General features: G+C 65.8%; 37 protein-coding genes and 2 tRNA genes (1 of these 39 only partly in view). 17 read left to right on the plus strand and 22 right to left on the minus strand.

Annotation, left to right across the window (positions count from 1 at the left end):
• Together GUY37_RS18760 and pknB are read left to right on the plus strand one after the other, a co-directional pair.
• Positions 1–1,114, plus strand: partial view of a protein kinase domain-containing protein gene (locus tag GUY37_RS18760; RefSeq protein ID WP_166828945.1) — the 3' portion only. The gene continues 713 nt to the left of window position 1, outside the view; only the last 1,114 of its 1,827 coding nucleotides appear in the window; its start codon lies beyond the left edge, outside the window; its stop codon occupies positions 1,112–1,114.
• A gap of 118 nt (positions 1,115–1,232) precedes the next feature.
• Entirely contained in the window at positions 1,233–3,113 is a 1,881-nt protein-coding gene (gene pknB / locus GUY37_RS18765; protein WP_166828948.1) for a Stk1 family PASTA domain-containing Ser/Thr kinase, read from the plus strand.
• Between the two features lie 74 nt (positions 3,114–3,187).
• On the opposite strand, the gene GUY37_RS18770 is transcribed toward pknB, so the two are convergent.
• From GUY37_RS18770 to GUY37_RS18785, 4 genes are all read right to left on the minus strand, one after another.
• Positions 3,188–3,700, minus strand: coding sequence for a GyrI-like domain-containing protein (locus GUY37_RS18770; RefSeq protein ID WP_166828951.1), 513 nt, complete (start codon positions 3,698–3,700; stop codon positions 3,188–3,190).
• A 158-nt stretch (positions 3,701–3,858) separates the two neighbouring features.
• Positions 3,859–4,503 carry an anthranilate synthase component II gene (locus tag GUY37_RS18775; RefSeq protein WP_166828954.1) on the minus strand — a complete coding sequence of 215 codons (645 nt, stop codon included), beginning with the start codon at positions 4,501–4,503 and terminating at the stop codon, positions 3,859–3,861.
• Positions 4,503–4,667, minus strand: a complete 165-nt coding sequence (locus tag GUY37_RS18780; RefSeq protein WP_166828957.1) for a hypothetical protein — start codon at positions 4,665–4,667, stop codon at positions 4,503–4,505. Before GUY37_RS18780 ends, GUY37_RS18775 begins: the two co-directional genes overlap by 1 nt.
• Before the next feature lies 1 nt (position 4,668).
• A complete protein-coding gene (locus tag GUY37_RS18785; RefSeq protein WP_228278256.1) occupies positions 4,669–5,898 on the minus strand; it encodes a class E sortase in 1,230 nt (409 codons plus the stop codon).
• A 262-nt stretch (positions 5,899–6,160) separates the two neighbouring features.
• Here GUY37_RS18785 and GUY37_RS18790 point away from each other — a divergent pair, with 262 nt between their 5' ends.
• Complete coding sequence (locus GUY37_RS18790; RefSeq protein WP_166828965.1) at positions 6,161–6,883, plus strand: cell division protein CrgA; 723 nt, start codon at positions 6,161–6,163, stop codon at positions 6,881–6,883.
• Between the two features lie 384 nt (positions 6,884–7,267).
• On the opposite strand, the gene GUY37_RS18795 is transcribed toward GUY37_RS18790, so the two are convergent.
• Together GUY37_RS18795 and GUY37_RS18800 are read right to left on the minus strand one after the other, a co-directional pair.
• Entirely contained in the window at positions 7,268–7,963 is a 696-nt protein-coding gene (locus tag GUY37_RS18795; RefSeq protein ID WP_166828967.1) for a rhomboid family intramembrane serine protease, read from the minus strand.
• A 38-nt stretch (positions 7,964–8,001) separates the two neighbouring features.
• Complete coding sequence (locus GUY37_RS18800; RefSeq protein ID WP_166828970.1) at positions 8,002–8,544, minus strand: peptidylprolyl isomerase; 543 nt, start codon at positions 8,542–8,544, stop codon at positions 8,002–8,004.
• A 176-nt stretch (positions 8,545–8,720) separates the two neighbouring features.
• Between GUY37_RS18800 and GUY37_RS18805 the strand changes: the two genes are divergently transcribed.
• A complete protein-coding gene (locus GUY37_RS18805; RefSeq protein WP_227492502.1) occupies positions 8,721–9,461 on the plus strand; it encodes a hypothetical protein in 741 nt (246 codons plus the stop codon).
• Between the two features lie 174 nt (positions 9,462–9,635).
• Here the strand turns inward: GUY37_RS18805 and GUY37_RS18810 are convergent, their stop codons facing one another.
• Both GUY37_RS18810 and argS read right to left on the minus strand, forming a co-directional pair.
• On the minus strand, positions 9,636–10,886 hold the full coding sequence (locus GUY37_RS18810; protein WP_166828974.1) for an MFS transporter: 1,251 nt from the start codon (positions 10,884–10,886) through the stop codon (positions 9,636–9,638).
• Between the two features lie 29 nt (positions 10,887–10,915).
• Positions 10,916–12,655: an arginine--tRNA ligase gene (argS, locus tag GUY37_RS18815; protein ID WP_166828977.1), complete on the minus strand. Its 1,740-nt coding sequence runs from the start codon at positions 12,653–12,655 to the stop codon at positions 10,916–10,918.
• Between the two features lie 87 nt (positions 12,656–12,742).
• On the opposite strand from argS, the gene GUY37_RS18820 reads away from it, so the two are divergent.
• The gene (locus GUY37_RS18820; protein WP_228278257.1) at positions 12,743–16,078 is read left to right on the plus strand and encodes a S41 family peptidase; all 3,336 of its coding nucleotides are present in this window, start codon (positions 12,743–12,745) and stop codon (positions 16,076–16,078) included.
• A 242-nt stretch (positions 16,079–16,320) separates the two neighbouring features.
• Here GUY37_RS18820 and GUY37_RS18825 read toward each other — a convergent pair whose 3' ends face one another.
• Positions 16,321–17,013 (minus strand): hypothetical protein, encoded by a 693-nt coding sequence (locus GUY37_RS18825; protein WP_228278258.1) that lies wholly within the window; start codon positions 17,011–17,013, stop codon positions 16,321–16,323.
• Between the two features lie 302 nt (positions 17,014–17,315).
• Between GUY37_RS18825 and GUY37_RS18830 the strand changes: the two genes are divergently transcribed.
• The 8 genes from GUY37_RS18830 to GUY37_RS18865 all read left to right on the plus strand — a co-directional run bounded on the left by GUY37_RS18830 (position 17,316) and on the right by GUY37_RS18865 (position 23,999).
• Positions 17,316–18,149 (plus strand): enoyl-CoA hydratase-related protein, encoded by an 834-nt coding sequence (locus GUY37_RS18830; RefSeq protein WP_166828982.1) that lies wholly within the window; start codon positions 17,316–17,318, stop codon positions 18,147–18,149.
• A gap of 27 nt (positions 18,150–18,176) precedes the next feature.
• Positions 18,177–19,322, plus strand: coding sequence for an acyl-CoA dehydrogenase family protein (locus tag GUY37_RS18835; protein ID WP_166828985.1), 1,146 nt, complete (start codon positions 18,177–18,179; stop codon positions 19,320–19,322).
• Between the two features lie 84 nt (positions 19,323–19,406).
• Positions 19,407–20,171, plus strand: coding sequence for an SDR family NAD(P)-dependent oxidoreductase (locus GUY37_RS18840; RefSeq protein ID WP_166828987.1), 765 nt, complete (start codon positions 19,407–19,409; stop codon positions 20,169–20,171).
• 122 nt (positions 20,172–20,293) lie between these two features.
• Positions 20,294–21,988, plus strand: coding sequence for an AMP-binding protein (locus GUY37_RS18845; RefSeq protein ID WP_166828990.1), 1,695 nt, complete (start codon positions 20,294–20,296; stop codon positions 21,986–21,988).
• Positions 21,978–22,616 (plus strand): TetR/AcrR family transcriptional regulator, encoded by a 639-nt coding sequence (locus tag GUY37_RS18850; RefSeq protein WP_166828993.1) that lies wholly within the window; start codon positions 21,978–21,980, stop codon positions 22,614–22,616. Before GUY37_RS18845 ends, GUY37_RS18850 begins: the two co-directional genes overlap by 11 nt.
• A gap of 80 nt (positions 22,617–22,696) precedes the next feature.
• The gene (locus GUY37_RS18855; protein ID WP_166828995.1) at positions 22,697–23,113 is read left to right on the plus strand and encodes a DUF488 domain-containing protein; all 417 of its coding nucleotides are present in this window, start codon (positions 22,697–22,699) and stop codon (positions 23,111–23,113) included.
• Entirely contained in the window at positions 23,110–23,628 is a 519-nt protein-coding gene (locus GUY37_RS18860) for a DinB family protein (protein ID WP_166828998.1), read from the plus strand. The genes GUY37_RS18855 and GUY37_RS18860 overlap by 4 nt, the downstream gene beginning before the upstream one ends.
• Positions 23,629–23,654: 26 nt before the next feature.
• Complete coding sequence (locus GUY37_RS18865; protein WP_166829001.1) at positions 23,655–23,999, plus strand: VOC family protein; 345 nt, start codon at positions 23,655–23,657, stop codon at positions 23,997–23,999.
• Between the two features lie 227 nt (positions 24,000–24,226).
• On the opposite strand, the gene GUY37_RS18870 is transcribed toward GUY37_RS18865, so the two are convergent.
• Positions 24,227–24,739 carry a GbsR/MarR family transcriptional regulator gene (locus tag GUY37_RS18870; protein WP_166829003.1) on the minus strand — a complete coding sequence of 171 codons (513 nt, stop codon included), beginning with the start codon at positions 24,737–24,739 and terminating at the stop codon, positions 24,227–24,229.
• Positions 24,740–24,862: 123 nt separating this feature from the next.
• On the opposite strand from GUY37_RS18870, the gene GUY37_RS18875 reads away from it, so the two are divergent.
• From GUY37_RS18875 to GUY37_RS18885, 3 genes are all read left to right on the plus strand, one after another.
• Positions 24,863–26,425, plus strand: coding sequence for a GMC family oxidoreductase (locus GUY37_RS18875; protein ID WP_166829006.1), 1,563 nt, complete (start codon positions 24,863–24,865; stop codon positions 26,423–26,425).
• Positions 26,422–27,855 carry an aldehyde dehydrogenase family protein gene (locus GUY37_RS18880; protein WP_208094725.1) on the plus strand — a complete coding sequence of 478 codons (1,434 nt, stop codon included), beginning with the start codon at positions 26,422–26,424 and terminating at the stop codon, positions 27,853–27,855. The genes GUY37_RS18875 and GUY37_RS18880 overlap by 4 nt, the downstream gene beginning before the upstream one ends.
• A 93-nt stretch (positions 27,856–27,948) precedes the next feature.
• Entirely contained in the window at positions 27,949–29,322 is a 1,374-nt protein-coding gene (locus GUY37_RS18885) for an NAD-dependent succinate-semialdehyde dehydrogenase (RefSeq protein ID WP_166829009.1), read from the plus strand.
• Between the two features lie 156 nt (positions 29,323–29,478).
• On the opposite strand, the gene GUY37_RS18890 is transcribed toward GUY37_RS18885, so the two are convergent.
• The 4 genes from GUY37_RS18890 to GUY37_RS18905 all read right to left on the minus strand — a co-directional run bounded on the left by GUY37_RS18890 (position 29,479) and on the right by GUY37_RS18905 (position 35,899).
• Positions 29,479–30,153, minus strand: coding sequence for a metal-dependent transcriptional regulator (locus GUY37_RS18890; RefSeq protein WP_152346181.1), 675 nt, complete (start codon positions 30,151–30,153; stop codon positions 29,479–29,481).
• A 10-nt stretch (positions 30,154–30,163) separates the two neighbouring features.
• On the minus strand, positions 30,164–31,561 hold the full coding sequence (locus GUY37_RS18895) for a sodium:proton exchanger (protein ID WP_166829011.1): 1,398 nt from the start codon (positions 31,559–31,561) through the stop codon (positions 30,164–30,166).
• 158 nt (positions 31,562–31,719) lie between these two features.
• Positions 31,720–34,332 (minus strand): excinuclease ABC subunit UvrA, encoded by a 2,613-nt coding sequence (locus GUY37_RS18900; protein ID WP_166829014.1) that lies wholly within the window; start codon positions 34,330–34,332, stop codon positions 31,720–31,722.
• A 121-nt stretch (positions 34,333–34,453) separates the two neighbouring features.
• Positions 34,454–35,899 (minus strand): MDR family MFS transporter, encoded by a 1,446-nt coding sequence (locus tag GUY37_RS18905; RefSeq protein ID WP_166830021.1) that lies wholly within the window; start codon positions 35,897–35,899, stop codon positions 34,454–34,456.
• Positions 35,900–36,339: 440 nt separating this feature from the next.
• Between GUY37_RS18905 and GUY37_RS18910 the strand changes: the two genes are divergently transcribed.
• Positions 36,340–36,936, plus strand: coding sequence for a CHAP domain-containing protein (locus GUY37_RS18910; protein ID WP_166829017.1), 597 nt, complete (start codon positions 36,340–36,342; stop codon positions 36,934–36,936).
• Positions 36,937–37,045: 109 nt separating this feature from the next.
• Here GUY37_RS18910 and GUY37_RS18915 read toward each other — a convergent pair.
• The 8 genes from GUY37_RS18915 to dnaN all read right to left on the minus strand — a co-directional run bounded on the left by GUY37_RS18915 (position 37,046) and on the right by dnaN (position 46,049).
• A tRNA-Ala gene (locus tag GUY37_RS18915) sits at positions 37,046–37,118 on the minus strand.
• A 170-nt stretch (positions 37,119–37,288) separates the two neighbouring features.
• Positions 37,289–37,362: transfer RNA gene (locus GUY37_RS18920), tRNA-Ile, on the minus strand.
• A 159-nt stretch (positions 37,363–37,521) separates the two neighbouring features.
• Positions 37,522–38,358 (minus strand): DUF3566 domain-containing protein, encoded by an 837-nt coding sequence (locus GUY37_RS19305; protein WP_228278259.1) that lies wholly within the window; start codon positions 38,356–38,358, stop codon positions 37,522–37,524.
• Positions 38,355–40,910: a DNA gyrase subunit A gene (gene gyrA, locus GUY37_RS18930; protein ID WP_166829020.1), complete on the minus strand. Its 2,556-nt coding sequence runs from the start codon at positions 40,908–40,910 to the stop codon at positions 38,355–38,357. The genes GUY37_RS19305 and gyrA overlap by 4 nt, the downstream gene beginning before the upstream one ends.
• Before the next feature lie 137 nt (positions 40,911–41,047).
• Positions 41,048–43,045, minus strand: coding sequence for a DNA topoisomerase (ATP-hydrolyzing) subunit B (gene gyrB / locus GUY37_RS18935; protein ID WP_166829023.1), 1,998 nt, complete (start codon positions 43,043–43,045; stop codon positions 41,048–41,050).
• A gap of 218 nt (positions 43,046–43,263) precedes the next feature.
• Complete coding sequence (locus GUY37_RS18940; RefSeq protein WP_166829025.1) at positions 43,264–43,776, minus strand: DUF721 domain-containing protein; 513 nt, start codon at positions 43,774–43,776, stop codon at positions 43,264–43,266.
• Entirely contained in the window at positions 43,773–44,909 is a 1,137-nt protein-coding gene (recF, locus tag GUY37_RS18945; protein ID WP_166829028.1) for a DNA replication/repair protein RecF, read from the minus strand. The genes GUY37_RS18940 and recF overlap by 4 nt, the downstream gene beginning before the upstream one ends.
• On the minus strand, positions 44,910–46,049 hold the full coding sequence (dnaN, locus tag GUY37_RS18950; protein ID WP_208094726.1) for a DNA polymerase III subunit beta: 1,140 nt from the start codon (positions 46,047–46,049) through the stop codon (positions 44,910–44,912). It lies immediately after the preceding gene.
• Positions 46,050–46,496: the final 447 nt, after the last annotated feature.

Below are 46,496 nucleotides of genomic sequence, written 5' to 3' on the forward strand. Positions count from 1 at the left end.
ACCGCTGCGCCGCTTCGTCGACTGCCTGCTGGAGAAGAAGCCCGAACGCCGGCCCTCCGATGCCTTCAAGGTCGCCAAGGCCGCCGAAGCGCTCTCGGCCGGGGACATCGCGGGAGCCGAGGAGCTCGTGCCGCAGATGCGTCACGGTGCCGCCGCGTCCGAAGCGCTGACCCAGGTCTTCAACAATCCGGAACCGGTGGCCACGACGAAGGCCATTCCCGTCACCTCCTCGAATGACGCCACCCAGGTGTACCCCAACGGAGCTGCGGCCGGACTCGCCGGCGCCGGTGCCGCCGGAGCGGGGGCCGCCGCTGCGAACACGGGCCAGTTCGAGCCCGACGATCCGCAGAACCAGGACCTGGAGAAGGACAAGCAGTCGAACAAGGGCCGCGTCCTCATCTGGATCCTCGCGATCGTCGCACTCCTGGCCGTCGGGTCCCTGCTGTGGTTCTTCCTCGGCGGGGGCAATGCCGAACCCGAACCGGAGCCGTCCACGTCGGCGCCCACCTCGGAGGCGGCGAGGACGATCGAGATCGATAAGAACGATTACATCGGACTCACGGAATCCTCGGCGACGCAGAACCTCGAGAACAAGGGTCTGGAGGTCGACACCACCGAGATCAACTCGGATCGTGCCGCCGGAACCGTCGCCGATGTCGGCGAGGGCGACAACGGGTACACCTTCGAAGAGGGCGACACCGTGACCCTCTACATCTCCGCCGGTCCCGCCGAACAGCCGCAGGAGCCGGCCTCGGATTCCGGTTCCGATCCTGGTCTGGGCAACGATTCGGAGACGAGCTCGGACTCCGGTTCCTCGTCGGATTCGCAGGATCAGGGTTCGGATTCGGGATCCGACTCCGGCGGCAGCGACACCGGTTCGGATTCCGGGAGCTCGTCGAATTCGTCCTCGGACTCCGAGTCCTCGAGCGGATCGGGCTCCGAAGGTTCCTCGGAGACATCGGGCGAGTCGGACTCGTCTGGTTCCGGTGATTCCGCCGATTCCTCCGGCGGATCGAACCCGGACAACGGCAATGACGGGTCAGGCGACAATCCGGGCTCTGCGAGCAGTTCGGATGCGAGCGGCAACCCGGACGGGAACAACGGCAATGACTAGACATTGAACGATGCAGAGCAGCGATCACGAGAAACGACGAGTCTGAGATACTGAGAACTCGACCCGGTTCGGGTGAGAATGAACCCTTAAGACCGGGTGAGACAAGCGGAGGACATACATGAGTGAACCCAAGGTGCTGTCGGGGCGTTACGAAGTTCGTGCGCTCCTCGGCCGTGGGGGCATGGCAGAAGTGCATGAGGGCGTCGACAACCGTCTCGGACGGCGCGTGGCCATCAAACTTCTGCGCTCCGATCTCGCCCGCGATCCTTCGTTCCATACTCGGCTCAAGCGCGAGGCCCAGTCCGCGGCCGGTCTCAACCATCCCGGAATCGTGTCCGTCTATGATTCGGGCGAAGAGGAGTTCGTCGAGTCCGGCGGCTCGTCCGTGTCCGTGCCGTTCATCGTCATGGAGTACGTCGAGGGTCAGACCCTGCGCGAAGTGCTCAACGAGCACGGCACCCTCACCGTCGATGAGGCTCTTAACGTCATCGCCGGGGTTCTCGCCCCGCTCGAGTACTCCCACCGCAACGGCATCGTCCACCGTGACATCAAACCCGCGAACGTCATGCTCACCCCCGAGGGTGACATCAAGGTTATGGACTTCGGCATCGCCCGGGCGCTGAAGGACAATTCGGGGCTGACGCAGACCCAGTCGGTGGTCGGCACCGCCCAGTACCTCTCCCCCGAGCAGGCCCGCGGCGAGGTCGTCGACGCCCGCTCCGACCTGTACTCGACCGCCTGCCTGCTCTATGAGCTGCTGGCCGGCCGTCCCCCGTTCGTGGGCGACTCCCAGCTGGCCGTGGCCTACCAGCACGTCGGTGAGACTCCGCAGCCGCCGGGCTTCTTTAACCCGAACATCCCGCCGGCCGTCGACCGGCTGCTCCTCCACGCTCTGCTCAAGGACCGCGACGCCCGCTACCAGGACGCCTACACCTTCCGTGAGGACGTGCTCGCCGCCCGCGACGGCCGTCCCATGAGCTTCGAGGACGACGCCGAGGCCACCCAGGCGTATCCGACGATGGCTCCGCCCATGACCGCTCCGATGGCTCATGCCGCCGAGGCCGAGGCGGCTCCCGAGACCGGTCCCGTGTCGACGATCATGACCAACCAGGAGGAGCGGCCGCCGCAGAAGCGGTCCCGCGCCTGGATCTGGATCGGCAGCATCTTCGTCCTCCTCGCCCTGGCCGCCGTGGCCCTGTGGGTCTACGAGATCAACAAACCCGAGCCGATCGTCCAGGTCGAGGTCACGAGTGTGGAGGGCATGGACGCCGATGAGGCCGAAGCGGCGCTCATCCAGCAGGGCCTGCGCGTGGATACGGACGAGAAATACAGTTCCGAGGTCGCCGAGGGCAAGGCCATCGAGACCGATCCTCCGGGCGGTCAGAAGGTCGACAAGGACAGCATCGTCAAGCTCATCGTCTCCTCCGGGCCCGAGTCGGTCAAGGTTCCGGATGTCTCCGGCAAGACCGAGGAGGACGCCCGGAAGGTCATCAACGATGCGAAGCTGCAGGCCGGCACCCATATCTCCCAGAACTCGCCGGATGTGGAGAAGGGCGTGGTCATCGAGACCAAGCCCGGTGACGGTCAGGAAGTCGATGTCGATTCGAATGTCGATCTCGTCGTGTCCTCGGGCATGGTCGAGGTCCCCGATGTCACCGGCCAGACCGCCGAGGAGGCCTGCAAGACCCTCGAAGGTGATGAGTACCAGCTCACGTGCAAGACCGAAGAGGTCGAGACCGACGAACACGATGAGAAGAAGGTCTTCGAACAGTCAGCGACCGGCGGCAGCGAGGTCAAGCAGGGTTCGGAGATCACCGTGAAGGTGGCCAAGAAGCCGCCGGAGCCGTCGCCGTCCGTGCCCTCGATCCCCGGCGGCATCCCAACCTCTCCCGGCGACGATGACGGCGGAGACGAAGGCGACAAGGACAAGGACAAGGACAAGGATTCGATGGGCGGAGGTCTCTTCGACAACTGGTCCGAAGGCATCATCGGCAACTGAGCCGCACAGTCTCAGGACGCACAGCGGCCGAGCCAGTCATCGACTGGCTCGGCCGCTGTCGTCTTCGGAGGGTTTCAGTCCAAGGTGAGGAACAGGTCGGTGCGCATATCGGCGGGATCCGCCTCGGGGCTGGGTTCGGTGACATAGAGTTCGATGAATGGCAGTCCCGGACGGTGCCCAGCCGCCACCGCTTCCTTGAGCAGCTGCGCCCAGGATTCCCCGAGCCCGTCATATCCGCCGACGTGGCTGCGCACGGCCATGGATCCGCCGGGCAGCTCCGCGGGGATGACGATCCGACCGCCGGGAATCGGCTGCGCATTCGTCAGCCCCGCCGAGGTGGGGATCCCCACCTGCAGATCGACCGTTTCGCTCGGCTGCCGGGTGTAGAGGGCGAAGGCCGGGCCCGCAGGTTCGAGTCCCGCCTCGGAGAGGACGGGGAAGAGTCCGGAGAAGGTGGAATCGAAGAGTTCCGGCAGGTCGGCCATGTGCACTTCGCGGGCCTCGACGACCGCTGCCGGTGTGGCTGGGACTTCGATGACGGTGAGTTCGGTGAACGGTTCGTCGCGCAGATAGGTCGGTTCTGACATCGTCGCTGTCTCCTGATCGTCGGTCGTGCACAGCTCACTGAGCGTGCACGGATCACGGTGCGCATTCGGATCGCCTGCGCACAGGGACCACTGTGCTCACGATCATAACGATCGGCCGCCTCGGCGAGAACCCTGAACACAGGGATCGGCGGGAATTCTCAGGCGATCGCGGTCGCCAACGGCGACATTCCGGCCGCCGCCTGGGCGGCGCCCTCGAGGCCGCACACCTCGAGCCAGTTGCCGAGCATGAGGTATCCGCATTCGGTGAGCACGGATTCGGGGTGGAACTGGACGCCGAACAGGGGCTTCTCCCGGTGTTCGATGGCCATGACGATGCCGTCGTCGGTGCGGGCGGTGACGGCGAACTTCTCGAGATCGAGGGTCTCGTCGACGATCGCCAGGGAATGGTAGCGGGTGACGGTCAGCGGGCTCGGGCAGCCGAAGAAGATGCCTTCGCCGTCATGGGTGATGACCGAGGTCTTGCCGTGCATGAGCACGGGAGAGTGGGTCACCTCGGCGCCGAACACCTCGCCGAGGGCCTGATGGCCCAGGCACACGCCGAACGCGGGCATACCCGATGTCTCCGCCCAGGACAGCAGGGGCGGGCAGACCCCGGATTCGGCGGGCACGCCGGGGCCCGGGGAGAGGAGGACGCCGTCGTAGGCGGTCACGGTCTCCGCGATCTCGGCAGGCGCGATGTCGTCGTTGCGGACGACATCGACGTCCGCGCCGAGCTCACGCAGATAGGACACGAGCGTGTAGACGAAGCTGTCGTAGTTGTCGATGACGAGGATCTTGGTCATTATCCGCCTTCGGTCACGGTGGCGTTGTTGAAGGGCATGTACGGGGCGATCACGGGGAAGACGTACTGCATGAGCAGCAGCACGACCGCCGCGATGAGGATGAGGGCGAAGATGAGTTTGACGACCCAGTTGCCCGGGAGGATCCGCCAGATGAATGCGTACATATCAGGCACCGCCGTTCTTGCTGACCTTCTCAAAGGCCTTCGAGTCCTTGATGTTCTCGGGTGCTCCATCGCCGGCCGGCGTCCAGTCGGTGAGTTCGGCGTAGGCGACGTAGCGTTCCCGGGCGGAGAACATCGGGTTGCACGCCGTCATCGTCAGGATCCGGTCCTTGCCCTTGAAGTCGGGTTCGTCCGGCACGGGTGAGAGCACTTCGACGGCATCGGGCAGGATGATGTCGAAGTTGCGGAAGGTGTAGGTGTAGAAGCCATCCTTCGTCTGGACGATGATCTCATCGCCCGGACGCAGGTTCGCGATCTGGTTGAGCGGCTTGCCGTAGGTCACGCGGTGACCGGCGATGGAGAAGTTCCCGACCTCGCCCGGCATGGCCGAGTTCGGGTAGCGGCCGACGCCCATCCGGTTGAGCACGGGTTCGAGGTCGACGCCCTCGGCGACGGTGCGGTAGTAGTCGTCTCCGAAGCGCGGGATGTAGAAGATGCCGAAGGCCTCGTTCTTGCCCACGGGTTCGGCGACCACGGGCTCGTCGGGATCGTCGGGCAGTTCGTTCGGGTCCTGGTTCGCCCAGTCCTGGGTGAGTTCGTCGGCGAGCACTTCGTTGTCGCGGTTGGCCTGGATGTCCGTCCACCACAGCTGCCAGACGACGAAGAGGATGAGGACGAGACCGGCCGTGATGCACAGTTCGCCGAAGGTGCGCACGGTGCCGCGGATCGGACCGAGCGGTTCCCGTTGCGTGGGCTGACGACGCCGCTGACGTCGGGTTCGTCCTTGAGGTCGATCCTCGCCGAGGCGGCCGTGCGTGGATTCTCCACCGTGCTGGGGTGTACCCGCAAGGCCGTTGCCGGCCGCGTATCCGTTGCCTGCCGCGTATCCGTTGCCGGCGGTGTCGGGAGTGTTCTGCGGGACCGCGGGCATGGCCTGAGTGGCCTGTCCGTGCGGCTGAGCCTCGTGCGGGGTCTGCTGGTCGTGCGGGGTCTGCGGCTGTCCCTGATAGACGGGTGGGGCATCGGAGTAGACGGCGGTCGGCTCACCCTGGGCCGCGGCGGCTTCTGCTTCCCTGCGGCGCAGCTCGCGTCGACTGGGCAGCGGCTGATCTCCGGCGGCAGTGGGGCCTCCCGCAGACTGGCCGGCGGAGTGCCCGACCTGCTGATCGGCGGAGTGGGAGGAGGGAATCCGTCTCTGAGCAGGACGGATGGTGGGTCGCGAGGGCGGATTCACGCCCGGCTCGTTACCCGAGGAGGAACTATTCACCACTTCTGCTCCGTGACTGTCACTGCATTGTCGGGGGCCGTCCAGAAGACAGGCGGGACACCCCTATGCACTTTATCCTATGGGAATCGCCGTTCGGGGCGCGCTCGGTGCGCTTTCAGGGTAGTCGGAGTTTTTCACTGTGACCCCCGCCGCGAGTAGACTGGTCTGCGATCGTCCCCAACCATTCATTCGGCGGCCCCACCGGCGGTCGGCCGACAAAGGAGTACTTGTGGCCAAGTCCAAAGGACGCCCCCAGCGCACTTCTCGCACTTCGTCGGCTGCCGAGGCGAAGAAGGCCGAGTCCGCTGAAGCGGTCGAGGCGACCGAGGCGACCGAGGTCGACGAGCTCGAGACCGAATCGCTCGACACCGATGTCGCCGATGCGGCAGACGCCGACATCGCCGAAGGTGCGAACGAAGAATCGGATGCGGCCGAGGTTGCTGCAGACGATCTGAAGGTCGATTCCGCGGACGAGGTTTCGGACGAGACGGCCTCAGTTGACTCTTCCGAGACGGCCTCCGAGACCGCAGCTGCCGAGAAGAAGGCCACGGCGTCGAAGGACAAGAAGTCCGAGTCGACCAAGGACGGGAAGACGGCCGAGGACGCGAAGTCGTCGAAGGGTGCGAAGTCGTCGAAGGCGTCGGCTGCCAAGGCCACCGGTGCGAAGGGGTCGGCCGCCAAGCGCACCTCGCGTTCGGGCAATCCGGCCAAACGCCCACAGGGGCGCAAGACCGCGAACTACACCTCGACCTCGGGTCAGCAGACGATCAAGCCGAACCCGAGCTGGTTCCTGCCGGTCCTCATCGGCCTGCTGCTCGTCGGCCTGATCTGGCTCGTCACCTTCTACATCACCCAGGGCGCTTTCCCCGTCGAAGCATGGGGCAACTGGAACATCCTCATCGGCTTCGCCTTCTTCGTGGCGGGTCTGATCATGTCCACACGCTGGCGATAGTCGGCCCTGGCCGCAATCACCTCGATTGTCTGGTCGATCCGCGGCGATTCTGAGTTCGGAATCACCGCGGATCGACCAGACAATCTGCATTCACCGGGTCTCCCGCTCATCCCAGCAGTCTTAGCCCAGCGTCAACAATCCACACGCGCCAAGTTATACCCAAGCCGGGTGCGTCGCTTGTGGAAAACTATTTTTAGGCTTCTGACCAGCCTAAACACACCTGTGTAAGTTATCCACGTTGTGGATAGAGCTTGTGGACAGAGAATTCTCCACCGCAGAGTGCACACAAATCGGCGTCTTTCTGGTAAAAGCCTGGCAGCGTCGGGACGTCACTCCGTGGCCATCGAAAGCCGCCGCATTCAGAGGCCGAACGCAGAGGCCCGCTCAGAGGCCGAGGCCTGCCATCTTCCAGGCCCCTCCGGCCAGCATGAGCACCACCAAGCCGACCGACGTCGCCGTGAACACCAGTGTCCGCGACTGCCGGGGTCCCAGCAGGCCCGCACAGCCGAGGACGAACCCGGTGATCAGACCGCCGAGGTGGGACTCCCAAGACACGCCCGCGACGAGGAACCCGTAGCCGAAGTTGAGCGCGACGAACACGAGAACCCCGGCGATGTTCCGGTCGAGCCGTCGGGTGGGGGCCAAGAGCACGCCGACGATCGCGAACACCGCGCCCGAGGCTCCGATGTGGTTCGTCACCCAATCGGTGCTGAAGGGGTCGGCCAGCAGGAGCACCATGGCCGAACCGCCAGCGGTGCCGACGATGTAGACGGCGAGGAACTTCCAATGACCCAGCGCCCGCTCGACGAAGGAACCGAAGAAGAACAGTCCGATCATGTTCGCCAGCAGGTGGAACGGTGAGGGCTGCTCGTGGACGAGGGCGACCGTGAGCACTCGCCACGGCTGTTCGAGGGTGAGTGCCGGAACGAAGCTCAGCGGTCGCAGCAGGTCGAAGCCGGGAATCAGCTCTGCCAGGAACGCCACCGTGGTGACGATGAGGAGCGTGCGGGTGACCAGCGGCGGGGATGCAGAGAGGGCCCGGCCGGTTTCCCGTGCCGAGCCCTCTTCAGGTGTGTCCATCACACCATGGTACTCAGTGGTCCCTCAAGGACGGTGACTCACTTCGCGGTGATGTCGACCTTCTCGATGACGACCGGCTCGACCGGCTTGTCCATCGCAGCGGTGGGCACACTCTCGATCTCGTCGACGACCCGCTGCGAGGCTTCGTCGGCGACCTCACCGAAGATGGTGTGCTTGCCGTTGAGCCACGGGGTCTCGGCGGTGCTGATGAAGAACTGCGAGCCGTTGGTGCCGCGTCCCATCTGCTTGCCGGCGTTGGCCATGGCCAGCAGGTACTTGCGATCGAACTGCAGCTCGGGGTGGATCTCGTCGTCGAAGGTGTAGCCGGGTCCGCCGGTGCCGGTGCCCAGCGGGCAGCCGCCCTGGATCATGAAGTTCGAGATGATGCGGTGGAAGCCGAGGCCGTCGTAGAAGGGGCGCTTGGTCGGCTCACCGGTCGAGGGATCGGTGAATTCCCGCTCACCCTGGGCGAGTTCGACGAAGTTGGCCACGGTCTTCGGAGCATGGTTGCCGAAGAGATCGATGGTGATGTCACCGTGGTTGGTGTGCAGGACTGCGGTATGCGTTGAGGCTGTAGTCATGACCTCATTCTTCCACGGCGAGGCGGCGAATGCAGTTCCGCACCAGGTCCATTGCCCAACCTGTCAGGCGATCCGCAGACAATTCGATGACATCCGCTGTCCACAGTCTTGCCCCTAGGCCGTAGACTGGTCAGTGATCACCTTGACCACCGACATCTAAGGATTGGGAACTGTTTATGTCGAAGAAGCCCACCCGAGATCAGCTCACTTCGAAGCTCGATTCCGCGAAGCAGACGTCACTCCGAGTCCTGGCAGATGCCAGCGAGAACGCAGCCCCGAAGCTGCGTGATGCCGCTGACAAGGCCCGCCCTCAGGTCGAGGCGCTGGCTGGCAAGGCCGAAGAGTTCGCTGAGAAGGCACGTCCGCAGGTCGAAGCCCTGGCCGACAAGGCCAATGACCAGGTCCACTCCTGGGCCGACAAGCTCGAGGCCTACCGCCCCGAAGCCACCGAACGCGCCGGCAAATTCGCCTCGAACGCCGCGACTTCGCTGTCCGGTGTCGAGACCCCGAAGCTCATCGATGATCTGGCCGTCCGCCTCACCGGCGACAAGAAGGCCATGAAGAAGGCCCGCAAGGCTCTCGCCAACGCCGGAAAGCGCATCGAAAAGGACACCGCCCGCAAGTCCGGTGGCGGAAAGGCCGCTCTCGTGTGGACCCTCGTCATCGGTTCGGCCGCAGGAATCGGCTACTACGTGTGGAAGAAGGCCCAGCCGGTCGAGGATCCCTGGTCGACCCCGCTGCCGAACAACCGTCCCGCCGATGCCCGTCCGGTCGGTTCGACCCCGGCTTCGCGCGAGGCAGCTGCCACCGAGGTCTCGCAGACCGCGGTGCCCTCCACCAAGGCAGAGGCCACGGACGAGGTCCCCGCTCCGAAGCCGGCTGTCAAGCCCGCCGAGGATACTGACGCCAAGCACTGAGTCACTCAGGCGAATCATCAGATTCGCGTGACCGTCACCGAGGCGGCCCACCACAATGGTGGGCCGCCTCGGTGTTTATGTGGGTGTTGAGTCCTTCTTGCTACCTGACGGCGGCCCAGCAACCTGGCGCCAGGTTGCTGGGCCGCCGTCAGGTAGCAAGAAGGGAGGGCGAGCCTATTCGGGGTCGAGGACCTCACGCCCGCCGCGGGGGAAGCCTCCGGCCCTGCGGGCGGCCAAGAGACCGGTGATCGTGAATGCGAGGGTGGCGGCGAGGATGAGCAGCAGCGGTGCCGTCCACCCGGCTGTGGCCGTGTTGAGCCAACCGGCGAACGGCGGGGCCAAGGTCGCGGCGAGGTAGCCACCGAACTGCACGCGCGCCGAAGCGGACGCGGTCTGGGCGTCGCTGCCGGCGGTGCGGGCGATGATCGAGAAGATCGCCGTGAACCCGCCGCCTTGGGCGATTCCGCCGGTCGTCGCCCACAGCCAGTAGGCGCCGGGGGCCGCCAGAAGCCCCACGGGCAGGGACAGCCAGAGCACGGCGACGATCGCCACGGGCACCCACGGCTTCGTCTTCACGGCCAGCAGCGGCACCCCGAACGCGCCGAGGATCGCAGCGATCTGGAACAGGGACGCCGTACTTCCGGCGGCGGTCGGGGCGAGCCCGATGGTGTCTCCGAGGTAGCTCGGCAGCCAGGTCGTCGTCGCATAGTAGGCGGTCGACTGCCCGGAGAACGTGATGATGAGCAGGGCGATGATCAACCGGAAGGAAGCGGGAGCCTCGGCCCACGACTGCTTCGCGGCGGGGGCGGCCGCCTCGGCGGCGGAAGGATTCTCGGCGGATTCGGCCGCGGCAGCGCGTGCGGCTTCTCCCTCGCGGCGCACGCGCGTCCGGATGAGCACCATCCAGAAGCCGAGGCCGATGAAGGCGAGACCGCCCCATGCGGCCAGCGCCCAGCGCCAACCGAAGGCCTCGGCCAGCGGGCCGGTGCCGATGAGGGTGGCCATCGAACCGACGTTCATCATCGCCGAGTACAGGCCGGTGACCATCGACACCTGTTCCCACGGGACCTCGCGGCGGATGATGACGGGCACGACGATATTGCCCAAGGTGATCGCCAGACCGATGATGCCGGTGCCCACGAGCACGAGCCAGGACGGGCCGACCGAACGCAGAACGGTGCCCAGCAGGACACCGGTCAGGCACGCGAGAACCGTGACTTCGGCGCCGAGGCGGGTGATGAACTTCCCCGCCAGCGGCGTGGCCAGCGCAAACAGCAGAACCGGCAGGCCCGTGAGCAGACCGAGCCCGGCCGCGGTGAACCCCGTGCCCTCCTGAATGGCAGGCAGGATCGCCGTCGGCGCGATGATCGGGGTGCGCAGGTTGAGGGCGAGGATGACGATGCCCAGAACGATCCAGGGCAGCATCCTCTTGGCAGAAGGTCGCTGAGGCGAACTCACATCCGCTCGGGAACGCGGATGCCGAGCACTCCGAGACCGGCCTGGAGGACCTCGAGCACGATCGCCGAGAGACGCAGACGGGAGTCGCGCAGCTCTTCGGTCTCGGCGATGAGCACCGGGCACTGCTCGTAGAAAGAGGTGAATGCCTGGGCGAGATCGAACAGGTACGTGCACAGCCGGTGGGGCGTCGACCCGGTGGCCGCCTCGGTGAGCACATCTGCGAAGCCGAGGAGGATAAGCGCGAGCTCACGTTCGGCCGTCTCACCGAGGCTGATCGCAGCGTTCGCCACCTGGGAGGCATCGACGCCTTCGGCCTCGGCCCTGCGGCCGATGGAGCGGATGCGGGCACCGGCGTACTGCAGGTACGGGGCGGTGTTGCCGATGGGGGCGAGCATCCGGTCGAGGTCGAAGGTGTACGAGGTGTCGTGGGCGACGGAGAGGTCGGCGTATTTGACCGCCCCGATGCCGACGATGCGGGCGACCTCGTCGGCCTCCTCGGCGCCGAAGTCCACGCTCGACTCTGCCAGAGTCGTCTTCGCCCGGGTCACGGCCTCTTCGAGGAGTTCGGCCAGGCGCAGCGGGGCACCGGAGCGGGTGCGCAGGATCTTGCCGTCGGAGCCGAGCACATTGCCGATCTTCACGTGTTCGGGGCTGAAGGTCTCCGGCAGCCAACCCGCCTCGCGGGCGACGGTGAAGACCATGTCGAAGTGCATGGCCTGCGGGGTGCCGACGACGTAGAGGGCCCGGTTCACCCCGAGGTTGACCGCCCGGTTGCGGACGGCCGCGAGGTCGGTCGTGGCGTAGCCGTAGCCGCCGTCGGACTTGCGGATGATGAGCGGCAGGGGTTCGCCCTCACGGCCGGTGAAGCCTTCAGGGAACACGCACAGCGCACCGTCGGAGATCGTCGCCAGGCCCTTGGCCTCGAGCTCGTCGCAGACCTCGGCGAGCATATCGTTGTAGGTGGACTCTCCGGCAAGGTCGGCGTCGGTGAGAGTGACGTCGAGGAGGGAGTAGATGCGGTTGAAGTATTCGCGGGAGTAGCCGACGAGTCTCGTCCACAGTCCCAGGGTCTCTTCGTCCCCGCCCTGGAGCTTGACGACGCGGGCGCGGGAGCGGGTGGCGAAGGCCTCGTCGGAGTCGAACTTCGCCCGGGCCGCCTGGTAGAAGGCGTTCGGGTTCTCGGACACTTCGGAGGCTTCGTCGGAGTCCACTCCGACGTCGAGGAGGTGCTCGATGAGCATCCCGAACGGTGTGCCCCAGTCGCCGATGTGGTTCTGGCGGATGACGGTATTGCCGAGGAACTCGTGGGTGCGGGCCAGGGCGTCGCCGACGACGGTGGTGCGCAGGTGGCCGACGTGCATCTCCTTGGCCACGTTCGGCGCCGAGTAGTCGATGGCGATGGTCTGCGGATCCGTGTTCTCCGGGGCCGCTGCGGCCTGCCCTGCCTGGAGGGCGGAGGCGAGGAAGTCGGGGGTGAACGTGAGATTGATGAACCCGGGCCCGGAGATCTCCGGGGTCTCACAGATGCCGTCGAGGTCGAGGTTCAGGACGATCTGTGCGGCGATTTCGCGCGGCTTCGACTTCAGTTCCTTGGCCAGCGGCAGGGCCACATTGGCCTGGAAGTCTGCGAACTGGCTGCCGCGGATGACGGGATCGCGCCCGGCGAAATCCTCACCGAAGGCCTGGGTGAGGGCGGCGGCGAAACGGTCCGTGAGCACAGAAGTCAGAGATGGCATGTGCCCATTCTATTGCCGGGTGCAAGTTGCCTGGGCATCGGTTCCGGCCCGCGGCCGCGGCTCGACCGAGCTTGTAATGTGGGTCACGTGACTTATCTTCGCTATCCCCATATCCAGTCCGATCTCATCACCTTCACCGCCGACGACGATGTCTGGCTCGTTCCCTCCGCAGGCGGCCGCGCCTGGCGACTGACCTCCGATCATGCGCCCGTCCGGTCACCGAGGATCTCGCCCGATGGAACGCACGTCGCGTTCGTGTCCTTCCGCACCGGCCAACCGGAGCTCATGGTCGCCGAGGTGGCCACCGGTGCCCTGCGTCGGCTCACCTGGTTGGGGTCGACGGCGATGACGATGCTCGGGTGGTCCGATTCGACCCATGTCCTCGTCGGCGCGAACGCCGGGGAGTTCGAGGTCCGCAACCATGTGGTGAAGTCCGTGAGCCTCGACGGTGAGGTCGACCGGCTGTCGTTCGGTCGCGCTTCGGGTCTGGCTCGGCACCATTCGGGCGTGACCGCTCTGTCGACGCCGTTCTCCCGTCCGCCCGCGCATTGGAAGCGCTACCGGGGAGGCACCGCACCGAGGCTGTGGCTCGACCGGGTCGGCAACACGAATGCCGCCGGCATCGGCGACGGTTCCGGGGCCCGGTGGCAGCGACTGCTGCGGGGGGACGAGGCGTCCCTGACGGATCCGCTGTGGGTCGGCGATTCTCTCGTCTTCACCTCGGACCGGGCCGCGACCTTCCCTCACCACGCCGATGAGCAGGCGAATCTGTGGATCATCGACGGTCTCGCCACCTCGGCGAATGTGGATGGGTCCGGCGACGTCGCGGTCGAACCGCGCCAGCTCACTCAGCAGACCGAGGCCGAGGGCTATGTCCGTGACGCCACGACCGACGGCACCCGCATCGTCTGGCACTCCCGTGGGGAGATCAAGGTCCTCGACAGCCTCGATGCGCAGGTCCGCACCCTCGCAGTGACTCTGCCGGGTACTCAGGTGCAGCCGCTGAGCCTCGATCCGAAGACCGGACTCAACCACATCAGCCCTGACAGGCAGGGAAACGCCTCAGTGGTCGAGTGGCGCGGCAAGACCTTCTGGCTCGCCCACCGCGAGGGCCCGGCCCGGGCGCTGTGCGCGGACTCGTCGATTCGCACCCGCGAACCCCTCGTCCTCGGGGACAGCGGTCTGGCCGCGTTCATCACCGATGTCGACGGGGAGGACGCGATCGAGGTCGCGTCCGTGACGAGGGACAAGCCGCCTCGGCGAATCGGGGCCGGAGCCCTGGGCCGGGTTCTTGACCTGCAGGCGGACGCGGCGGGGAAGATGCTCGCCACGATCTCCCACGACGGGTCGATTCGGACCGTCGAGGTGGGCAACGGACGGACGCGGCTGGTCGGGCATTCGGGCCATGGCGAGGCGCGCGATCCGCGCTTCTCAGCCGATGGGAAGTACCTCGTGTGGTCGCAGCCGACTCAGGGTGAGGAGCTGCTCGCGCAGCTGATGATCGTCGAGGTGAAGTCGGACCGGGAGGCGGAGCCGCTGACCAGCGGAAAGTTCAACGACTTCTCTCCGACGTTCACCTGCGACGGGAAGTTCGTCGCGTTCCTCTCCGATCGCACCTTCGATCCCTCGTACAACCAGCACTCCTTCGACCTGTCGTTCAACGGCGTCACCCGACCGTGGCTGCTGCCCTTGGCCGCCGATGAGCCCGCACCGTTCGGGCCGAGCGCGAGCGGGTGGCCGATCAGCGAGGTCACCGAGGAGTCGAAGTCCGAGCGTGGTCGCGGGGACAAGCCCGCCGCCACCGTCGAGGTCGAACTCGAGGGGGCGGAGGAGCGCATCGTGCCGTTCCCCGTCGCCTCGGGGGTCTTCCGGGATCTCGAATCCGCCGAGGGCGGTCTCGTGTGGCTGCGCACCGGCGATGTCGAGGCCGGCGAGCTCGGCACTCAGCGGGCCGGCGACGCCGGGGAGAAGCCCGCCGAGGTGATCCAGTTCTTCGACTTCGCCAAGCGCAAGGTCACCACCGTCGTCGACAAGGCCGACGAGTATGCGATCTCCGGAGACGGCAAGCTGCTCGTCGTGCGCAGCGATGATGCGATCAGCGTCGTCCCGGCGAACCGGAAGGTCGAGTCCGACGATGACGAGAACATCTCCGTCGACGTCTCACGCCTGCGGTTCGAACTCGACCGTCGAGCCGAATGGCTGCAGATGTTCGAGGAGAACTCCCGGATCATGCGCGACCACTATTGGCGCGAGGACATGAACGGGGTGGACTGGGAATCGGTGACCCTGCGCTGGCGTGCCGTGGCAGCGAAGGCGCTGACCCATGACGACCTCGTCGACGTCCTGTGGGAGACCGTGGGCGAGCTCAACACCTCGCATGCCTATGTCAGCCCGCCGGTCGCGTCGGATGCCGCATCGAAGAAGCTCGGCTTCCTCGGCGCGGACCTTGCCAAGACAGCGGAAGGATGGACGATTCATCGCATCCTTCCCGGTGAGAGCAGTGAACCGGATGCCAGGTCGCCGCTGCGGCAGGCCGGTGTCGGGGCCCAGCCCGGCGATGTCATCGTCGCCGTGAATGGTCAGTCCGTCGACGAGACGGCCGGTCCCGCCGCTCATCTGCAGGGAGCCGCGGACTCGATCGTCGAACTCACCCTGCGTCGCGGCCGCAGGGACCGCACGGTCGCGGTGATTCCGCTGGCCGGTGAGGAGAAGCTGCGCTATCAGGACTGGGTGCGCTCCCGCCGGGAGTATGTGGCCGAGAAGTCCGCGGGTCGCATCGGCTATGTGCATGTTCCCGATATGACCTCGTACGGCTGGGCTCAGCTGCACCGGGACCTGCGGCAGGCCATGGGCTGTGAGGGCGTCATCGCCGATGTGCGGTTCAACCGCGGCGGGCACACGAGCGCGCTCGTGGCCGAACGCTTCGCCGACGCGGTCGTGGCCTGGAATCAGGCCCGCAGCTACGACGAGATGGGCCGTGACCCCGAGGACGCTCCGCGCGGGCCCGTGGTCTTCGTGGCCAATGAGTTCTCCGGCTCCGACGGCGACATCATCAACGCACGCGTGCAGGCCAAGGGCATCGGCCCGGTCGTCGGCGTGCGTACCTGGGGCGGAGTCGTCGGCATCGACGGCCGCTACGACCTCGTCGACGGCACCGGAGTGACTCAGCCGCGCTATGCCTTCTGGATCGAAGGCAAGGGCTGGGAGGTGGAGAACTTCGGCGTCGAACCCGATATCGAGGTCGAGCACGATCCCGGTCAGCTCTTCGCCGACGACGATCCGCAGCTCGACCGCGCCATCGCCGAGGTGTTCGCCGGTCTGGAGGAACGTCCCGCCGCCCAGCCGCCGGAGTTCCCACCCCCGCGCGTGCAGCCGCTGAAGAAGGACGGTCCTGGGGCACGCACCCCAGGGCCCGGGGAGTAACGCCGACGCGACGAGGACTGACGATCTACCCGAGTTCGCCCCGTGCGTGCCCACGACCTGGAGGTGGCGGCCACTGCGCTGCCTCCTCACTTGGGTGGTCCGAACAGTCCCGCTAGGTGGGCGAAATGGTCACGAGATCCCGCCCGCGGCGGACGTGACCATTTCGTCCTCCTAGTGAGCTGCCTGCGAAAAGCCACCTGCACACGAGAACTCTCCTGCGAGAGCCTGCCTGCGGGAACTCCTCAATCCACCGGCACCAGGGCCCACATGGCGAAGGCGAGCAGCGCGAAGCCCGAGATGACTCCGCTGATGACCGGGATGAACGCGGGCGCCGCTGCGAAGAAGGCGATGAACCCGCCGATGCCGCAAAGAGTCACGACGGTGGCGAGCACATGGAAGCGGTCGAGTCCAAACACGCGACCGAGCGCATAGAAATGCGTGCCGACGACGACAGCCACCCAGGCAACACCGAGCTCAGGGTGGCCGAGACTCGACAGCAGACGGGCTCCGGCGAACAGCAGAACCGCTTCGATGAGCACGATGATCCAGTAGGCGCGCCCGAACGGAGGTTCGCGGCGAGCGCGCTCGGACGCGGCCGTGTGGGCTGCTCCGGGCGCTCTGGAGAATCCGGTCGAGCCTGAGGCAGCGTCCCCACGCGATCGGATGAGTCCACGTACCGCGAAGACCGCGATGCCTGCGAAGGCGAGGACTCCGACGGCGATGACGAGAGTGCGACCCAGGGTCGAGAACTGGGAGCTGTTGATGATGAGGAACAGCAGCCCGAAACCGGCGCCGATGAGCGCCCCGATCTCCGCACCGGCGGCCGTGTGAGAGTTCGGCCGAGAACTCGGTGGGCAGTCGGCGGCCGTCTGACTGCTCGGCGGGTGGGCGGAGGACGGGTGCGGTGTCGCCGGTTCGGGTTCTTCAGCAGTCATCATCGTCCGTTTCTCATCGTCATCGAGAGTCTTGCTCTGCGGGCAGGTGTGAACCGTACCTGCCGGCGGCCGCACCCGGCCCGGTCAATCGCCAAGTCAGTCGCTGCAAGGGTTCTCCACCTCGAACGGCCCGATGCCTTCGCCGTGGACATTGTCGCACTGGTGCGCTGGCGCGCCGATGAAAGCCCGTGAAACTCGGCGAATTCACATCATTCTTCCCGGCCGAAGACCTTTGACCTCGTTCGTGAACTCATGTTCACTAGTTGTGAACATAAATTCATTTTCCGTTCGAGGAGGCACCGATGCCGACATCCACCAGCGCGACTCAGCAGGCTGCGACCACAGAGTTCGACGACATCCTCTATGACGTCGAGGAGTCCTTCGCGGTCATCACGATCAACCGACCCGAGTCCTTCAACTCCTTCCGCTCGCAGACCGTCGACGAGCTCATCGAAGCCTTCACCCTCGCCTGGGGCGACAACCGGGTCCGCTCGATCATCCTCACGGGCTCCGGCCAGAAGTCCTTCTGCGCCGGCGGTGACGTCAAGCAGAAGGCTCAGACGGGGGACTACGGCCCCAGCCGCTACGGCATGTTCCGCATCTCCGAACTCCACAAGGTCATCCGGTCGGTGCCGAAACCCGTGATCTCCGCGGTCAACGGCGTCGCGATCGGCGGCGGCAATGTGCTCACCACTCTCTGCGACATCACGATCGCGGCCTCCCACGCGCGCTTCGGTCAGGCCGGCCCCAAGGTCGGATCCTTCGACGCCGGCTACGGTTCGGCCTTCCTCGCCCGCGTCATCGGTGAGAAGCGCGCCCGGGAGATGTGGTACTTCTGCGAACTCATCGACGCGCAGAAGGCCGAATCCTGGGGACTGGCCAACGAGGTCGTCGAGGCCGAACAGCTCCTGCCCCGCGCCAAGGATCGCGCTCGGGCCCTCGGGCTCAAGGCACCGACCGCGCTGCGCTTCCTCAAGCAGTCCTTCAATGCCGATTCCGAGATGCAGACCGGTTTCACGAACCTCGCCATGAGCGCCCTCGACCTCTACGCCCACTCGCCCGAGTCGCATGAGGGTGCGGCCGCCTTCGCGGAGAAGCGCGACCCGGACTTCAGCCGCTTCGACGGCGCCTACTGATCCGATCGACCAGCACAGAGGATTCCCGTGGACACGACTCTCACCCCCGACTCCCAGACTCTCCTCGATGCGGCGGCCGGATTCGAGGAGCGGCTCATCAGTGAGGCCCGCGACCGCGAGGCCGCCGGCCGCATCGGCGCCGATCTCACCCGGGAGATGGGCCGCGCCGGCCTCATCGCCCCCGAACTGCCGACCCAGCTCGGCGGGGCCGGCCTGACCAAGGTCACGACGGGGCTCATCACCGAGGCCATCGCCCGCGGCGACCTCACCGTCGCCTATGTCCAGGTCGTCGGCTCCCTCATCGGGCAGGTCATCGCCCGCAACGCCGACGCCGAGGTGGCCGCCCACTACTGCCGTCTCATCACAGCCGGAGACGAGACCGTGGCCATCGGGCTGTCCGAGCCCGAGGCCGGGTCGGATGCCGGAAACCCCTCGACCACGGCACGCCGCGACGGTGATGACTGGATCATCAACGGCACGAAATCGATGTCGCTGGCCATGACCTCGACGGCCACGGTGATCTTCGCCCGGACCGACCTCGAGGCCGGGCGGGGAAAGGGCATCTCGGCGTTCCTCGTCGACCTCGACGCCCCCGGGGTGGCCCGAAACCCCATCATCGACATGGGCCAGGCCGCGGTGGCCCGCGGCAGCGTGGAGTTCACCGACGTCCGCGTGCCGGCCGACCATCTCCTCGGCGAGGTCGGCGGAGCATTCACCCAGGTCATGCAGGGCTTCGACTTCTCCCGCGCCCTCATCGGACTGCAGTGCACGGGGACTGCGACACGCGCGATCGAGGACGCATGGACATACGTCACGAAGAGGCAGGCCTTCGACCAGCCGCTGTCGAAATTCCAAGGGGTCTCATTCCCGCTGGCCGAGGCGGAGACGAAGATGGCGGCGGCACGTCTGCTGTGCCTGGACACCCTGCGCCTCGGCGATGAGGGCCTGGCGCACACCTCTCAGGCGGCCATGTGCAAGTGGTGGGCCCCGCTCGAGGCCTACCATGCGGTGCATCAGTGTCTGCTTCTGCACGGGCAGAACGGCTACAAACAGGACCGGGACGTGGAGAAACGGCTGCGTGACGTGCTCGGCATGCAGATCGGCGACGGGACCGCACAGATCATGAAACTCATCATCGCCCGCAGCTCCGCCGGCCGCGAATTCGCCCCCTGACAGCGCCAGAACACCGACTTAACGGGACCAACACCGGCCCTGTCACCACCTCAGCATAAGACTCAGACCAGGAAGGACCCCACCATGTCAGCACCGACTCAGACCGCACCTCTGACCGATCGCATCATCATCGTCACCGGAGCAGCCTCCGGCATCGGCAAGGGGATCGCGAACCGCCTCGCCGCCGACGGCGCCACCGTCGTCGTCGCCGACCTCGACGCACAGAAGGCCGTGGACACCGCCTCGGCGCTGGGAAATGATTCGATCGGACTCGCCGCCGACGTCACCGACCGGGCCGCGGTTGACGCCATGGTCGCGGAGGTGGTCGAGCGTTTCGGTCGCATCGACGTCCTCGTCAACAACGCCGGCTGGGACAAGGTCGAACCTTTCATGGATTCGACGCCGGAGACCTGGCATCGGGTCATCGCGATCAACCTCCTGGGCACGCTCAACTGCACTCAGTCGGCGGCCGAGCACATGATCGCAGCCGGATCCGGTGCCGTGATCAGCATCGGATCGGACGCCGGCCGTGTCGGGTCGAGCGGCGAAGCCGTGTACTCGGCGGCCAAGGGCGGGATCATCTCGTTCACGAAGACCTTCGCTCGTGAGGTCGCCCGACACGGAATCACCGCGAACTGCGTGTGCCCGGGACCGGCCGACACCCCGCTGTTCGCCGAGATCTCCGCGGACAATCCGAAGTTGCGCACCGCGCTGGAGAAGTCGATCCCGATGCGCCGGCTCGCCCACCCCGAGGATCTCGCGAACGCCGTGGCCTTCTTCGCCCGCCCCGATTCCGCCTATGTCACCGGCCAGACCCTGTCCGTCTCCGGCGGACTGACCATGGCCTGATCGGCAGCTGATCACACCACCTGAGCGCGGCTGTCCGGGACCACCCGGCACCACCGCGCAGCACCAGAGACATCAGCACCACCCGAGTCACAGGTACGACACCAGAGCAAAGGAGCCCTGCAATGCCAACCCGATTCGAGACCACCCTGACCGACGCTCTCATCGAGAAGTTCACATCAACCGGGGACTGGAGGAATCAGACCCTGCTCGACCACCTCGAGCACTGGACCGCGTCGCGACCGGAGGCGATCGTCACCCGCGATCCCTACGGTGCGCACACCTACGCCGAGCTCAGTTCGGATGTCGAAACCTGCGCCCGGTCACTCGTCGACCTCGGAGTCGAACCCGGGGACGTGGTGGGCATCCAACTGCCGAACTGGTACGAATGGCTGGTCATCCACCTCGGCGCGATCAGAGCCGGTGCCGTGACCAACGGGCTCATCCCGATCTATCGGGACCGCGAGATCGGGTACATGGCCAAGAAGGCCGAGGTCTCGGTGCTCTTCGTCCCGAATCGGTTCCGGAAGTTCGACTATGCGGACATGGTCGATCGGCTGCGACCGAACCTGCCGGAGCTGGGGCACACGATCGTCCTCGACACCCCCGGGGAAGCGCGGTTCGCCGGTCGGGACGGCTTCGAGAAGTGGGCCGACTTCCTCGCTCGCGGACAGCAGGACTCAGCGTCGGACGGCTCGCGATCGGCCGCCTCGGCGATCGAATCCATCGATTGGGACGACCGCCGACCCGATCCCGATGATGTCGGACTCATCCTCTTCACCTCGGGGACGACGGGCAACCCCAAGGGTGTGATGCACACGCACAACAACGTGCTCGCGGCCTCACTTCCCTGGCCCGATCACCTCGGCTTGGACGAGGAATCGGTCATCCACATGGCCTCGACCTTCGGCCACCTCACCGGCTTCATGTACGGAGTGTGCCTGCCCCTGCTCATCGGCGACTCGGGGGTGTTCCAGGACGTGTGGAACGGTGAGGAATTCGCGCGGCTCGTCGACGAACACGGCATCCAGCACACCTCGGGGGCGACTCCGTTCCTGCACGATCTGCTCGAGGCGGCGAAGACGACGCAGCACGATCTGTCCTCCCTCAAGCACTTCTGCTGCATGGGCGCCCCGATTCCGCGCGTCATGGTCGATGAGGCACGCACGCTGCTGCCGGACCTCAGCGTCTTCGGCGGCTGGGGACAGACGGAATGCGGGCTGGTCACGATGACGGCCCCCGGCGACTCGGAGGAGAAGGTCACCAGCACCGACGGGCGTGCCCTGGGCTCCATGAAGGTCCGGGTCGTCGATCCTCTCGGCGAGCCCGTCGCCGCAGGCGTGGAAGGAAAAGTGCAGGTCACAGGCCCATTCCTGTTCGTCGGATACCTCGGTGAACCGGAGCAGACGGCGGAGGCCTTCGTGGGCGTTTGGCTCGATACGGGAGACCTCGCCGAAATGGATGACGAGGGCTTCATCCGGATCGCCGGACGGTCGAAGGACATCATCATCCGCGGCGGCGAGAACATCCCCGTGGCCTATATCGAGAACGTCCTCTACGAACATCCCGCGGTCTCCCAGGTCGCCGTCGTCGCGGTGCCGCATCCCCGCCTGCAGGAGATCGCGTGCGCGGTCGTGACCCTGAACGAGGGTCACAGCCTGTCGATGGACGAGCTGCGGGAGTTCTTCGACACGAAGGGAGTGGCGAAGAACTACTGGCCCGAGGCGCTGCAGTGTCTCGACGAGTTCCCTCGCACGCCAAGCGGTAAGATTCAGAAGTTCAAGCTCAGAGAGGGAGTCACCGCCGAGCATGTCAGCTGAATCCGAAGACCTCAACGCGATCGTCCGGGGCGCCCGCGCGGAATTCCGGGAGCGGCAGATCGTCGATGCCGCCGTGGCCCTGATGCAGGAGAAGGGCACCCATTCGGTGTCCATGCAGGCGATCGCGAAGTCCGGTGGGGTCAGTGTCGGACTGCTGTACAAGTACTTCTCGGACAAGGAGCAGATCGTGCTCGCCGCGATCACCCGCGTCCTCGAGGAGTTCCGTCTGCGTGTCCCCTCCGCCATCGCCGAGCCGGGTGATCCCGTGGACAGGGTCATCGCCGCGTTCTCAGAGTTCTGCCGCGTCGTCGGCGAACAGCGGCATGCGGTCGTGCTCACCTACCAGGTCTCCAGGGCCCTGTCGAAAGATGGACTGAAATCGATCCAGGACCGGGAGCTCGAAACCCTCCAGCCGCTCGTCGATGTCGTCGCCGCCGCGGTCGAGGCAGGGGATCTGCGTGATGTCGATGCCCAGACCCTCGGTCATGACCTCATGTCGACGGCGCACATGTGGGCGCTCAAGCACTGGTACTTCCAGAGGATCGGGCTCGACCTCGACACGTACATCGACCGGCAGGTGCGCACCCTTGTGCTGAGCAACCTCAGCGAGGCGGCTCGGACGAAATAGGTGGAGTGCGGCGCAGACGCCCCATGAGTCCGCCTCTCGTCCTACACTGGGAGCCAGGCAAGCGGAGGGAGTGAACGACCATGACCGCCTCGAAGGACGGATCGAAGAACCGGTCGACGTCCGCGCATGACGATCCTCGGATCCGGGTGCGCCGCATCTACGACGAGCCCGAGCCGTCGGACGGAGCCAGGGTGCTCGTCGACCGCGTATGGCCGCGCGGAGTGAGCAAGGACCACGCCCGCCTCGACGAATGGCTCAAAGACGTCGCACCCTCCAACGAGCTGCGCCAGTGGTACGGGCACGACCCGGACAAGTACGCGGAGTTCGCGCGCCGCTATCGCGAAGAGCTCAAGGACGACACCCGCGCCGAGGCGTTCGACCAGCTCAAGGAGCTTGCGGAGAAGGGCACGCTCACGCTGCTCACCGCGTCGAAGCGCGACGAAATCAGTCAGGCAGCGGTGCTCAAGAAGTCCCTCGACAGCGGCAGGCACGGATGAGTCCGATCGAACCGGACAAGAAGGACTGGGCCGAAGTCCTCGACACCGGCTGTGCCGAGTGCGGCTTCACCGGGCGCGAGGACGTCCTCGAACTGAGCGGTCCCATCGCCGAGGCGGCCGCCTCCTTCGCGCCCGCGCTCACTCGTGCGGACGCCGCCGACCGTCCCCGCGATGACCGGTGGTCGAGCGTCGAATACGCCGCCCACCTGCGTGACGTCCTCACCGAGTTCCGCTCTCGCACCCTACTCATGCTCGATGAGCAGGCCCCGACTCTGCCGAACTTCGACGGCGATGCGGTGGCGCTCGAGTCCGACTACCGTCACCAGAACGCCGCCGAGGTGCTCGACGGACTGAACACGGCAGCAACCGCTTACGCAGACACGCTCTCCGGACTCGAAGACGGGCAGTGGCAGCGCACGGGACTGCGCGCCGACGGTCGGGAGTTCACGATCGCCTCGCTCACCCGCTACGGCTGGCACGAAGTCCGCCACCACCTCGGCGACGTCGGGGCATGAGGCTCTGACCATCGGAAGGTGAGGCCATGTCATTGGAATGGGAGCAGATCGTCATCGATTCGCCCGACCCGTTCACGCTCGGGCGCTGGTGGGCACGGGCGCTCGGCTGGGTGATCGTCGACGAGAACGACACGGAGATCGAGATCCGGCAGACGCCCGATCGTCTGCCGGGCATCATCATCGGCATCGACCGTGAAGAGAAGGTCGTGAAGAACCGGCTCCACCTCGATTTCCGTCCCGATGATCAGGCCGCCGAGGTGACCCGCCTCCTCGATCTCGGAGCCCGCCGTGTCGACGTGGGCCAGACCGGGGACGAACCCTGGGTCGTCCTCGCCGACCCCGAGGGCAACGAATTCTGCGTCCTCGGCTGAAACGACTTTCCCCAAGCATTCGTCGTTCCACCAGGCCCAAGACCCGACCATATCCGAATACCGTTCCGGGCCGCTGTCTACTCCTGGTTCTCCCCGCTGCTCACCGAAGCGGCCGGCTGCCTCGGGATCCTGGGCCAGGAGTGCTTGGGGGCTTCGGCATCGGTTCCTTCAACAGCGTCGATCGCTCGTAGCGGGATCGGGCCAGCGCCCCGGAGCAGGAACCTCCGCTACCGTCCCCCAACGCCTGATGTCGGTGATCGCGAGTACTCTGCGAGCAGTCCGTCGAGGCGGTCGGCCATGAAGCGGTAGTACTCGTTCATCTGTTCGAGACGCTCCCTCTGCACCGGGGGAAGTCCCCGGCCCTCGCGGCCGGCCGATTCCGCGAAATCGAGCAGCTGCGCCGTCGTCTGCCGCTGGTGTTCGAGGCAGCCCACCCAGGCGTCGGCTCGCCAGCGGTAGACGAACTGACGCTGACCGGACTCTTTGAACCTCTCGATGACTCCGTTGTCGATGAGCAGTCGCGTGGTCTCCGAAACCGAGCCCTTGCTGGCGGCGAGCCGCTCCTGCAGCTCGGCCATGGTCAGCGGTGTCTCGCTGAGCATGAGGACCCCGGCGGCGCGACCGGCCATCGGGGGCCAGCCCATCGCCTCGCCGACGCGTCGGCCGAAGCTCTCGACCAGCGACTCCTCCACGTCCCGGCTGCCTTCCGGCACGGATGCCGTCACATCGATCCCCTTCATAACAATTCAGTCTTTACTGAATATTCACTATTGACTGAACTTTGTGATGTCAGTCATTCTAGGTGCTGAGCGGAACGATCCGCCACTGGCTCCCAAACTACTCGTTCTCAAGGAAGATGTGACGTGAAAGAAGACAACTGGGACATCATCGTCGTCGGAGCCGGCTCAGCCGGTGCACCATTCGCCGTGCGCTCGGCACAGCAGGGCAAGCGCGTCCTCCTCCTCGAGGCCGGTCGCGACTATCGATCCGCGCAGATGCACGAAGCCTGGAGGTCCCCGAATCCCGCGGTCGCGATCATGGACCCCGATGCCATCGACGGGATGATGTGGACCGATCTCGAGGCCACGCGCACCGAGGCACAGCCACCTGCACCGTACTGGCGCGGACGGGGCTTGGGCGGAAGCTCCTCGATCAACGGGCAGATCGCCATCCGTCCTCCTCTCGAGGACTTCGACGAATGGGCGCAGACCGGCTGCGAGGGCTGGTCGGGTGCTGAGGTGCTTCCCGCCTTCGTCGCCCTCGAGGACGACGAGGAGTTCGGCGCGGCCGACTATCACGGGGACTCCGGGCCCACCCCCATCTACCGTGCGCCTCGTGAGAAGTGGGGAGCGGTCGATGCCGCCTTGGCCGATTCGGCACTGGCCGCCGGATTCCCATGGGCCGCCGACGTCAACGCGCCGCGGGCCACCGGGGTCTCTCCCTATCCGATCAACTCCCGCGATTCGCGCCGGGTCAGCGTCAACGACGCCTACCTCGAAGGGGCACGCGAGCTGCCGACGCTGAGCATCCTCGGCGAGGCGACCGTCGACCGTGTCATCCTTGAGAGCGGGAGGGCCGTCGGTGTCCGAGTCCTCGTCGACGGGGTGCCCGAGGAGCGGTACGCCACGACGATCGTGCTCAGTGCCGGCGCCGTCCATTCCCCGGCGATCCTCATGCGCTCGGGCATCGGGCCCCGCGAGCATCTGAGGTCGCTCGGCATCGACTGCCGGGCCGATCTGCCCGTCGGGCAGGGTCTGCAGGATCACGCGATGGCATCGATCACGCTTCCGCTCACCGCCTCGGCGGGGGTCTCGACGCCGAACGATCGGCACACGAATGTCTGCGTACGCTGGTCGAGCGGCGACGGGAGATTCAACGATCTCATGTTCGTGTCGATGAACCAGAGCGTGATCTCCATGGCGACGGCGAACACGGGTGCCGAATACGGCGCCCTCGGGGTCTGGCTCAACCAATCGGACTCCCGCGGCAGCGTCACTCTGACCTCGGCCGACCCTCTCGACCAGCCCTTCGTCGCCGAGAGGATGCTCTCCGACCCAGGTGACCGTGCGCGGCTGCGGGTGGGAATCAGGCGCCTTGAGGCGCTGCTCGACGAAGACGCGGTCCGAGCCATCCTCGACGGCTCCGTCGAAGAGTGCAATCCCGAGCTCTTTGCCGCACTCGACGATGACGAAGCACTCGATGCTCACCTGCTCGCCACTGTCGCCGACGCGCAGCACGGCACGAGCACATGCCGGATGGGCCGAGCCGAGGACCCGACCACCGTCGTCGACGCCGATTGTCGGGTGCACGGAATCGAGAGCCTCCACGTCGTCGACGCCTCCGTCTTCCCGGCGGTGCCGAGGGCGAACACCAATCTGGCAGCCATCATGGTCGGCGAACTCATGGCCGATCGAATCAAGGAGTGAGAAGAACAGTGACGACCCTGCAGAACCACATCGACGGCATCTGGACCGATTCCCTCGACCCGCATCGTCTCAGCGTGGTCAATCCCGCCACCGAGGTCACCGAGGCCGAATTCGGTCGCGGATGCCCGGCCGACGTCGACGCGGCCATCGCCGCAGCCAGGCGAGCCCAGCCGGCCTGGGCGACGACCGCGCTCGAGAAACGAGTCGCCCTCATCCGAGACTGGGCCGATCGCATCGAAGAGCACACCGACGAGCTCGCCGAACTCGAATGCCGGGAGATGGGCAAGCCGATCGGCATCGGCCGCGGTTTCATCGCAGCCGGAGTCGCGGGTCTCCGCGCAGCAGCCACGGAGGCGCTCGACTACCCGTTCACCACCACGACCGAGGATCCGGACGGCGGGCGCACCCTCATCATCCGGCACCCGGTGGGAGTTGCGGCGATCGTCACCCCGTGGAACTTCCCTGTCACCATGGTCCTCGGCGCGCTGGGTCCGCTGCTGGCCGCCGGCAACACCCTGGTGGTCAAGCCCTCGGAGCGCTCGCCGCTGTCGACGGTGAGGCTCATCGAACTGCTTGACCTGCCCGCCGGAGTGCTCAACCTCGTGCTCGGCGACGCCCACGCAGGCGAACCGCTGGTCGCCCACGACGACGTCGACCTCGTCCACTTCACGGGGTCGGTCGCTGCCGGGCGTGCGGTCGGGGCCGCCTCGGGGCATGCCCTGCATCGTGCGGTGCTCGAGCTGGGCGGCAAGGACCCCGTCATCGTCGACGAGGACGTCGATGTCGCCGCCACGGCGCAGGCTGTCGCCTTCGGGGCCTTCGTCAACACCGGTCAGATCTGCACGTCGATGGAGCGCATCTACGTCCACGAGGCGATCGCCGCGGACTTCGTCGAGGAGCTTCTCTCGGCAGCCGAGGGCTTCGCCTGCGGTGACGGTCTCGATCCGAGCGTGATGATGGGACCGCTCGTCGATGATCGGCAACGGCGGTCGGTGCATGCCCAGGTCGTCGATGCCGTCGCCAAGGGTGCCACGGTGCTCACCGGCGGCGTACTGCCCGAGGGAATCGGATTCTTCTATCCGGCCACGGTCGTCACGAACGTCGACGAATCGATGGCGCTGATGACCGAGGAGACCTTCGGACCCGTCGCGCCCATCACCGTCGTCTCTTCCTTCGCCGAGGGCGTCGAACTCGCGTCCCGGTCCTCGTTCGGCCTCGCGGCCACCGTGTACTCGCATGACCCTGACCACCTCGACGAAGCTTCACGCATTCCCGCGGGCGTCATCTGGATCAACGGCTGGCAGGGTGGTGGCGGAACCCGCACTTACGAACCGGCTCGAGCCAGCGGGATGGGAGCCACTGGGACAACTGCCGCATTCGATGCCGCGACCCGTCCCACGACCGTCCACATCGCTCTCGTCGACGGTTGAGGCCGTCCCGGGCATGGACTCAAGTGTCGCGGAATGGCGGGAGACTGTAGTTTGTTACAGGGCACAGATCGTCAATCCGTGAAAGGACGTTCCATGAGCAAATTCGCTGTCACCAATGCCAACACCGGCGAGGTCGAGGAGGAGTTCGCCTCCGTACCCGTCGAAGAGATCCCTGACTACATCGATCGTGCCCATGAGGCACATCTGGCGTGGAAGGAGACACCGCTTCATGAGCGCGCGGCGATCCTGCGCAAGTTCGCCGATCTCGTCGATGAGAACGCCGATGAGATGACCGACATCATCGGTCGTGAGATGGGCAAGATCAAGAAGCAGGGCCTCGGCGAGGTCGACAAGGTCGCCCGCACAGCCCGCTGGATGGCCGACAACGCCGCCACCCATCTGTCCACCACGCACCTGGCCGCCGCCGGGGCTGCCTCCAGCTATGTCGAGCACCAGCCCCTGGGTGTGCTGCTGGGCATCATGCCGTGGAACTTCCCGTACAACCAGATCGCCCGCTTCGTGCTGCCGAACCTCATGGTCGGCAACTCGATCATGATGAAGCAGGCCTCGATCTGCCCGAAGTCCTCGCAGTACTTCGAGGACCTGCTCACCGAGGCGGGACTGCCGAAGGGCGTCTACCAGAACATCTACCTCGACTCCTCCCACGCCGAGGAGGTTCTCAAGGACTTCCGAGTCAAGGGCTTCTCGCTCACCGGTTCCGAGGGTGCCGGTGCCTCGGTGGCCGCGATCGCCGCGAAGTACTACAAGCGCGCCGTGCTCGAGCTCGGCGGCAACGACCCGGCCGTCGTCCTCGACTCGAAGGATGTGCCGTCAGTGGCGCAGAAGCTCGTCGGACTGCGTCTGGCGAATGCCGGTCAGGTCTGCACCTCGCCCAAGCGCATGATCGTCGTCGATGAGCTCTACGACGAATTCGTCGCAGAGGCCGTCAAGGCCACTGAGGCGATGAAGATCTCCGACTTCGACGACCCCGAGGTCGGCATGGGCCCCGTGTCCTCCGAAGGTGCCCGCGACGAGATCGTCGAGATGATCGACAAGGCCGTGTCCGATGGTGCGACCCTGCTCACCGGTGGCAAGAAGCTCGACCGTCCGGGCTGGTTCATGTCCCCGGCCGTGATCACCGACATCGACCCGCGCTCGGACCTCGGCTGCAACGAGCTCTTCGGACCGGCCGTGATGATCTACCGGGCCAAGGACGAAGAGGACGCCCTGCGTCTGGCCAATGACACCGAGTACGGCCTCATGTCCTCGGTGTGGACCGATGACCTCGAGAAGGGTCAGGAGTTCGGCAAGAAGATCAATGCCGGAATGACGCTCATCAACGCCCACATGGAGTCGGGCCCCGAATACCCGTTCGGCGGCATCAACCGCTCCGGCTACGGCCGTGAGAACGCTCAGTGGGCGTTCCAGGCCTTCACCAACGAGCACCTCATCCGCGTGCACAACTGATCCGTGCGCTGCCGGGGTCTGAGGCCTCGGAGCGATGGGAGACGCCCGGTCGGCTGCGAGACATTCGCAGCCGACCGGGCGTTGTCGTGTGTATCGCTTGTGTTGGAGGTCGTTCCACCGGCAATGAGCTGTTCGCGTTCGCGCGGCGCAGCAGTCTCAGCCGAGGCTGGGGTCGACGCGGATCGCCTCCGCGGCGTCGAGGGCGAGTTCGATGTGCTCTCCGTCGATGTCGATGGCGATCGATGAGGCGGCCGAGCTGACGGACGTCACCGTCAGGTGCGTGCCGATGACGATCCCCCGCTCGGTGAGGTAGCGCAGCAGTTCCGGCGAACGGTCCGAAACGCGCACCACTTCGACCTCGACACCGGGTGTCGTCTCCTCCAGCCGACGGCTCGGCACCGGAGACGTATGACCCTGAGTGTCCGGGATGGGGTCGCCGTGCGGGTCCCGCTCCGGGTGGCCGAGCACGGCGTTCATCCGTTCGAGCACGAGATCGGACACGGCATGTTCGAGCCGGTCGGCCTCGTCATGGACCTGATCCCAGCTCAGCCCGAGGGCCTCGACGAGGTAGGTCTCGACGATTCGGTGGCGGCGGACGATGGCCACGGCGATCTCACGGCCGGTCTCGGTGAGGACGATGCTGCCGTAGGGTTCGTAGTCGATATAGCCGTCGCGGGCGAGCTTCTTGAGATTCGCCGACACCGTCGAGGCGGTGACTCCGAGCTGCTCGGCCATCTCGGTGGTGGCGGGACGACCGCCGGGCCATTCGTAGGCCTTCCAGATGAGGGTGACGTAGTCCTCGACCATGCGAGTGACACTGGGGCGCGGCATGGTCCTCATTCTACGCATCGGCCTTCGCATGACCGGTTTCGCTCGCGGACTCAGCCTGCGGACCACGATGTGGGACTCGGTCGGCGGGGTCCGCCTCGGCGAGGGGATCGTCCCCGCTCTCATCTGCAGACCCACGTGGCGGACGGCGGAAGGGAGCCGCGAGGGTGGGGAGAATGTCACCCCGGTGGAGGATGAGGAAGACGATGGCCAGCCCCGCCTGGATCGCGGAGAGGACGTAGCGTCCGGACGTGTCCGTGACGAAGAACTGCAGCCCGAACAGACCCGCCAACCCGAGTGCCGGTGCCCAGTGGAAACGCAGGGCCAGGATGATCGCCACACCGAGGACGGTCTGCGTGGCCGTGAGCGTGAACTCCTCGATCTGGCGAGCGTCGAGGGGCAGCCCGAGACCGCCGCCGCCGGCGAAGTGGGCGATCGGCAGGGACCCGACCAGCAGGCTCCACTGGTTGACCTTCGAGGCGATGAGCGTGCCGATCGCGGCGGCACCCATACCACGCAGGGCGAACATCGCGGCGATGATGAACTCCGGTGACTCCGAGGCCAACGGGGCCAGCCACTGGACGAGGAAGTAGCTGTCGATGCCGAGGCTCTCACCTGAGGCCACGAGCGCCTCGGCGAAGGGTTCGGCACTGAGCATGATGATGGCCGCAGAGACGGCGAAGAGCGCGAACACGGTCGCCCGGCGGGCTCTCTTCGGCATTTCCGCGATGAGTGCGGCCGCACCGACGAACTCCTCTTCTTCGTTCGCGGCGGACTGGCCGGCCCGCCACAGGTAGAAGGCGAAGATGAGCACGAGGCCGATGCCGAACCACATCGGGATGCTGCCCATGAGCGGGATGGCGAAGGCGAGAACGCCGAGGATGACGAGGAATCCGATGTCCATGCGAGCGCCCCTGTCGAGTCGCAGCGAACGCGGAGCACGCAATGGAGCGGCCCGCCCCTTAGAGTCAGCCGCCGATTCCGGCTCATGGCCGGACGCCGGCACGCTGGGGGCGCTGCGCTCGGTCATGCGGCGGGCGACGAGGAGGGCGACGATGACGACGAGCGGCCAACCGAAGCCGAGCAGCAGTCGGTTCGACCCGGTCATGTTCGCGGCCGCGAAATGCAGGTAGTCGGGATCCGTTCCCGACCGGAACGCATAGTAGAGGTCCACAGCGTATTCGGGCAGGACGGCGATGAGCGCGAGCAGCGCGATCGCCAGTGCTCCCGAGATGTCCTTCTGCGCCGCCTCGGCGGCCCAGGCCAGCAGGAACGCGGCCGCGACGATCGCGGCACCGAAGACGAAGAGCTCGAGGACCGGCGCCACCTCGGTGCCGGTGATGCGCAGCACCACGGCGGGTGCGGCGAGGACCAGGCAGACGGCGATGCGGCGAATGAGGGCGGTGGGCATGTCTTCCAGACTTCCCGGCGCGGATCGGGTGTGTCTACGGACAACTGAGACTTAGACGTCTCCAACAATCGCACCGACCCGCGCGATCCGCTCTGCTCAGCGGATCTCGCGGGTTGGGCCGGAGGGTGCGTGTGGCTCAGATCACCGGCCGCTCGGCATCATTCCCTCAGTGCTGCGGCCAGGTATTTCGCCGACTGGCCCGCGCCGGCGGTGACGATGTCGGCGGGTGTGCCGGTTGCGACGACCCGGCCTCCGCTGTCACCGGCACCAGGGCCGAGTTCGATCACGTGGTCGGCGACGGCGACGACTCGCATATCGAGTTCGACCATGACGACGGTGTTGCCGGCATCGACGAGTGACTGCAGGTGAGCGACGAGGCGGTCGGCATCGGCGCAGTGCAGACCCGAGGTCGGCTCGTCGAGGACGTAGAGAGTGTCGCCGCGCCCAGAGCGCTGCAGTTCGCTGGCGAGTTTGACCCGCTGCGCTTCACCTCCGGAGAGTTCGGTGGCGGGCTGGCCGAGGCGCAGATAGCCGAGGCCGACGTCGATGAGCGCGGACAGCGAGCGGATGATGTCGAATTCGCCGGTGAAGAACTCGTGGGCCTCGTCGACGCTCATAGCGAGGATCTCGGCGACATTGCGTCCGCGCCAGAGGACTTCGAGCGTGCTCGACTGGAAGCGGGTGCCGTGGCAGTCCGGACATTCGGTGTATACCGAGGGCAGGAAGAGCAGTTCGACCATGACGAAACCTTCACCTTCGCAGGTCGGGCACCGTCCGCCGGCGACGTTGAAGGAGAATCGGCCGGGCTTATACCCGCGTTCCGTGGCTTCGGGAGTCTCGGCGAAGCGTCGACGCACATGATCGAACAGACCAGTGTAGGTCGCGACATTCGAGCGCGGGGTGCGACCGATGGGCTTCTGATCGATGCTCACGACCCGACGGATGCCCGTGAGGTCACCGGTCACGGTGCCGCGCAGCTCCTCGGATTCGTCGACGAGCAGCAGATCGTCGCCCTCGGGTTCGGGGTCGCCCGCCTCGGAGGGCGAACCGAGCCGGTCACCGACGAGCACGGGCAGCACCTGGCTGACCAGGCTGGACTTCCCGGAACCCGAGACACCGGAGACCGCGGTCAGCGCGCCCAACGGCACCTCGACGCTGACGTCGACGAGGTTGTTGCGGCGGATGTCCTCCAGGCGCAGCCATCCCTGGGGATCGCGGAGTTCGTGGCGTTCCAGTCCGCGGCTGCCGAAGACATACCCGCGCGTCACGGACTCCTCGACCTCGGCCAGGCCGGCGGTGGGGCCGCTGAAGAGGACCTCTCCGCCGCGTTCGCCGGCACCGGGCCCGATGTCGACGAGCCAGTCGGCGTGCCGCATGATGTCGACGGAGTGTTCGACGACGAAGAGACTGTTGCCGCGCGCCTTCAAGCCGTCGAGGATGCCCATCAGCGCATCGACGTCCTGCGGGTGGAGGCCGGCCGAGGGTTCGTCGAGAACATAGACGACGCCGAAGAGCTCCGAGGTCAGTTGGGTTGCCAGCCGCAGTCTCTGGAGCTCTCCGCCGGACAGTGTCGGGGTGGTCCGATCGAGCGAGAGGTACCCGAGTCCGAGGTCGTTGATGGGCCGCAGTCGTTCGATGAGTCCTTCGCCGAGGCGGACGAACGCAGCGATTTTCTCTATGGAGGGATGTTCACCGGCGGATGAGCCGTCAGCGGAGGAGAGGTGCTCTCCGGGTGAATCGTCGTCACCGTCAGCGTTCAGGGATGTTCCGGCCTCTGCGACGGTGTCGTCGAGGATGGTCATGAGTTCGTGCAGCGGCAGGGCGGAGAGCTCGGCGATGTCGCGGCCGGCGATCGTCACGGACAGGGCCTCGGGCTTGAGTTTCTTGCCGTGGCAGACCGGGCAGGACCCGGCGGTGAGGAACTCGGCGACCCGCTGCTTCATCGCGGTGCTCTTCGTGTTCGCGAAGGTGTCGAGCACGTACTTCCGGGCACCGACGAACGTTCCCGAATAGGTCGGTTCGGCGCCTGCGGCGATCGCTTCGCGCGCCTCGGCGAGGGTGAGCCGAGAGTGGACGGGCAGGTGCGGGGTCTCCTCGGTGTAGAGGATCCAGTCGCGGTGTTCGCGCGGCAGGTCCTGCCAGGCGACGTCGACGTCGTAGCCGAGCGCCACGAGCACATCGCGCAGCTGGTGGCCGTGCCATGCCTTCGGCCAGGAGGCGATCGCCCGCTCCCGGATGGTCAGCGTCGGATCCGGAACCATCCGCTTCTCGGGCACCTCGTAGACGCGGCCGATGCCGTGGCATTCGGGGCAGGCCCCTTCGACGGTGTTCGTCGAGAAGTCCTCGGCCAGCAGCATCGGCTGATCGTCGGGGTAGTGCCCTGCGCGGGAGTAGAGCATGCGCACGAGGCTGGAGACGGTCGTGATGCTGCCGACGCTCGAGCGGGCGCTGCGGCCGCCTCGCTGCTGCTGCAGGGCCACGGCCGGCGGCATCCCGGTGATCGAATCGACGTCCGGGACGCCGGCCTGGTCGATGAGTCTGCGGGCGTAGGGGGCCACGGATTCGAGGTACCGGCGTTGGGATTCGGCGTAGAGGGTGCCGAAGGCCAGGGAGGACTTGCCCGATCCGGACACTCCCGTGAACACGACGAGTGCGTCCCTGGGCACGGCGAGATCGATATTGCGCAGGTTGTGCTCCCTGGCCCCGCGGACCCGCACGTCCGGCTGGATCTCGGGTGAGGACGTCGGTTCCGAGGGCAGAGAGGAGGTCATGTGGTCACCGTACCAAGGAGGGACCTCGAATCACCGAGGCGGCCGGCGGGATTCCGCTGTTCCGGAGGCTCCGGAACAGCGGTCATCCGACGGGCGTATCAGTCGGTCGACGAAGCGCCGGTCATTCGGCGGGAGCGTCGGCCGGCTCGACCACCTCGGCGGGGTGGTCGTCCTGGTCCTCGGGCTTGCGGATGAAGAACGCGAGGACGACGGGAACGATCGCGATGACCGTCGCCAGCAGGAACGCGGCGTGGCCGCCGGGGGCCCCCGCCTCGGGGATGGACTTGCCCTCCGCCTGACCCGAGTGCAGGGCCGCGGAGTAGATCGAGATGAGCAGCGCGGTGCCCGCGGCTCCGGCGACCTGCTGCAGGGTGTTCAGCGCGGCCGAACCATGCGAGTACAGGTGGCGCTCCAACGATCCCAGCGAGGCTGAGAACAGCGGGGTGAACGATCCGGCAAGGCCCAGCGACATGACGATCTGGACGATGATGAGCAGCCAGATCGGCGTGCCCACCCCGGCCATCGAATACGCGAACATCGACACGGCGATCATGATCGTGCCGGGCACGAGCAGCGTCTTCGGCCCCCGCGCGTCGTAGATGCGACCCATCACCGGCCCGAGCAGACCCATGATCACCGAACCCGGCAGGAGGACGAGGCCGGACTGAGTGGCGCCGAGCCCGACGACGCTCTGCAGGTACAGCGGCAGCAGGGAGAACGTGCCGAACATCGACAGTGCGACGACGGCCATGATGATGACCGAGAAGACATAGTTGCGGGAACTGAACACGCGGAGGTCGAGCAGGGCACGATCGTCCTTCTGCAGGGCGAGCTGGCGCCAGACGAAGAGGGCGAGGAAGACCACTCCGCCGCCGATCGTCGCCCAGGCCAGTGTGCTCTGGGATCCGCCGCCGGCCTCACCGCCGTGGCCGCGGCCGAACTGGCTGAGTCCGTAGACGATGCCACCGAAGGCGAACACGGACAGGATGATGGAGACGACGTCGATCGGGGCGTGGGTCGACTCGCCGAGGTTGGTCATCCATTTCGCGCCGAGTGCCAGCGCGATGAGCGCGATGGGCAGGATGATGCCGAAGAGCCAGCGCCAGCCCAGCGAATCGAGCACGATGCCCGACATCGTCGGTCCGATGGCCGGGGCCAGCGAGATGACGAGGCCGACTCGACCCATCATCCGACCTCGCGAGTGTGCGGGGACCACGTTCATCATCGTGGTCATCAGCAGCGGCATCATGATGCCGGTGCCTGCGGCTTGGACGATCCGTCCGATGAGGAGCAGGGGGAATCCCTGCGAGACCAGGCAGATGAGCGTGCCCGCGGAGAACAGGATCATCGCGGCCAAGAAGATCTGGCGCGTGGTGAATCGCTGGAGGAGGAAGCCGGTCGTCGGAATGACGACGGCCATGGTGAGCATGAAAGCACTGGTCAGCCATTGACCGAGCTCGGGCGGGATGCCGAGGGCCTTGTTGAGTTCGGGGATGGCGATGGCCATCGTCGTCTCGTTGAGGATGGCCACGAAGGCGGCCACCAGCAGCAGCCAGATGACCTTCATACCTGCGGGGTCGATGGTCTCGGGCTGATGTGTCTGCGCGTGTGCGGGTGAGCTGTCGCTGGACAAGACGGTGCTCCGTTCGGATGTATCTGTTGGGCCCTGGATGTGGGCGGAGGTCGCACGCAGATGCCGAGTCGACGCGCAGACGAAAGTAGGAACAGCAACTCAGACTAACGTATTCCCGTTTCCGGCCGACAGTGGGGAGAACCCGAAACCTCAGCGATCTTCGTCACGGCGGGCATCGGTGACGACCGGGCCGCCTCGGCGAGGTCAACGGGATATTCGATGGCGAGCAAGTTCACCGTCTCTTCGATTCGACGTATCGGGTGTTCATGACGGCGCTGTTAGCGTCGTCAGAGGCGACGATTCGTCCCAGAGACGACTCGTCTCCTGGAAACACCAGTACCAGTCACACAGTCGAGCGGAACGAACGGATGAGAATGACTCTGAAGAACGTCACCACGAAGACCATGACAGCTGCGATGATCGCCGGAGCAGTCGTGCTCGGCACCGGCACGATCGCCTCGGCCGCCGAGCCGGCGGCACCGCCCGCCGTCACCGCGGGGGCTGAGAACTCGGTTCCGGCCGCAGACTCCGGCACCGCCTCGGCGCCCGCCTCCGCCGGTGCAGAAGCGGAGAAGAAGTTCTCGAGCATCGGAGACTTCCTAAAGCATTACGAGGGCCAGTCGCTGGCGAACTCGCAGGGTGGGTATCAGGGAGAATGCGTCAGCCTCATCTCCCGGGCCCTCGAAGAGGTCCACGGCGTCGACCACGGAGCGTGGGGCAACGCCGTCGACTACCAAGCCGGCGGCTCCGGCGGGGCGAAGATGAAGGCGAACGGCTTCACCTGGCACACCGACCAGAAGTTCGAGAACGGCGACATCCTGGTCTGGGGCGATGGGGCCGACACCTCTGCCTACGGCCATATCGGCATCTACTACGAGGGCCAGGTGTGGCACCAGAACTTCAACGGCGACCGCAGCCTGCACACCTATGACGGCCTCATCGACGGTTACCTCGGGTACTGGCGCGCCTGAGGCGATCTCGATCTGAAGGCCTGGCCCGAGGTCCCAGCGGACGACGAAGGCTCCGAACCGATCGGTTCGGAGCCTTCGTTCTACGAGTGCTGTCTCAAAACTACTCGAGTGGAGGTAAGGGGACTCGAACCCCTAACCCTCTGCTTGCAAAGCAGATGCGCTACCAATTGCGCCATACCCCCGGACGGGTTCACACCCTCACACCGAATCGGTGTTTTCGGACCATTCGGCCTGGGCACTCTGGTTCTGGTGCCGCCACCCGAAGAACACTCCGAGTCCCACTAAAGTGAGACCGCTGAGAATCCATCGTCTCATGATCCTCCTCGAAAGGAAATCCTGTTGTAACAGGACGTGGGCCTACCTGGACTTGAACCAGGGACCTCTTCGTTATCAGCGAAGCGCTCTAACCGCCTGAGCTATAGGCCCTCATCGGGTGAACCCGAAGTAAAACAATACCCATCCAGGGCAGACAAACACAAATCGGCACTCAGTGACACCCCTCACACCTCCCAGAACTACCTGACGGCGGCTGAGCAACCTCGCGCGAGGTTGCTCAGCCGCCGTCGGGTAGTAATTGAGGAGGGGTCAGTCGTCGGTGAGGGTGAGGCTGAATCCGCCGGCGATGAGGGAGCCGATGTTGTAGATGAAGGCCGCCAAGGTCGACAGCGCCGTCATCAGCACGATGTTGATGACCGCGATGATGAAGCCGGCTGCGACGACCCGGCCGAATCCGAAGATCCCGATGATCCGCTCGGCCGACTCCGCGCCGGCGAGCTCACTCATCGTCGATTCGAGGCCGCTCATCACACCGGTCGCCTGCAGCACGACCCACAGCACGATGAACGCGACGATGGTCGCGATGCCGATCGCCACGGACATGAGGAACGACATCTTCATGACCGACCACGGGTCGACCGCAGAGACGGTGAGGCGGACGGTGCGAGGGCCCTTCTTCTTCTTGCCCTTCCCACTGTCGACCATGTTCTTCACGCCCATCTTCACGCCGCCGGAGCTGGCGCGGACGGTGTTCGCGGCATTTCCCATCACCGAGGTGGCGCTGCGGCCGCCGCCGCCCGATCCTTGGGAGCCCGAACCCTGCGAACCGGAAGCCGGTGCGCCAGTTCCCTGTGAGCCGGTCTGGCCACCCGATCCCTGCGAACCGGTGTGTGCCGATGGCGTCGAACCGGCCGAGGGAGCCCGGTTGGGCTTCGGAGAGGCCTTAGGTGCGGGAGGGGCGACGACAGTGGCGTTCTGGCTGTTCGGTCCCGAGGAACCGCGACCGGAGCCGGATCCCTGCTTGGTGCCCGAACCGGCGGCGTCAGCCGGCTTCTCGTCCGACTTCGACGATCCGGCCGTCAGACGGGTCGAGCCGCTTGACGTGCGTATGATCTTGCCTGAGCCTGGCTGTTTGCTATCGCTCACTCTTCCACATCCTCGTTGCCGGCCTGAGGCTCTGCGACCTCACCTTCCGGGACTTCGGCATCGTCTTCGTCTTCGACCTCGGCTTCGGGACCACGGGTCACTGCGATAATACGATCTTTCTTGTCCGGTTTCGCGAACACCACACCCATGGTGTTGCGTCCCTTCGCCGGAACTTCATCGATGCTCGACCGAACGATCTTACCTCGCTCCATGACCACGAGGACCTCCTCACCGTCTTCGACGATGAGTCCGCCTACCAAGTCTCCGCGCTGTTCAGTGATCTTCGCAACCCGGATTCCCAGACCGCCGCGCCCCTGCAGGCGGTACTCGTCGACCGGGGTGCGCTTGGCGAACCCGGCTTCAGTGACGACGAAGACGTGGGTGTCCGGCCGAACGACGTCCATCGTGAGCAGCTCGTCGTCGTCCTTGAACTTCATACCGGTGACGCCACCGGTGACTCGGCCGAGAGGACGGATCGACTCGTCATCGGCGGCGAAGCGGATCGACATGCCCTTCCGCGAGATCAGCAGCAGGTGATCCTCGGCACCGACGATGCGGGCCGAGACCAGCTCATCGGGCTGACCCTTGTATTCGCGCAGGTTGATGGCGATGACACCGCCGGTGCGGTTGGAGTCGTACTCGCTCAGGCGGGTCTTCTTCACCACACCGGACCGGGTGGCGAGGATGAGGAAGTCGGCTACCTCGTAGTCGCGGATCGACAGCACCTGTGCGATCGACTCGCCGGGCTGGAGGGCGAGCAGGTTCGCCACATGCTGGCCCTTGGCATCGCGTGAGCCCTCGGGCAGCTCATAGGCCTTCGCCCGGTACACGCGGCCGGTGTTCGTGAAGAACAGCAGCCAGTTGTGGGTGGAGGTGACGAAGAACTGTTCGACGACGTCGTCGCCGCGCAGCGCGGCACCCTTGATGCCCTTGCCGCCTCGGTGCTGGGCACGGTAGAGGTGCGTCTGGGTCCGCTTCGCGTAGCCGCCGCGAGTGATCGTGACGACGACCTCCTCCTCGGGGATGAGGTCCTCCATGGAGACGTCTCCGTCGAAGCCGGCGAGGATCTTCGTGCGGCGGTCATCACCGTAGCGTTCGACGATCTCGTCGAGTTCCTCGGACACGATCTCACGTTGGCGAGACGGGGTTTCGAGGATGTGCTTGTATTCGGCGATCTGCGCCTCGATCTTCTCGGACTCTTCCTGGATCTTCAGACGCTCCAGGGCGGCCAGACGACGCAGCTGCAGATCGAGGATCGCATTCGCCTGGATCTCGTCGACCTCGAGCAGCTCCATCAGACCGGTCCGCGCCTCGTCCGAGGACGGGGAGCGGCGGATCAGGGCGATGACCTCGTCGAGGGCATCGAGGGCCTTGAGGTAGCCGCGCAGGATATGAGCGCGCTCCTCGGCCTTGCGCAGACGGAACTGCGTGCGGCGGACGATGACTTCGATCTGGTGCTTGACCCACAGGCGCAGGAACGAGTCGATGCTCAGCGTGCGCGGCACGCTGTCGACGAGGGCCAGCATGTTCGCGGAGAAGTTCTCCTGCAGCGAGGTGTGCTTGTACAGGTTGTTGAGCACGACCTTGGCCACGGCATCGCGCTTGAGCACGATGACCAGGCGCTGACCGGTACGTCCCGAGGACTCATCGCGCAGATCCGCGATGCCGGCGACCTTGCCGTCCTTGACATAGGAGGCGATCTTCGCGGCCAGAGTGTCCGGGTTGACCATGTACGGCAGCTGGGTGACGACGAGGCAGGTCCGCCCCTGGATCTCTTCGACCTCGACGACGGCACGCTGGGTGATCGATCCGCGGCCGGTGCGGTAGGTGTCCTCGATGCCCTTGCGGCCGAGGACCGTCGCGCCCATCGGGAAGTCCGGTCCCTTGATGAGGCCGAGAAGGGCCTCGAGCGCCTCTTCCTTGCTCGCTTCCGGGTGGGACAGCAGCCACTGCGCGCCGGCGGCGACCTCGCGGAGGTTGTGCGGAGGTATGTTCGTGGCCATGCCCACGGCAATTCCCGCCGAGCCGTTGACCAGGAGGTTCGGGAACCTGGAGGGCAGAACCATGGGCTCCTGGTTGCGCCCGTCATAGTTGTCCTGGAAGTCGACGGTGCCTTCTTCGATGTCCCGGACCATCTCCATGGCCAGGGGCGCCATCTTGCACTCGGTATAACGGGGGGCGGCCGCACCGTCGTCGCCCGGGGACCCGAAGTTGCCCTGACCGGCCACGAGCGGGTAGCGCATCGTCCACGGCTGCACGAGGCGGACCATGGCGTCGTAGATCGCCGTGTCGCCGTGCGGGTGGTACTGGCCCATGACGTCGCCGACGACGCGGGAGCACTTGGAGAAGTTCCGGTCGGGGCGGTAGCCGCCGTCGAACATCGCGTAGAGGACGCGACGGTGGACGGGCTTGAGTCCGTCGCGGACGTCCGGCAGGGCACGTCCGACGATCACGCTCATCGCGTAGTCGAGGTACGACCTCTGCATTTCGAGGTTGAGATCAACCTGTTCGATCCGGTTGATGTCTGTTCCGATATCGTTCTCGTCGGCCAATGTGGGCTCTTCCCTTGTGTTCGAACCGTGTCCGGTTGGATCTCAACCGTGTGCGGCGGCGATTGGTGAGTTCAAAGAATGGGGGCGTGAGTGCGAACCCACCCTCACCGAGGCGGCAGCCCGGTGAGGGTGGATGCTCAGATGTCGAGGAAGCGGACGTCCTTCGCGTTCTCCTGGATGAAGCGACGACGCGAATCCACATCATCGCCCATGAGGACGGTGAAGATCTCGTCGGCGACGATCGCATCGTCGAGGGACACCTGCTTGAGCAGTCGGTGGTCGGGATCCATCGTCGTCTCCCACAGCTCCTCGTAGTTCATCTCGCCCAGACCCTTGTAGCGCTGGATCGCGAGGTCCTTGGGCAGTCGCTTGCCTGCGGCCCGCCCGGCCTCGAGCAGTCCGTCGCGTTCCTTGTCCGTGTACGCGAACTGGTGTGGAGCGTTCGACCATTTGATGCGGTAGAGCGGCGGGGTGGCGAGATAGACGTAGCCGTGCTCGATGAGCGGCTTCATGTAGCGGAAGATCAGCGTCAGCAGCAGGGTCGTGATGTGCTGACCGTCGACGTCGGCATCGGCCATGAGGACGATCTTGTGGTAGCGCAGCTTCTCGAGATCGAATTCCTCGCCGATGCCGGTGCCGAAGGCGGTGATCATCGCCTGGACTTCGTTGTTGCCCAGTGCCCGGTCGAGTCGTGCCTTCTCGACGTTGAGGATCTTTCCGCGCAGCGGAAGGATCGCCTGAGTGTTCGGGTTGCGGCCCTGAGTCGCCGAGCCGCCGGCCGAGTCGCCCTCGACGATGAAGACCTCGGATACGAAAGGGTCCTTCGACTGGCAGTCCTTGAGCTTGCCGGGCATGCCCGAGGACTCGAGCAGCCCCTTGCGCCGGGTGGCTTCGCGGGCCTTGCGGGCGGCCATCCGCGCTTGGGAGGCCTGCAGGGCCTTGCGCACGACGTCCTTCGCCTGGGCCGGATTCGACTCGAACCAGTGCCCGAGTTCGTCACGGACCACGCGCTGGACGAAGCCCTTGACCTCGGAGTTGCCGAGTTTCGTCTTCGTCTGACCTTCGAACTGCGGATCGCCGAGCTTGACGGAGATGACGGCGGTCAGACCTTCGCGGATGTCGTCGCCGGTGAGGTTGGGGTCCTTGTCGCGCAGCAGCTTCTGTTCCTTCGCATACGCGTTGACCAGCGAGGTCAGTGCGGTGCGGAAGCCCTCTTCGTGGGTGCCGCCCTCGTGGGTGTTGATGACGTTGGCGTAGGTGTGCACGGACTCGTTGTACGACGTCGTCCACTGCATCGCGATCTCGAGCGCCAGAGTCTGTTCGCCCTCTTCGGCTTCGAATACGATGACGTCGGGGTGGACGAGATCGGCCTTCTTCGTCGAGTTGAGGTACTCGACGTAGTCGAGCAGACCATGCTCGTATTCGTAGGTGGCGGTGCGCGGCTTCCACTCACTCGCCTCGTTTTCATCGATCTGGACCTCGTCGTCATCGACCTCGTTGTGGCGCTCATCGGTGAGGCTGATCTTCAGGCCCTTGTTGAGGAAGGCCATCTGCTGGAAGCGCGCACGCAGGTATTCGTAGGAGAAGTCCGTGGTCTCGAAGATCGAGCCGTCCGGCCAGAAGGTCACGGTCGTGCCGGTCTCCTCGGTCGCCTCACCGCGCTGCAGTTCGCCTGTGGGCACACCGCGGACGAAGTCCATCGTCCACACATAGCCGTCACGCTTGACCTCGACCTCGAGGCGTTCGGACAGCGCGTTGACCACGGTCGAACCCACACCGTGGAGGCCGCCGGCCACGGCGTATCCGCCGCCGCCGAACTTACCGCCGGCGTGGAGGATCGTGAGGATCACCTCGACGGTCGGCTTGTTCTCCGTCGGGTGCATGGCCACGGGCATTCCACGTCCGTCGTCGGAGACGCGGACGCCGCCGTCGGCGAGGATGGTGACCTCGATATGATCGCAATAGCCGGCCATCGCCTCATCGACGGAGTTGTCGACGATCTCCTGGACGAGGTGGTGGAGACCGCGTTCCGAGGTCGAACCGATGTACATGCCGGGCCGTTTCCGGACTGCCTCGAGACCCTCGAGCACAGTGATGTCGCCGGCATCATAATGAGGCTGATCCTCGGTCGTCATATGACTCCTTGTTCGGATGGTCGCTATCAGCTCCCCAGTCTACCGCGCCGAACGCTGAAATGCCCGTAAGCGGCCTGTGAAGGCGTATTTCCCGAATTTTCGTGCCGCAGATGTACCCCCGGACAGGTGAGGGAGCGGCTATGGCCGTTTACGGCTTTCTGTGTTCTTTCCGAAAATCCAGGACGACTTCCCGGAATGTCGCCGAGGCGACCCGGACCTCAGCCGAATGTGTCCCGGGGTCCGCGGCCGGCCACCGATCGTCGGCCCCGCTTGAAGCTGCGCCCCTGTGGCCCCTTGATCTCGATCTCGGTGATCGTCGCCGAGCCGAGTCCTTCCTCGAGCTTGCGCAGGATCGTCGGTTTGAGCACCCGCAGCTGGGTCGCCCAGGTCGTCGAGTCCGCGGCGATGACGAGCAGCGGAGGAGAGAAGTCGACGGGCGTCGCATGCTGGGCCACCTGCGGCCCGACGAGGTCCGGCCACCGGCCGAGGACCTTGCCGATGTCGAGTGAGGACGACCAGCCGCGGTCGGAGATGAGCGAACCGAGCACGGATGACACCGTCTTCGGGTCGCGGCCGTCTCTGCCCGATCCGGAGTAGACGACTTCACCGCGCAGGCGGGAGCGTCGACGGCTGCGGACGAACTTCGCTTCGGTGACCTCCATGCGCCGCACTCGGTCGAGGGCTTCGAGGGCGGCGACAGGAGTGGAGAAGTCACGGGCGATGCCGCTCATGATGCGCTGCTCTGCACGAGTCGGGACTCGTCGATCCGAGTGCCTTCCAGGCCATCGGGCAGATCCGAGTCGACAGCGGCGGTGATGAAGACCTGTTCGGCCGAGGCCACTCGTGAGGCCAGACGCTGTCGCCGACCGGTGTCGAGTTCGGCGAAGACGTCGTCGAGGACGAGGATCGGCTGTTCGGCGGCGCTTCCGGCATCCGCGGAGAGCAGGTCCCAGCCGGCCAGCTGCATGGCCAGTGCCAGTGACCAGGTCTCTCCGTGTGAGGCGTAGCCCTTGGCCGGATGGTCTCCGATCATCAGGGAGAGGTCATCGCGTCCGGGTCCGTGCAGGGTCAGTCCACGCTCGATCTCCGTCGTGCGGCGCCGATCGAGGGCTGCGAGCAGCAGCTCCCTGCATTCGGCAGCGGATTCGGCCTGCGAGTAGTCGATGCGCGAGTCGTAGGAGATATGGGCGCCCTGCCGCTCGAGCCGTGCGTCGGCGGCGATATAGGCGAAGTTCGTCTGGAGCGGCTCCACGATGTCGGCGAGGATGCGCTGCCGACCGAAGACGAGCTCGGCGGCGGAGTCCGCGTAGGCCATGTTCCAGATGTCGAGAGTCGCTTCGAGACCGGGATCGCGGTCGTCGCGGAGGCGTTTGAGCAGAGCGTTGCGTTGTTTGAGTGCACGCTCGAAGTCCGTGATGATCGAGGCGAAGCGGGGATTGCGCGCCACGACGAGGGTGTCGATCCAGGACCGGCGTTCGGCCGGTTCACCGCGCACCAGGCTGAGGTCCTCGGGAGCGAAGACGACGCAGGAGACGAGGCCGAGGACGTCCTTGAGCTTGACCGCGTTGCGATTCACCCGGGCCCGGTTGGCACCCTTGGCCTGGATGGTCACCTCGACGGTGGCGTGCCGCTGATCCCGGTTGACCAGAGCGGACACAGTCGCGGCCGGCCTGCCGTCGTGGACCAGCGGAGCGTCGAAGGCGACCCGGTGGGAGCGCTGATGAGCGAGGTACCCGATCGCCTCGACGATATTGGTCTTCCCGGTCCCGTTGTCGGCCACGAATGTGGTGACTCCGGGTGAGAACTCGAGGTCGAGTTCCGGATACGACCGATAGTCACGCAGGGAGAGTCGGGATATCCACATTCAGATGCGCGTGGGCATGAGCAGGTAGCGGTACGACTCGTCGGCTGGAGCGTCGAGTTCCTTCTGACCGGAGATGATGACCGGTTTCATCGGCTGAGTGAAGGAGAAGTTCACGTACGGGCTCTCGACCGCGGCGAGGCCCTCGGCGATGTAGTGCGGGTTGAAGCCGACGGTGATCTCTTCGCCCTGCAGAGTCGCTTCGACGGCTTCGGACGCCTGAGCGTCGTCGCCGGTGCCGGCGTGGAGCGTGAGCATGCCGTCGGTGACCTCGAAGCGCAGCGGGGTGTTGCGCTCGGCCACGAGCGAGACGCGGCGCACGGCTTCACGCAGCACAGCGGTTTCGACGATGGCATGGATCGGCACCGAGTCCGGGAACAGCGACCGCACCTTCGGGTATTCGCCTTCGATGAGCAGCGACGTGGTGACTCGGCCCGCCGACGTGAAGGAGATCAGGTCCTTGCCGGCATCGGTGCTCAGACCGATGGTGACATCGCCGCCGAGTGACTTCGAGACATCGGAGAGCGTGCGTCCGCGCAGCAGGGCCACAGCAGAGACGTCGGGGCGTCCCGGGTTCCAGGTGAATTCGCGAACGGCCAGACGATAGCGGTCGGTGGCGAGCATCGTGACCTTCTCGCCTTCGATCTCGACCCGGACGCTGGTGAGGATCGGCAGGGTGTCGTCCTTCGAGGTCGCGATCGTGACCTGGGAGACGGCATTCTGGAACTCACCAGCCGAAACGGTGCCGGAGTCGTCGGGGATCTGCGGCAATGCGGGGTATTCGCTCACGGGCATCGTCATCAGCGAGAAGCGGGAGGATCCGCAGGTGACGTCGACCTTCGCATCGATCTGTTCGAGGGTGACCTCTTGGTTCGGCAGCGCCTTGGAGATGTCGGCGAGCAGGCGACCGGAGACGAGGACGGTTCCGGCGGAGGCGACATCGGCGACGATCTCGACGCGGGAGGAGACTTCGTAGTCGAACACGGCAAGACGCACTGTGCCGCCGGCTTCGGCGGTGATGAGGATGCCGGTGAGGACCGGAGCGGAAGGACGGCTGGGCAGAGTCTTGGTCGCCCAGGCAACAGCGTCAGCGAGCACGTCGCGATTGACTTTGAACTTCAAGGGGGATGCTTCCGCGTTCACTTTACTCCTTCGGGGGTGGCCACCCGACCTGCACTGGGCATCTGGCACAAGATTCCGGGTTGCGAGTCACAGGCTCGATACTGCTCGGAAAACTTTACACAGCCTATCCGATTTGTGCCCACCTCAGGAGTGCCGGCCGAAAAGGGCGATCAGAGTGCGGATCTCGCATTCGAGAATCATCCGAGACCCTGTGTTCGAATAGTTTCGCTCGCTGGATCCGTGCCGAGCTCGCGGTCACGAGCTCGATGTCCACCCACCGCAGCAGTCGGTGGCGGTCGCCCTCTTGAGAGTTGAATTCACTTGGTAGAAGTATCAGCACCTGTGGAGATTGTGGATAAGTGCTGTCTACCCCAGAGTAATCAAGGGTCTCAGTCGATCATGAGCTTGTGGATGCCATGTGCACCGCGACGGAAGCGTCGGTGGGCGCTTGGGTAAACACAAGCATGT

This window comes from Brevibacterium limosum (assembly GCF_011617705.1).
Taxonomy (GTDB): Bacteria; Actinomycetota; Actinomycetes; order Actinomycetales; family Brevibacteriaceae; genus Brevibacterium; species Brevibacterium limosum.

Coding starts and splice junctions, on each gene's coding strand:
- GUY37_RS18805 (WP_227492502.1), top strand. CDS start 8,721: ATGTCGAAGAAGCCCACCCGAGATCAGCTCACTTCGAAGCTCGATTCC.
- GUY37_RS18810 (WP_166828974.1), bottom strand. CDS start 10,886: ATGCTGCCCTGGATCGTTCTGGGCATCGTCATCCTCGCCCTCAACCTG.
- GUY37_RS18775 (WP_166828954.1), bottom strand. CDS start 4,503: ATGACCAAGATCCTCGTCATCGACAACTACGACAGCTTCGTCTACACG.
- GUY37_RS18780 (WP_166828957.1), bottom strand. CDS start 4,667: ATGTACGCATTCATCTGGCGGATCCTCCCGGGCAACTGGGTCGTCAAA.
- GUY37_RS18900 (WP_166829014.1), bottom strand. CDS start 34,332: ATGACCTCCTCTCTGCCCTCGGAACCGACGTCCTCACCCGAGATCCAG.
- GUY37_RS18850 (WP_166828993.1), top strand. CDS start 21,978: ATGTCAGCTGAATCCGAAGACCTCAACGCGATCGTCCGGGGCGCCCGC.
- GUY37_RS18890 (WP_152346181.1), bottom strand. CDS start 30,153: ATGCCGCGCCCCAGTGTCACTCGCATGGTCGAGGACTACGTCACCCTC.
- GUY37_RS18860 (WP_166828998.1), top strand. CDS start 23,110: ATGAGTCCGATCGAACCGGACAAGAAGGACTGGGCCGAAGTCCTCGAC.
- argS (WP_166828977.1), bottom strand. CDS start 12,655: ATGCCATCTCTGACTTCTGTGCTCACGGACCGTTTCGCCGCCGCCCTC.
- gyrB (WP_166829023.1), bottom strand. CDS start 43,045: ATGACGACCGAGGATCAGCCTCATTATGATGCCGGCGACATCACTGTG.
- GUY37_RS18910 (WP_166829017.1), top strand. CDS start 36,340: ATGACTCTGAAGAACGTCACCACGAAGACCATGACAGCTGCGATGATC.
- GUY37_RS18795 (WP_166828967.1), bottom strand. CDS start 7,963: ATGGACACACCTGAAGAGGGCTCGGCACGGGAAACCGGCCGGGCCCTC.
- GUY37_RS18800 (WP_166828970.1), bottom strand. CDS start 8,544: ATGACTACAGCCTCAACGCATACCGCAGTCCTGCACACCAACCACGGT.
- GUY37_RS18770 (WP_166828951.1), bottom strand. CDS start 3,700: ATGTCAGAACCGACCTATCTGCGCGACGAACCGTTCACCGAACTCACC.
- GUY37_RS18870 (WP_166829003.1), bottom strand. CDS start 24,739: ATGAAGGGGATCGATGTGACGGCATCCGTGCCGGAAGGCAGCCGGGAC.
- GUY37_RS18865 (WP_166829001.1), top strand. CDS start 23,655: ATGTCATTGGAATGGGAGCAGATCGTCATCGATTCGCCCGACCCGTTC.
- GUY37_RS18840 (WP_166828987.1), top strand. CDS start 19,407: ATGTCAGCACCGACTCAGACCGCACCTCTGACCGATCGCATCATCATC.
- GUY37_RS18905 (WP_166830021.1), bottom strand. CDS start 35,899: ATGAAGGTCATCTGGCTGCTGCTGGTGGCCGCCTTCGTGGCCATCCTC.
- recF (WP_166829028.1), bottom strand. CDS start 44,909: ATGTGGATATCCCGACTCTCCCTGCGTGACTATCGGTCGTATCCGGAA.
- GUY37_RS18940 (WP_166829025.1), bottom strand. CDS start 43,776: ATGAGCGGCATCGCCCGTGACTTCTCCACTCCTGTCGCCGCCCTCGAA.
- GUY37_RS18825 (WP_228278258.1), bottom strand. CDS start 17,013: ATGACTGCTGAAGAACCCGAACCGGCGACACCGCACCCGTCCTCCGCC.
- GUY37_RS18895 (WP_166829011.1), bottom strand. CDS start 31,561: ATGCCCACCGCCCTCATTCGCCGCATCGCCGTCTGCCTGGTCCTCGCC.
- GUY37_RS18830 (WP_166828982.1), top strand. CDS start 17,316: ATGCCGACATCCACCAGCGCGACTCAGCAGGCTGCGACCACAGAGTTC.
- GUY37_RS18855 (WP_166828995.1), top strand. CDS start 22,697: ATGACCGCCTCGAAGGACGGATCGAAGAACCGGTCGACGTCCGCGCAT.
- GUY37_RS18885 (WP_166829009.1), top strand. CDS start 27,949: ATGAGCAAATTCGCTGTCACCAATGCCAACACCGGCGAGGTCGAGGAG.
- GUY37_RS18845 (WP_166828990.1), top strand. CDS start 20,294: ATGCCAACCCGATTCGAGACCACCCTGACCGACGCTCTCATCGAGAAG.
- pknB (WP_166828948.1), top strand. CDS start 1,233: ATGAGTGAACCCAAGGTGCTGTCGGGGCGTTACGAAGTTCGTGCGCTC.